The 56,936-nt window shown below is 71.9% G+C and carries 49 protein-coding genes (2 of these 49 only partly in view); 25 read left to right on the forward strand and 24 right to left on the reverse strand.

Annotated elements, in window-relative coordinates:
* Positions 1-320: the 3' portion of an adenosyl-hopene transferase HpnH gene (hpnH, locus tag VIS07_22915; GenBank protein ID HEY8518374.1), read on the forward strand. Its footprint begins 679 nt before the window's first position; the window shows 320 of its 999 coding nt (coding positions 680-999); the start codon falls outside the window, past its left edge; its stop codon occupies positions 318-320.
* Positions 321-441: 121 nt separating this feature from the next.
* Positions 442-2,010 (forward strand): adenosine deaminase, encoded by a 1,569-nt coding sequence (locus VIS07_22920; protein HEY8518375.1) that lies wholly within the window; start codon positions 442-444, stop codon positions 2,008-2,010.
* A gap of 63 nt (positions 2,011-2,073) precedes the next feature.
* On the opposite strand, the gene VIS07_22925 is transcribed toward VIS07_22920, so the two are convergent.
* On the reverse strand, positions 2,074-2,856 hold the full coding sequence (locus VIS07_22925; GenBank protein ID HEY8518376.1) for a glutathione S-transferase family protein: 783 nt from the start codon (positions 2,854-2,856) through the stop codon (positions 2,074-2,076).
* A gap of 142 nt (positions 2,857-2,998) precedes the next feature.
* Between VIS07_22925 and VIS07_22930 the strand changes: the two genes are divergently transcribed.
* Positions 2,999-4,066, forward strand: coding sequence for an SGNH/GDSL hydrolase family protein (locus tag VIS07_22930; GenBank protein HEY8518377.1), 1,068 nt, complete (start codon positions 2,999-3,001; stop codon positions 4,064-4,066).
* Positions 4,067-4,099: 33 nt separating this feature from the next.
* Here the strand turns inward: VIS07_22930 and VIS07_22935 are convergent, their stop codons facing one another.
* From VIS07_22935 to VIS07_22950, 4 genes are read right to left on the reverse strand one after another with little or no spacing between them, the layout of a single operon-like run.
* Positions 4,100-4,408 (reverse strand): hypothetical protein, encoded by a 309-nt coding sequence (locus VIS07_22935; protein HEY8518378.1) that lies wholly within the window; start codon positions 4,406-4,408, stop codon positions 4,100-4,102.
* Between the two features lie 50 nt (positions 4,409-4,458).
* The gene (locus VIS07_22940; GenBank protein HEY8518379.1) at positions 4,459-6,285 is read right to left on the reverse strand and encodes an NAD(P)/FAD-dependent oxidoreductase; all 1,827 of its coding nucleotides are present in this window, start codon (positions 6,283-6,285) and stop codon (positions 4,459-4,461) included.
* 50 nt (positions 6,286-6,335) lie between these two features.
* Positions 6,336-7,544, reverse strand: coding sequence for a hypothetical protein (locus VIS07_22945; protein HEY8518380.1), 1,209 nt, complete (start codon positions 7,542-7,544; stop codon positions 6,336-6,338).
* The gene (locus VIS07_22950) at positions 7,541-8,926 is read right to left on the reverse strand and encodes a hypothetical protein (GenBank protein HEY8518381.1); all 1,386 of its coding nucleotides are present in this window, start codon (positions 8,924-8,926) and stop codon (positions 7,541-7,543) included. Before VIS07_22950 ends, VIS07_22945 begins: the two co-directional genes overlap by 4 nt.
* A gap of 95 nt (positions 8,927-9,021) precedes the next feature.
* Here VIS07_22950 and VIS07_22955 point away from each other — a divergent pair, with 95 nt between their 5' ends.
* Together VIS07_22955 and VIS07_22960 are read left to right on the forward strand one after the other, a co-directional pair.
* Positions 9,022-10,242, forward strand: a complete 1,221-nt coding sequence (locus tag VIS07_22955; protein HEY8518382.1) for an FAD-dependent oxidoreductase — start codon at positions 9,022-9,024, stop codon at positions 10,240-10,242.
* 73 nt (positions 10,243-10,315) lie between these two features.
* Positions 10,316-12,424, forward strand: a complete 2,109-nt coding sequence (locus VIS07_22960) for a CSLREA domain-containing protein (GenBank protein ID HEY8518383.1) — start codon at positions 10,316-10,318, stop codon at positions 12,422-12,424.
* A gap of 9 nt (positions 12,425-12,433) precedes the next feature.
* Here the strand turns inward: VIS07_22960 and VIS07_22965 are convergent, their stop codons facing one another.
* From VIS07_22965 to VIS07_22990, 6 genes are all read right to left on the reverse strand, one after another.
* Entirely contained in the window at positions 12,434-13,003 is a 570-nt protein-coding gene (locus VIS07_22965) for a hypothetical protein (protein HEY8518384.1), read from the reverse strand.
* A gap of 342 nt (positions 13,004-13,345) precedes the next feature.
* A complete protein-coding gene (locus VIS07_22970) occupies positions 13,346-14,839 on the reverse strand; it encodes an ATP-binding protein (protein ID HEY8518385.1) in 1,494 nt (497 codons plus the stop codon).
* Between the two features lie 105 nt (positions 14,840-14,944).
* Positions 14,945-15,325 carry a hypothetical protein gene (locus VIS07_22975; protein HEY8518386.1) on the reverse strand — a complete coding sequence of 127 codons (381 nt, stop codon included), beginning with the start codon at positions 15,323-15,325 and terminating at the stop codon, positions 14,945-14,947.
* A 196-nt stretch (positions 15,326-15,521) separates the two neighbouring features.
* A complete protein-coding gene (locus VIS07_22980; GenBank protein HEY8518387.1) occupies positions 15,522-15,908 on the reverse strand; it encodes a hypothetical protein in 387 nt (128 codons plus the stop codon).
* A 264-nt stretch (positions 15,909-16,172) separates the two neighbouring features.
* Entirely contained in the window at positions 16,173-16,298 is a 126-nt protein-coding gene (locus VIS07_22985) for a hypothetical protein (protein HEY8518388.1), read from the reverse strand.
* 182 nt (positions 16,299-16,480) lie between these two features.
* Complete coding sequence (locus tag VIS07_22990; GenBank protein HEY8518389.1) at positions 16,481-16,633, reverse strand: hypothetical protein; 153 nt, start codon at positions 16,631-16,633, stop codon at positions 16,481-16,483.
* A gap of 36 nt (positions 16,634-16,669) precedes the next feature.
* On the opposite strand from VIS07_22990, the gene VIS07_22995 reads away from it, so the two are divergent.
* On the forward strand, positions 16,670-17,734 hold the full coding sequence (locus VIS07_22995; GenBank protein HEY8518390.1) for a 1,4-beta-xylanase: 1,065 nt from the start codon (positions 16,670-16,672) through the stop codon (positions 17,732-17,734).
* Positions 17,735-17,801: 67 nt separating this feature from the next.
* On the opposite strand, the gene VIS07_23000 is transcribed toward VIS07_22995, so the two are convergent.
* Entirely contained in the window at positions 17,802-18,578 is a 777-nt protein-coding gene (locus tag VIS07_23000) for a methyltransferase domain-containing protein (protein ID HEY8518391.1), read from the reverse strand.
* Positions 18,579-18,701: 123 nt separating this feature from the next.
* Here VIS07_23000 and VIS07_23005 point away from each other — a divergent pair, with 123 nt between their 5' ends.
* The 5 genes from VIS07_23005 to VIS07_23025 all read left to right on the forward strand — a co-directional run bounded on the left by VIS07_23005 (position 18,702) and on the right by VIS07_23025 (position 27,127).
* The gene (locus tag VIS07_23005) at positions 18,702-20,459 is read left to right on the forward strand and encodes a DUF5060 domain-containing protein (GenBank protein HEY8518392.1); all 1,758 of its coding nucleotides are present in this window, start codon (positions 18,702-18,704) and stop codon (positions 20,457-20,459) included.
* Positions 20,460-20,546: 87 nt separating this feature from the next.
* Complete coding sequence (locus tag VIS07_23010) at positions 20,547-22,448, forward strand: sodium:proton antiporter (protein ID HEY8518393.1); 1,902 nt, start codon at positions 20,547-20,549, stop codon at positions 22,446-22,448.
* A gap of 18 nt (positions 22,449-22,466) precedes the next feature.
* Positions 22,467-23,261: an enoyl-CoA hydratase-related protein gene (locus VIS07_23015; protein HEY8518394.1), complete on the forward strand. Its 795-nt coding sequence runs from the start codon at positions 22,467-22,469 to the stop codon at positions 23,259-23,261.
* 249 nt (positions 23,262-23,510) lie between these two features.
* Positions 23,511-25,034, forward strand: a complete 1,524-nt coding sequence (locus VIS07_23020) for a hypothetical protein (GenBank protein HEY8518395.1) — start codon at positions 23,511-23,513, stop codon at positions 25,032-25,034.
* 158 nt (positions 25,035-25,192) lie between these two features.
* Positions 25,193-27,127, forward strand: coding sequence for an AAA family ATPase (locus VIS07_23025; GenBank protein ID HEY8518396.1), 1,935 nt, complete (start codon positions 25,193-25,195; stop codon positions 27,125-27,127).
* 27 nt (positions 27,128-27,154) lie between these two features.
* On the opposite strand, the gene VIS07_23030 is transcribed toward VIS07_23025, so the two are convergent.
* The gene (locus VIS07_23030) at positions 27,155-27,394 is read right to left on the reverse strand and encodes a hypothetical protein (GenBank protein HEY8518397.1); all 240 of its coding nucleotides are present in this window, start codon (positions 27,392-27,394) and stop codon (positions 27,155-27,157) included.
* A 141-nt stretch (positions 27,395-27,535) separates the two neighbouring features.
* Here VIS07_23030 and VIS07_23035 point away from each other — a divergent pair, with 141 nt between their 5' ends.
* Positions 27,536-28,504 (forward strand): hypothetical protein, encoded by a 969-nt coding sequence (locus tag VIS07_23035; GenBank protein ID HEY8518398.1) that lies wholly within the window; start codon positions 27,536-27,538, stop codon positions 28,502-28,504.
* 45 nt (positions 28,505-28,549) lie between these two features.
* Here VIS07_23035 and VIS07_23040 read toward each other — a convergent pair whose 3' ends face one another.
* Positions 28,550-29,716: an ABC transporter permease gene (locus VIS07_23040; GenBank protein HEY8518399.1), complete on the reverse strand. Its 1,167-nt coding sequence runs from the start codon at positions 29,714-29,716 to the stop codon at positions 28,550-28,552.
* Positions 29,716-30,696 carry an ABC transporter ATP-binding protein gene (locus VIS07_23045; GenBank protein ID HEY8518400.1) on the reverse strand — a complete coding sequence of 327 codons (981 nt, stop codon included), beginning with the start codon at positions 30,694-30,696 and terminating at the stop codon, positions 29,716-29,718. Before VIS07_23045 ends, VIS07_23040 begins: the two co-directional genes overlap by 1 nt.
* A 208-nt stretch (positions 30,697-30,904) precedes the next feature.
* Between VIS07_23045 and VIS07_23050 the strand changes: the two genes are divergently transcribed.
* Entirely contained in the window at positions 30,905-34,006 is a 3,102-nt protein-coding gene (locus VIS07_23050; protein ID HEY8518401.1) for an AAA family ATPase, read from the forward strand.
* A gap of 7 nt (positions 34,007-34,013) precedes the next feature.
* Here VIS07_23050 and VIS07_23055 read toward each other — a convergent pair whose 3' ends face one another.
* The 3 genes from VIS07_23055 to VIS07_23065 form a co-directional block, all read right to left on the reverse strand.
* Positions 34,014-34,421 (reverse strand): hypothetical protein, encoded by a 408-nt coding sequence (locus VIS07_23055; GenBank protein ID HEY8518402.1) that lies wholly within the window; start codon positions 34,419-34,421, stop codon positions 34,014-34,016.
* A 121-nt stretch (positions 34,422-34,542) separates the two neighbouring features.
* Positions 34,543-35,772, reverse strand: coding sequence for an MFS transporter (locus VIS07_23060; protein ID HEY8518403.1), 1,230 nt, complete (start codon positions 35,770-35,772; stop codon positions 34,543-34,545).
* An 81-nt stretch (positions 35,773-35,853) separates the two neighbouring features.
* Positions 35,854-36,570 (reverse strand): TetR/AcrR family transcriptional regulator, encoded by a 717-nt coding sequence (locus tag VIS07_23065; protein ID HEY8518404.1) that lies wholly within the window; start codon positions 36,568-36,570, stop codon positions 35,854-35,856.
* A gap of 108 nt (positions 36,571-36,678) precedes the next feature.
* Here VIS07_23065 and VIS07_23070 point away from each other — a divergent pair, with 108 nt between their 5' ends.
* Complete coding sequence (locus VIS07_23070) at positions 36,679-38,223, forward strand: NAD(P)/FAD-dependent oxidoreductase (protein HEY8518405.1); 1,545 nt, start codon at positions 36,679-36,681, stop codon at positions 38,221-38,223.
* Positions 38,224-38,262: 39 nt separating this feature from the next.
* Here VIS07_23070 and VIS07_23075 read toward each other — a convergent pair whose 3' ends face one another.
* Both VIS07_23075 and VIS07_23080 read right to left on the reverse strand, forming a co-directional pair.
* Entirely contained in the window at positions 38,263-39,279 is a 1,017-nt protein-coding gene (locus tag VIS07_23075) for an endonuclease/exonuclease/phosphatase family protein (GenBank protein HEY8518406.1), read from the reverse strand.
* A 5-nt stretch (positions 39,280-39,284) separates the two neighbouring features.
* Positions 39,285-40,715 carry an HAD-IB family hydrolase gene (locus VIS07_23080; protein HEY8518407.1) on the reverse strand — a complete coding sequence of 477 codons (1,431 nt, stop codon included), beginning with the start codon at positions 40,713-40,715 and terminating at the stop codon, positions 39,285-39,287.
* A gap of 158 nt (positions 40,716-40,873) precedes the next feature.
* Between VIS07_23080 and VIS07_23085 the strand changes: the two genes are divergently transcribed.
* From VIS07_23085 to VIS07_23095, 3 genes are read left to right on the forward strand one after another with little or no spacing between them, the layout of a single operon-like run.
* Positions 40,874-43,288 (forward strand): glycerol-3-phosphate 1-O-acyltransferase, encoded by a 2,415-nt coding sequence (locus VIS07_23085; GenBank protein ID HEY8518408.1) that lies wholly within the window; start codon positions 40,874-40,876, stop codon positions 43,286-43,288.
* Positions 43,289-43,326: 38 nt separating this feature from the next.
* Positions 43,327-44,892 carry a long-chain-fatty-acid--CoA ligase gene (locus VIS07_23090; protein HEY8518409.1) on the forward strand — a complete coding sequence of 522 codons (1,566 nt, stop codon included), beginning with the start codon at positions 43,327-43,329 and terminating at the stop codon, positions 44,890-44,892.
* Complete coding sequence (locus VIS07_23095; GenBank protein HEY8518410.1) at positions 44,889-45,854, forward strand: D-2-hydroxyacid dehydrogenase; 966 nt, start codon at positions 44,889-44,891, stop codon at positions 45,852-45,854. Before VIS07_23090 ends, VIS07_23095 begins: the two co-directional genes overlap by 4 nt.
* Before the next feature lie 5 nt (positions 45,855-45,859).
* Here the strand turns inward: VIS07_23095 and VIS07_23100 are convergent, their stop codons facing one another.
* Positions 45,860-46,669, reverse strand: coding sequence for a hypothetical protein (locus tag VIS07_23100; GenBank protein ID HEY8518411.1), 810 nt, complete (start codon positions 46,667-46,669; stop codon positions 45,860-45,862).
* Between the two features lie 84 nt (positions 46,670-46,753).
* The gene (locus VIS07_23105) at positions 46,754-47,374 is read right to left on the reverse strand and encodes a DsbA family protein (GenBank protein HEY8518412.1); all 621 of its coding nucleotides are present in this window, start codon (positions 47,372-47,374) and stop codon (positions 46,754-46,756) included.
* A gap of 98 nt (positions 47,375-47,472) precedes the next feature.
* Between VIS07_23105 and VIS07_23110 the strand changes: the two genes are divergently transcribed.
* Both VIS07_23110 and VIS07_23115 read left to right on the forward strand, forming a co-directional pair.
* On the forward strand, positions 47,473-48,786 hold the full coding sequence (locus VIS07_23110; GenBank protein ID HEY8518413.1) for an MFS transporter: 1,314 nt from the start codon (positions 47,473-47,475) through the stop codon (positions 48,784-48,786).
* 21 nt (positions 48,787-48,807) lie between these two features.
* On the forward strand, positions 48,808-50,523 hold the full coding sequence (locus tag VIS07_23115) for a solute carrier family 23 protein (GenBank protein HEY8518414.1): 1,716 nt from the start codon (positions 48,808-48,810) through the stop codon (positions 50,521-50,523).
* A gap of 51 nt (positions 50,524-50,574) precedes the next feature.
* Here VIS07_23115 and VIS07_23120 read toward each other — a convergent pair whose 3' ends face one another.
* Positions 50,575-50,967 (reverse strand): hypothetical protein, encoded by a 393-nt coding sequence (locus tag VIS07_23120; GenBank protein HEY8518415.1) that lies wholly within the window; start codon positions 50,965-50,967, stop codon positions 50,575-50,577.
* 183 nt (positions 50,968-51,150) lie between these two features.
* Here VIS07_23120 and VIS07_23125 point away from each other — a divergent pair, with 183 nt between their 5' ends.
* Positions 51,151-51,828, forward strand: coding sequence for a hypothetical protein (locus VIS07_23125; protein HEY8518416.1), 678 nt, complete (start codon positions 51,151-51,153; stop codon positions 51,826-51,828).
* An 89-nt stretch (positions 51,829-51,917) separates the two neighbouring features.
* Here the strand turns inward: VIS07_23125 and VIS07_23130 are convergent, their stop codons facing one another.
* Positions 51,918-54,560, reverse strand: a complete 2,643-nt coding sequence (locus tag VIS07_23130) for a cytochrome P450 (GenBank protein HEY8518417.1) — start codon at positions 54,558-54,560, stop codon at positions 51,918-51,920.
* 146 nt (positions 54,561-54,706) lie between these two features.
* On the opposite strand from VIS07_23130, the gene VIS07_23135 reads away from it, so the two are divergent.
* From VIS07_23135 to VIS07_23155, 5 genes are all read left to right on the forward strand, one after another.
* Positions 54,707-55,264: a sigma-70 family RNA polymerase sigma factor gene (locus VIS07_23135; protein HEY8518418.1), complete on the forward strand. Its 558-nt coding sequence runs from the start codon at positions 54,707-54,709 to the stop codon at positions 55,262-55,264.
* A gap of 1 nt (position 55,265) precedes the next feature.
* Complete coding sequence (locus VIS07_23140) at positions 55,266-55,484, forward strand: hypothetical protein (GenBank protein ID HEY8518419.1); 219 nt, start codon at positions 55,266-55,268, stop codon at positions 55,482-55,484.
* A 3-nt stretch (positions 55,485-55,487) separates the two neighbouring features.
* Complete coding sequence (locus VIS07_23145; protein HEY8518420.1) at positions 55,488-55,868, forward strand: hypothetical protein; 381 nt, start codon at positions 55,488-55,490, stop codon at positions 55,866-55,868.
* A gap of 82 nt (positions 55,869-55,950) precedes the next feature.
* The gene (locus VIS07_23150) at positions 55,951-56,385 is read left to right on the forward strand and encodes a hypothetical protein (GenBank protein HEY8518421.1); all 435 of its coding nucleotides are present in this window, start codon (positions 55,951-55,953) and stop codon (positions 56,383-56,385) included.
* A 56-nt stretch (positions 56,386-56,441) separates the two neighbouring features.
* Positions 56,442-56,936, forward strand: partial view of a hypothetical protein gene (locus VIS07_23155; protein HEY8518422.1) — the 5' portion only. It continues 201 nt past the right edge of the window; the window shows 495 of its 696 coding nt (coding positions 1-495); the start codon lies at positions 56,442-56,444; the stop codon falls past the right edge of the window.

Raw genomic sequence — 56,936 nt, forward strand, 5'->3', positions numbered from 1 at the left:
CGAAGAAGTACAAGATCAACTCGACGCCGCTCTTCCTCGAGTTCGCGGCTGGACGCCGCGACTACCCGTGCACGCCGTGGGGCACGCCGAACTACACGCCGCGCGGCTGGAAGGGTCCCTGCTACGTCATCGAGGAGAAGTACCACTCCTCCTTCGAAGACTTCATGAAGAACAACGACTGGGACTACTGGGAGTCGCGCAAGGATCCGCGCTGCCGCGACTGCGCGATGCACTCGGGCTTCGAGCCGTCGGTGGTACGCACGCTCGGCGACAACATCCGCGACGTGTGGACCATGATGCGCTGGCAGTTCGCCGCCTGACGCGCCGAGGCGACGGCTGCGGGCCGTCGCCGCACCTTTCCTGCTCGTGCGACGCCGCTTGACTGCACGGGCGGCGTCGTGCACGCGCTCGGTCGTGCGCTGGCGTCGATCGAGCACGGTGGTGTGGCGGTTGCTCCTGCTGGTCGTGCTCGCCGCGTGCGGCGATGCGACCACGCCCGAGCAGCGCATGGCGGAGCGGGTCGAGCGGCTGCGCGGCGATCCCGCGGCGCTCGCGGCGCTGCTGCGCCGCATGCCGAAGGGCGCCGACCTGCACAGCCATCTCACCGGTGCGGCGCGCACCGAGAGCCTGATCGACTGGGGCATCGAGGCCGACCTCTGCGTCGACGAGGCGAGCCTCACGTCGAGCAACCCGCCCTGCGGACCCGGCCAGGTGCCGATGCGCGACGCCGCCGTCGACCCCGACCTCTACATGCGGATCCTCGCCGCCTGGTCGATGGAGGGCTTCATGGGCTCGCTGCTCGAGAGCCACGCGCACTTCTTCGCGACCTTCGGCAAGTTCGGCGCCGCGGCCGGCGGACGCACCGCCGACATCCTCGCCGAGCTCAAGCGCGAGGCCGCGAGCCAGCGCATCCACTACCTCGAGATCATGTCGTCGTTCGGCTCGTCGGCGGTGGGCGCGATCGGCACCGATCTGCTGCCGAGCGGCGACCCGTGGTCGGCGCCGTACCTGATCGACAAGCGCGCGCAGGTGCTCGCCGATCCGCGCTTCGCCGACGCGCTCGCGAGCGGCGCGGCGTTCCTCGCGATGACGTTCGATGCGGTCGACGCGCTGCTCGGCTGCGGCACCGCCGCAGCCGAGCCGGCGTGCGAGGTCGAGCTGCGGGTCCAGTGCAACGGCACGCGCACGCTGCCGCGCGCCGCGGTGTTCGCGCAGTTCCTGTTCTGCTTCGAGCTCGCGCAGCGCGACGAGCGCGTGGTGGGCGTCAACCTGGTCGCGCCCGAGGAGGATCCGACCTCGCTCGCCGCGTACGACGACGACATGCTCGCCATCGGCACGCTGCGCGACTTCTACGCGACGAGCCCCGGGCTGCGGCCCGTGCCGGTCGCGCTGCACGCCGGCGAGCTCGTGCCCGAGATCCTGCCCGACACGCCGGACGGGCAAGCCCAGCTGACGTTCCACATCTGGCGCGCCGTCGAGGTCGGGCGCGCCGCGCGCATCGGACACGGCTCCGACGTGATGTACGAGAACCTCGGCCCCGGTCGCACGCCCGAGGACCTGCTCGCGACCATGCGCGAGCGCGACGTGCTGGTCGAGATTTGCTTGACGAGCAGCCGGTACGTCCTCGGGCTCGTCGGCGCGCAGCATCCGCTCGCGCTCTACCTCGCGCACGACGTGCCGGTCGCGCTCGCGACCGACGACGAGGGCATCCTGCGCACCGATCTCACCGGCGAGTACGTGCGCGCGGTGCTCGAGCAGGGCCTCGACTATCCGACGCTGAAGCGGCTCACGCGCAACTCGCTCGAGTACTCGTTCTTGCCCGGCGAGAGCCTGTGGGCCGAGCGCGGCCGCTACCGGACGTTCGTGCGCGCGTGCGCGGGCGAGCGTCCGGGGACGGGCGAGCCGTCCGCGTCGTGCGCGCGCTTCCTCGCCGACAACGCGCGCGCCGCGGTGCAGTGGAGGCTCGAGGCGGCGCTCGCCGAGTTCGAGGAGTCGCCGCCGGCGGCGTGAGTCGTGCCGACGGCGGGTCTCGTCGCCACGTCGCGTCGCTCGGCCGCCGCTCCGGCCCGCGCGCTACTCGAGCTCGTACGAGAAGCGAATGTTGTTCTTGGCGATGCCGTCGAGCACGATCTGCGCGCCGCCGCTGCGCATCATCCACTCGAGGCGGTGGTCGCGGTACTCGCGGCGAAACGCGCCCGACTCGACCACCGGACCCAGGCTCTGGAAGCCGGCGAGCGCCTCGGTCGCCTGCGCGGCGACCTTCTGCACGCTCGGCCGCTGCTGGACGCGCTCGAACCACGCGGCGAGACGCGAGCCCGCGGGCGGCGGCGCGCCGGCGAGGCCCGCCGAGCCCGCGACGTGCGGGTAGACCGACAGGTCGCCCCAGCCGAACCGGCTGCCGTCGAAGTACTCTCGCTCGCCGAGCTGGCGCTCGAGCCACGCGTGCACGCCGCTGATCTGCTCGCGCGCGCGCCCGAGCAGCGTGTCGGCGAGCTCCCCCTTCGCGCGCCCGAAGACCAGGATCTCGGCCACCGCCCAGTTGATCGCCTCGTAGTAGGTGTCGCAGAGCTCCTCGATCATGCGCGCGCGGGCGCGCTCCGCAGGGCTCGCGGGCAGCATGGGCGGCACCGGCCAGCGGTCCTCGAGGTACTCGAGGATGATCGTCGAGTCGAAGACCGTGCAGTCGTCGGCGATCAGGCTCGGCACCTCCCAGCGCGGGCTCGAGCGGGTGAAGCGCTCGTCCGAGCCGCCGAAGATGTCCGGCGTCGAGACCGTGAAGTCGAGGCCCTTCTCGTACAGCGCCAGCTTGACCTTCTGCGCGTACGGCGACAGCGGGTGCTCGTAGAGGTGCAGCATGCCCGCCCATAGCAGGGCGTCTCGCGGCGGGACAGCGAAATTCGCGACGGAAGGATCGCGTCTTTCCTGACGCTCGAGGTCGTGTCACGGTGCCGCCGTCGCCGCCCGGGCGTTTCCGCCTGCGGCGCGTGGCTGCGAAAGGATGACGCGGGAAGACCTCGTCCTCGTCGCCATGGTGGGCGTGCTCGTCGCGAGCGGCGTGCTCGCCGTGTGGTGGACGTCGCGCTTGCGCGTGCGTGCGAACGAGATTCGCTGGCCTGCGAAGCTCGGGCTCTCCGCGCTGACGACGCTGCTCTGCGTCGCGACGGCACTCCTCGGCCTCGAGCTGTTCTATCGCTTCGTCTACGATGCGACCGACTCCTTCGCGCTCACCAAGACGTCGCTGCGCTGGTTCGAGCGACACTACCGCTACAACTCGTGGAACGTGCGGGACGACGTCGAGTACGCCGTCGCGAAGACCCCGGGGCGCCGGCGCATCGCGTTCCTCGGCGACTCGTTCACCGTCGGACACGGCGTGCCGGACGTCGGCGAGCGCTTCGCCAACCGGATTCGCACCGCACACCCCGAGTGGGAGGTGCACGTGCTCGCGCGCAACGGCCTCGACACAGGCGCCCAGCTCGCGCTCATGGAGGCGACGTTCGCGCGCGGCTACGAGACGGACGACCTGGTTCTCGTCTACTGCCTGAACGACATCGGCGATCTGCTCCCCGACTGGCGCGCGGTGATCGACGGGCTCTACGAGGAGGTGAGCGCGGCGGGCTTCCTCGTCCACCACAGCTACGCCGTGAACCAGCTCTACTTCCGTCTGCTCCGCGTCACGACGCCGCAGCTCGACGGCTACTTTCCGCGCTTGCGCGCGGCGTACGAGGGCGAGGTCTGGCATCGTCAAGCACAACGCCTCGCGGCCCTCGCCGAGCTCGCAAAGCAGCACGACGCGCGCTTCGCGGTCGCGACCTTTCCGTTCGTGCACGCGCTCGGCCCGGACTATCCGTTCGAGGAAGCGCACCGCCGGCTCGCGGCGCTGTGGCAGTCGCTCGGCGTCCCGCACCTCGACCTGCGGGACGCCTTCGCGGACGTCCCGCCCGCGTCGCTGGTGGTGAACGCCGACGACGCGCACCCGAACGAGACCGCGCACGCGCTCGCCGCGGAGGCGCTCGCCGCGTTCCTGCGCGACGACGCCGACGGCACGGAGCCGGCCGCGCTGCAGTGAGCGTCGTGACCGTCGCGGCGTCGTCCGCGCGGGTCAGCTCGACGGCTGCGTGCCGAGCAGCGCGTCGACCGCGTTCGCCTCGACGATCGGCTCGAGGCGCCGGCGCGCGACGAGGCCGCTCGCGACCGCGAGCGTGAAGGAGGTGAAGGTGGTCGCGTGGTCCGCGATGTCGAGGACCAGGATCACCTTCGGCTCCTCGTTCGAGAACCACGGCCCCGCGCGCAGCGTGACGCCGGGTGGAAAGCCGCCGCCGCTCGCGACGGCGCGAAACGCGGCGTAGGCCTGCAGCGTCGATTCGCGCGACGTCGCGTTGAGCCAGATCTCGTCGAGGTAGAGCGCCATGGCCCGTTGTCGCGAGAGCGCGACGCGGGGTCAAGCGAAAAGCGCGGCTGCTACGCGAGCTCCATCCCGGGCAGGTCGCCGCGCTCGCGCCACTCCTTCAGCAGGCGGAAGTACTCGACCGAGCCGCCGCCGTAGAAGCCGTCCTGGCCGTTGCGCTCCCCGGGCTTGCCCTCGTTGTTGTAGTAGCCCGGCGTGCACTCCTCGAGGAACTGACGTCCGATGCCCGAGAGCCGGATGATGGTGTCGACCCACTCCTGCTCGGCGGCCTCCGACACCTCGACCGTGCGCAGGCCGCGCTCCATGGCGTACTTGACGATCCACGCGATGTGACGGCTCTGCTCGTCGAGCAGGTGCGGGAAGTTCACGGTGAAGCCGGCCTGCTGCGGTCCGAGCACGTAGAGATTCGGGAAGCCGCGGCTGTGCATGCCGTGCAGCGTGCGGATGCCGCCCGACCACTTCTCGCGCAGGCTCGTGCCGCCGCGTCCGACGACGTCGTAGCCGGCGCGGCGCGTGTAGTCGGTGCCGACCTCGAAGCCGGTCGCGTAGATCAGGCAGTCGAGCGGGTACTCGACGCCGTTCGCGACCACGCCGCGCTCGGTGATGCGCTCGACGCCCTTGCCCTGCGTGTCGACCAGCGTGACGTTGTCGCGGTTGAAGGTCTGCAGGTACTCGTCGTGGAAGCACGGGCGCTTGCAGAACTGCCGGTAGTACGGCTTCAGCGCCTCGGCGGTCGCGCGGTCGCGCACGATGGAGTCCACGCGCGCGCGGATCTGCTCCATCTTCTCGAAGTCCGCGAGCTCGAGCGTGCGCATCGGGTCGATCGAGCCGCCGTCCGCGCCGTCGTTGCTGCGCACCATGACGAGCAGCTTGCGGATGATGTCGGTCCAGCCGTCGGCGACGAGGTCCTCTTCCTGGAAGCCGCCGGTGACCAGGATGTTGAAGTTCTCCATCCGCCGACGCTGCCAGCCGGGCTCGAGCGAGCGCGCCCACTCGGGATCGGTCGGGCGGTTGTTGCGCACGTCGATCGATGACGGCGTGCGCTGGAAGACGTAGAGGTGCTCCGCCCAGCGCGCGAGGTGCGGCACGCACTGCACCGCGGTCGCGCCTGTGCCGATGATGCCGACCCGCTTGCCGACGAGCCCCGTGAGCCCGCCGTTCGAGTCGCCGCCGGTGTACGCGTAGTCCCAGCGGCTCGTGTGGAAGGAGTGGCCGCGGAAGGTCTCGATGCCCGGGATGCCCGGCAGCTTCGGCCGGTTCAGCGGCCCGTTCGCCATGCACACGAAGCGCGCGCGGATCGCGTCGCCGTGGTTCGTGCGGATGATCCAGCGCGCCGCGTCCTCGTCCCAGGTGATCGACGTGACCTCGGTCTGGAAGCAGGCGTCGCGGTAGAGGTCGTACTTGCGGCCGATCGCGCGCGCGTGCTCGAGGATCTCCGGCGCGTACGAGTACTTCTCCTTCGGGATGTAGCCGACCTCCTCGAGCAGCGGCAGGTAGATGTACGACTCGACGTCGCACTGTGCGCCCGGGTAGCGGTTCCAGTACCAGGTGCCGCCGAAGTCGCCCGCCTTCTCGATGATGCGGATGCTCTCGACGCCGACCTCGCGCAGACGCGCGCCGGCGAGCAGCCCGCCGAAGCCGCCGCCGATCACCGCGACGTCGACCGCGTCGGTGAGCGGCTCGCGCGTGAAGCCGGGCTCGACGTAGGGATCCTCGACGAAGCGCGCGAACGCTCCGGTGACCTCGATGTACTGTGCGTTGCCGTCCGGGCGCAGACGCTTGTCGCGCTCCTCGCGGTACTTGGCGCGCAGCGCGTCGGGATCGAACGGCAACGGGCGGCTCGGCGACGCCGAGGGTGGTGCGGATGCTTCGGTCGACATGGCGGCCGATCGTCCGTGCCGCGGCGCCGACAGTCAAGCGGACGGGCGCGTCAGCGCGCGAGGAGCTCGCGCTCGACGGCCGCGAGCAGCTCGCTCGGCGTCGCGGCCGCGAGCACGCGGGCTCCCGAGAAGCGGTGAAACCAGCGCTCGTACGCGCCGCACGCGACCTCCCAGCCGCGCCGCGCGTAGACCACGTTGGTGCCGCCGAAGTAGCTCGCGAGGTACGAACCGCCGCCCAGCACCGAGACGAAGCGCCGACAGCCGGCGAACAGCCGCAGCTGCAGCTCGTTGAAGCCCAGCTCCGGATGTCGCGCCTGCAGCTCCTGGATCGTCACGACGTCCGGGTATGTATGCTTGATGGTCTCGATGTCGCCCATCTCGCGCACCCGCTGGTGGTCGTTGACGATGTCCGCGGCGCGCGGCCGGACGTAGATCACCTGGAAGCGCCGTCGCAGCCGTCCGATCAGCTCGAGGAGCAGCTCGACGTCGAGGTAATTGACGGCGAAGCCGCGCCGCAGGTAGCGCTCGTCGCTCGCCTTGTTGCCGACGACGCAGATCTCGCGCTCCCAGCGAAAGCGGTCGTCGCGGTAGACCTCGGCGTAGGGCGGCGGCCGCCAGCGGCTCTCGTCGAGCGTCCGCGGGAAGGCCTTGAGGTCGTAGCGCAGGCGATGGCCGCGCTCGCCGATCGGGTACTCCGTGATCGGCACGTAGCGTCGCCGCGTCGGACGCTCCTCGTGGTGCGGCGAGAAGTAGTAGAGGCAGCGCGTGTCGGGCGTCGACGCCGTGCGCTCGAGCCGGCCCTGCGAGTGCAGCCAGTAGGCGTAGGGGATCACCGCGAGCAGCTCGAAGGCGAACTCGCCGAAGTACTGCGTGCCGCTCGCGAGCGTCTCCTCGCACGGCAGCTCGAAGCGCTCGGCGAGGAAGTGGGCGAGCGCGAAGTGCTTCTTCGAGAAGCAGGCGATGCGCTCGACCTCGCCCGCGCGCGCGGCGGCCCACAGCTCCGGGGCGCGCGCGAGCGCGCCGAGACGCGCGCCGCCCGTCTGGCAGCACGCGCGCAGCAGCGCGCGACGCTCGGCGCGCGGCACCGTGCCGTCGAGCCAGCGCAGCGCCGCGCGCGGCAGGTGGCGCACGAGCGAGAGCGGCTCGTGGAAGGGTCCGGGCAGGTTCCACGTCGTCGCCGCGTCGCCGTCGCCGCCGATCAGCGCCGGATCGCAGCGCCGCGACGGATCGGCGAAGCGCTCGAGGACCGCGACCTTCATCCGCCCTCGACCCACGGCTTCAGCGCGCGCGCCAGGCGCCGCGCGCGCCACGGCCGCAGCGCCGCGCGCCCGTACTCCGCGACGCCGCGCAGCACCGAGCCGACGCGCTTCCCGAGCGGCTCCTCGTACGGCGTGAGCCGGCGCACCAGGCTCGCGACCATCGTCTTCGGGTCCGGGCTGGTCGCGAAGTGGATCAGGCGGCGCGCGGCGGGCGGCGCAAAGCGCGTCCGCTCGACGTGCGGACGCGCGTAGTACGCCGCCCGCGCGCGCTCGAAGACGGCGAGCAGCGGCTCGATCGAGGCGTCGAACGAGTACGCGGCGCGGGCGGCGCGCGCCGCGTCGCGCTTGGCGCGCGTGCGCACCTCCTGCTCGAGGCTCGCGCGCAGCGCGTCGTAGTCGCCGTCAAGCAACGGAATCTCGATACCGAGGCGGCGCAGCTCCTCCCAGCGGTACGACCCGGGCCGCGGGTCGGCGATCACCGGCAGACCCGCGAGGACGTAGGTCGAGAGGCGGTTCGGGATCGCGCCGCGGTCGTCGAGCCCGGGCCACGGAAGCGGGCTTCCGACGTACGACCACCCGGCGTCGTAGCGCGAGAACTCCTCGACCCAGCGCGACTTGACGGCGCGCAGCTCGTCCCACGACGCCCCGCGCGTCTGCAACGACGGGTGCACGTGCAGGAAGCGGGCGAGCAGCTTCGCGTGGCGGCGCGCGTCGCGCGGCGCCAGGTCGTCGCAGATCGAGCGGTAGACCTCGTCGAAGCCGTTGCCGTAGACGTGCACGTGGATCCCGCGCCGCGCGGCGGCAAGCACGTCGACGCCGAACGGCCGCCCGATGCACACCGTGTGGATCTCGCCGTCGCCGGTGCGCTCGGAGATCGGCTCGGCGAAGCGGTCGTTCATGAACTCGAGCTTCGGGCGGTCGCCGTCGAGAAAGTCGATCACCTCGCAGCCGTCGAAGACGTCGAGGCCGCAGCCGCCGCGGCCGCGCGCCGTCTGCCAGTACACGAGCTTCTCGCGGTTGCAGAACACGTGACCGTCGAGCGCGCGCGCCACGTCCGGATCGAGGTTCTGCACGTCGAAGCCCCAGTGGCGGACGATCGGCACGTCGAACGCGCCGCGCGCTCGCTCGGCGAGCAGCGTGCGCAGCACGGTCCACACGTCGTGCTCGACGCCGGCCGCGGGCGGCGCCCACAGGCGCGCGTCGTAGACCTGGAACAGGCTGTAGACGCAGTCGATGCGCTCTTCACGAATCGTGCGCGCGGCGTCGTCGAGCGAGATCGTGCGCACGACGTCGGCGAGCGCCGGATACGGACCCTGGTCCCAGCCCATGCTGCGCGTCCACAGCCCCCAGAGCTCGTGGCCGCGCTCGGCGAGGCTTCGCACCCGCTCGGGGTTCCAAGACAGGGCTCCGACGAGTAGAAGTCTCATCCCGACGTCACGGCGCGCAGAAAGGGCGCTTCAGAATTTTAGGCGAAAGCGTGAAAGCCATCGTCATCGGAGCGGGGTTTGCGGGGGCGTGCACGGCGTGGCTGCTGCGCGAGCGCGTGGGGGCCGAGATCACGATCGTCGAGCAGGATCAGGTCCCCGGCGGGATGCTGCGGACGTCGTACACCCGCGAAGGTCTGCCGTACGAGTACGGACCGCGCGTCGTGAGCGTGTTCCGAGGCACGGCGCGCATCCTTCCCTTCCTCCGGCAGTTTCTCAAGCTCGAGGAGCGTCGCATCTACCAGGGCACGCGGCTGCGTCCGGGCTGGCCGGTGATTCCGTTTCCGGTCGATCGCGCGAGCGTCGGCAAGCTGTCGTGCGGCGAGCAGGTCGCGCGCGAGCTCGCCGAGATCGCCGCAGCCGGCGAGCCGCCGTCCGAGGAGAACCTCGAAGCGTACCTGCGCACGTCGGTCGGGCCGACGCTCACCGAGCTCGCCTTCGAGGGTTTCAATCGAAAGTTCTGGGGGCGTCGGCTGTGCGACATGCCGGCCGAGTGGGGCAAGCTCCGCCGCCTCGAGCGCATCGCCGAGACCGGCGACTTCCGCCTGCCGAGCGAGGCGCCGCACTACTACCCGACCGGCGGCTTCAACCCGCTCTTCGACCAGCTCCTCGAGCGCTTCGACGTGCGCTACGACTGCCGCGTGACGAGCGTCGTGGGCGACGGCCGCGACGTGGTCGTGACGTGCGACGACGGCGAGCTGCGCGCGGACCTGGTGGTCGCGACGGCGCCGATCGACGCGCTGCTCGGCTACCGCTTCGGGCCGCTCGAGTGGCGCGGCTACCGCGTCGAGACCGAGATCGCGCCCGACCCGGAGCGCGCCGAGCTCGGCCGCGCGCCCGACGGCGTCCAGTTCGCCTGGCTCTACACCCCGTGGGCCGAGACGCCGGTGTGCCGCACGACCGACTTCGGCGTGATCCACCAGGGCGAGAAGCGCTCCGGGCCGTCGGTCGTCCTGCGCGAGATCGTCGACGACGGCGTGCGCATGTACCCGGTGTGGTGGGAGGACGAGAAGTTCTACCGCTACCTCGCCGAGGCGACGCGGATCTCGGGGCTCGTGCCGCTCGGCCGGCTCGGGCTCTACAAGTACGTGACGATGGACAGCACGCTCGCGATGGCGGAGCGGCTGCTCGACCAGCTCGAGCGCTTCCTCGCCGCGTCGGCCGACGAGCGCTTCGAGCTCGCGCGCCACGTGCGCGGCGACTGGAGCAACTGAGCCCGTCGCGCAATCGACGCGGAGCTTCGTTTCGTCATCTCGCCGAAACCGGCGGTTCCGGCGAGGAGACGGCATGCAAGCTCGAAAAGCGGTTCTGTGCGCGGCCCTCGTGGCCGCTTCGTCGTGGTTCGTGGCGTTCCCCGCGAGCGCTGCGACCATCGTGGTCACCGAGCGGGCGGACGTCGTCGCCGACGACGGGCGCTGCTCGCTCCGCGAGGCGGTCCGGGCGGCGAACGCCAACGCGCCGTCGGGCGCCAAGCCGGGCGAGTGCGTCGCCGGCGACCCGCTGCCGACCGTCGACGTGATCCAGCTCCGTCGCGGCAAGTACCTCCTCTCCCGCGGCGCGGGCGGTGACGACGCGAACGAGGAGGGCGACCTCGACGTCACGCAGTCGGTGGCGATCGTGGGCAAGGGGCCTGGCAAGACGAAAATCGCGTCCGGCTACGGCCAGCCCATCTTCGTGGGCGACGGCGACCGCGTGCTGCACGTCGATCCCGCGGGTCTGGGCGGAGTTGCCGTCACGCTCCGCAAGCTGTCGATCGTCCGCGGTGACGTCGGCTGCGACGGCGCAGGCTGCACCACCGGCGCGAGCGCGATCGAGGTGGGCGGCGACGGTCCGCTGGTGCTCGACGCCGTCCACGTCAAGAACAACACCGCGTACTGCAGCGGCGACGGGTGCGGCGACGCCCGCCACGGCGCCGCGATCCGCTCGACCGCCGGCGGCTCGGTCACGCTCGTCCGCTCTCGCGTCCGTGGCAACCGCTCGCAGTGCCTCGACCCACGGTGCACCGCGGGCGCCGCGGCCATCGTGGTTCACGATGAACGAGAGACGCCGGGCGCGAGGCTCGTGCTCGATCGCAGCGTGGTCGCGAGCAACAGGTCGTACTGCTTCGCGGACGGCTGCACGAGCGGTGGCATCGTCGTCGCGCGAGCCGGCGAGGTGCAGCTCGATCGGACGCGCTTGAACCGAAACACCGTGCAGTGCGACGGCGCGTCGTGCAGCGCGAGCTCGCTCTACGACGCCGAGGCGACGAGAGTCTTCTTCACGATCGCCTCGTTCGCCGACTCGTTCCTCCTCTGCGAGGGCGACGGGTGCGAGACGCGCAACGCCGTTCAGGCGCGCGCCCCCGCGATCGTTTCGGCAGTGGACCTCGACGTCGTCGGCACGAACGCGACGTGCGCCGGCACCGACTGCAACGTCGGGGACGTCGTCGACGTGCTGGCGGATGAGGTCTTTCTCGACGGCCTCGAGATCGAAGCGAGCGCGCTCGACTGCACCGGTCCGGGCTGCAGTGTCGGCAAGATCGCCGACGCCGAGGCCGTCGTCGGTTGCTACCTCCGGTTCGCCGAGATCGTCGGCAACCAGACGTCCTGCCACGGCGCGGACTGCCGGGTGCGCAACGTGGTCGAGCTGGCGTCGCAGACCTTCTTCGCGATCGTGCACAGCAGCACCATCGACGCCAACGACGCGCGCTGTCTCGGCGAGCGCTGCTCGGTGCAGCACCTCGTCGACCTGCAGGCGCCAACGGGCGTCGAGATCGACGTGGCGAGCGTGAGAGAGAACGTGCTGCGTTGCGAAGGCGGCGGCTGCAGCCTCGAGCCGCTGCTCGAGATCGACGGCGGCAAGCGGCTGACGAGCGAGGACGCGGAAATCGTCGCCAACGCGACCACGTGCGCCGGCGCGCAGTGTCGCAGCAAGCCGATCCTCGTCGTGCGCGGCGAGAACGCCCAGATGACGCGTGGCCGGCTCGCGAACAACCGCTCGCAGTGCGACGGCGCGAGCTGCGACGTCGGCTTCGGCGGCGCGCTGCACAACGCCGCAGACGCGCTCGCCCTGCACAGCGTCGTGATCCAGGGCAACCGCACCGACGGCGTCGGCGCGGCGATCTACAACGCACCGCGGAGCGCGCTCACGCTGAAGGGCGTCGCCCTGCGTCTCAACGAGGCCGGGCTGCGCGGGACGATCCCGTTCGGCGGCGTCGGCGGCGCGATCCTCAACGCCGCGGCGAACGGCGACGCGGGCTTCGTGCGCATCCGCAACAGCCTGATCCGCAAGAACCGCGCGGCGCTCGCCGGCGGCGGCATCGCCAACCAGGGCAAGCTCGAGCTGTTCGGCGGTCAGCTCGACGGCAACACGCCCGACGACTGCTTGAACGTCGGCGCCGGCAGCGGCTGTCCGTGACGGCGAGCCTCAGTCCGCGCCCAGCGGCGCGGACGCGGGCGCGCTCGGCGTCGCAAGCGTCGCGGAGCTGCTCTGGGCGGACGTGCTCCGGGTCGCGGGCGCGCGCTGGTTGTCGACCGGCGGCACACGCCCGGTGACGAGCGACCAGGCGACGAGCGGCACCTCGATCAGCACGACCAGCAGCACGTTCGCGACCACGACGCCGCGCGCGACGCGCGACGCGAAGAGGTCGGAGGGCAGCTGCGCGTAGACGAACCACAGCGCGAGCGCCGTCGCGACCCAGCCGCCGAGCGACAGCGCGAGGAACTGACGGCGCGTGCTCGCGCGCGAGTCGAAGCTGAACAGGAAGCCCGACGCGAGCGAGCGCGCCGGGTGGACGGTGCTGCCTGCGGCGAGCGCGCCGAGCAGGTGGCCCCACTCGTGCAGCAGGTAGCCGCACACGCCGATCGTGAGGCCGGCGACGACGCCCGCGAAGTCGCCGCGCAGCCCCGGCACCGCCGACGCGTCCGCCGCGAGGTGCCAGACCAGCGCCGTGAGCGCGACGATCGCGAGGTCACGCGCGAGCAGCTTTGCGAGCATGGCGGCAGCCCTCCTGCGCCGCCGTCGACCGGCGGACGCCCGAGCCTAGCACGACGCGGCGGGACCGAGTCGAGCACGTCGCGCGCGCGCTCACTCGCGAGCGTGCACGCTCGCGTCCGGCACGGCCGCCGACGACGAGCCGCAGCCGACGCTCGCCGTGCCCACCGGCCGACGCGCGGCGCGCGGAGAACGCGCGCGCCGCGCTCTCGACCTCGCGCAGGAGCACCAGCTCCCGCGCGAGATCGAGCGCGACCGACGGAGTCCAGGGAGATGCTCGCTCCGTCCTCATGGCGCTCGGCTCAGGGCAGCGCGCGACCGAAGCTGGCGTGCATGGCCTTCTCCTCACTTCCAGAGCGGCACGAACTCGTAGCAGAAGTGCCTGGACGTGATGGTGCCTTCGGGATCGAAGGTCGGGATCTCGCAGGCGAGCCTGATCCTCGGCACGACGCCCTCGGCCTGTCGCATCTGGACGAGCCGTCCCACGAGGCCGATCGGCTCGATCGCGCAGGTGCAGAGGGTCTTCGTGATCCGAATCGTCGGATAGCGTGGCGCGATCTTCCCGACCCGGCGTGCGAAATCGCGCGGCCGCTCGACCACGTCGCGCGCACGGTGCCGCCGACGCTCGGCGAGCTCATCGAGCAGCAGGTGCAGCGGCTCGACGCGCAGGGCCAGCGCGTACTCGAGACCGCGAGCCTCGTCGGGCGCGAGTTCGCGGCGGCGATGGTCGCCGATGCGCTCGAGCTGCCGGTCACCGCAGTCGAGGAGCTGTGCGACCAGCTCGCGCGGCAGGGCTCGATGCTCGCGTCGGCGCCGGTCGCGACGCTGCCCGACGGCACGCCGCTGCCGCGCTATCGCTTCACGCACGCGCTCTATCCCGAGGTGCTCGCGCGGCGTGTGCCGGACGCGCGCCGGCTGCGGACGCACGCGCGCCTCGCGGCCTGGCTCGAGCGCGCGCACGCCGCGGATCCCGACGCCGTCGCCGCCGCGTGCGCGCACCACCACGAGCACGCGCACGAGTGGCCGGAAGCGATCGCGAGCCTGCGCCGCGCGGCGGCCGAGGAGGTGCGGCGCTGTGCGAGCCAGGAGGCGATCGCGCGCCTGCGTCACGCGTGCGAGCTCGCGCGCCGTCTCGTGCGCGCGCAGGCGGACCGGGTCTGGCCGGAGCTGCTGCTCGACCTCGGGCTCGCGTACCGCTCGGCCGGCGATCGCGTCGCCGCGGCGGACACCTTCCGTCGGCTCGCGACGTGGGGCGTCGAGCACGGCGACGCCGCGTGGCAGGCCCTTGCGCTGCTGCGGCTCGCGAGCGTGCTGTCGTGGGACGATCCCGGCGCGAGCCGGACCGCGAGCCGCGCGTGCGTCGCGCTCGTGCCGCACGTCGAGGACCAGGAGCTGCGGCTTCATCTCGCGGTGGACGCTGCGTTCTGGCGGCTGCAGGGTCGAGGATGGAACGCCGAGGACGCCGAGCTCGTCCTCGAGGTCGTCGGCGTCGTGGGCGAGCGCGTAGCCGCGCAGCGCGTGCGTCCACGGCCAGAAGGGCGGCGCTCCCTCGCCCTCGACGCAGCGGCCCCAGAGGACGACCGGCTCGTCGGCGTCGCGTCCGAGATCGCTTCCCGGTCGCGGCGCGAGACGCTCCGCCTCGACGCGTCGCAGCGCCTCGCGCACGAGCGTCGTCTTGCCGATGCCGGGCTCGCCGGCGATCAGCACGAGCCGACCGGCGCCGGCGCACGCGGCGTGCACGGCGTCGGCGAGCACGCGGCACTCGGCGTCGCGTCCGACGAACGGCGTCGGCGTCTGGCCGATTGGGATGGCTGTGCGGCCCGCGAGCTCCACCCGCACGAATTGGCGGCAGGTCGGGACGCAAACGAAAGCCCGGAGGGCGCGTGCGCCCTCCGGGCTCGAGGACTTCGTTCGATGCGGCGCGTCCGAAGCTCGTCGCCGAGCCTACTGGACTCGGTCGACGAAGGCCGGACGCGTCAGGGTGAACGCGACCAGGCAGCGCGTGTTGCCGCTGCCGATCTTGTAGCGCGGGACGATGCTCATCCGGTGCGAGATGGCGGTGGCGAGGAGCTGCCGCTCGTCGACGTCGAACTGGTGGCTACCGCACAGGCTCCCGCCCCAGGCGTAGACTCTCGTGGAGCCTTGCTCGTCGACGTAGATCTTGCCCGCCACCATACCGGCGTCGTCGGAGGTTGTGCCGAAGTGCTGGAAGCCAATGATCTTGCCCGCAATTCCGGTGCTGTCGGCCGACGCCGCTGCCGGCAGGGCGAGCACCAGCGCGGCGACGATCGCCGCGATCGCCTTCGAGAAGCTGCTCGTCTCCATCGTTTCCTCCTTGGCCTTCGCTGCCTCTATGCCCGCCCTCTCTTCGCAGGTGCGGGGCTGACCTTGGGAAGCGCGTCGGTGTCCGCTCCCCCCCGGAGGAACTAGCGGCCGATCGCTGCACGAACGAAAGCCCGGAGGGCGGTTGCGCCCTCCGGGCTTCGCGCGGCTGCTGCCTACCAGAGTCTGTTCGGCGAGCTCACTGGATCTTCGCGGCCTGGGCCGGACGGGTCAGGGTGAAGGCGACGAGGCAGCGCGTGTTGCCGCCACCGATCCGGTAGCGCGGGATGATGCTCATCCGCTGCGAGATGGCGACGACGAGAAGCTGCTCCTCCTCGATGGTGAGGTCGCGCGAGTTGCACAGGCTGCCGCCGAAGCCGTACTCGCGGACGACGCCATTGCCCTCGTCGACGAAGATCGAGCCGCGCAGCATCGCGGCGTACAGCGAGTTGGGGGTGCCGTGCTCGACGCCGATGAGCTTGCCGTGGTTCCCGGTGCTGTCGGCGAGCGCCGCCGCCGGCAGCGCGAGCACCAGCGCGACGACGGCCGCCGCGATCGTCTTCAGGGTGTCGTGCTTCTTGTTCATGGTCTTCTCCATGGTCTTTGCGTCCTCTGCTGCCCCGCGCCCTTCGGGGGCGCGGGCTTTCCGGCCTCGATGGCGGGACATCTCGTGTCCCGCGGGGGACATGCGGCGTGAGCGCGTTTGCGAGCGCTCGGGCGTCGCGCATGCGGGGTGCTGGGCCGTGGCTGACGAGCGGTCTCGTCGGCTGCGTACGGAACGAAGAAAGCCCGGAAGGCGTTGGCGCCCCCGGGCTTTCGCGTGATGAATTGGTGCTTGACGCCTACGGCCTCACAGCACCTCCTCGAGGAAGGAGTCGCGCGTCAGCGTGAACCCGACCAGGCAGCGCATGTTGCCGTTGCCGATCTTGTAGTACGGGACGATCGTCATCCGGCTCGCGACGGCGTCGGCGAGCATCTCCTGCTGGCGGATGGCGAGATCGCGCTTCGGGCAGATGCTGCGACCGAACTAGGATCGCCGCGTGACGCCGTTGCCTACGTCGACCCTCACGACGCCGTTCGTCCACCCGACGTAGTCGGATGCTTCGCCGTTCTGGCGGAAGCCGATGATCATGCCGGGGATTCCCTCGCTGTCGGCCGCTACCGCCGCCGCCGGAGCGCGAGCACCAGCGCGGTCACGGTCGCTGCGATCTTCTCGAGGATCTTGCTCTTCGTCTTCATGGTCTTCTCCGTGGTCTTTGCTACCTCTGTCGCCCGCCGTCGCTTCGGACGAGCGGGCTCGTTGGTGGTCATGAAGGGACATCCGGCGTTCCGTGAGGGACACGGCGCGTGAGGGCGGCGCACGAGCGCTGGAGCGTCGAGCGCGTCTCCGAGTGGTACGCGCGCGAGCCCTGGATGGTGGGCTTCAACTACCTGCCGCGCACCGCGGTGAACTGGACGGAGCTCTGGCAGGCCGACACCTTCGACCTTCCGACCATCGAGCAGGAGCTCGGCTGGGCGCAGGACGTCGGCTTCAACGCGCTGCGCACGAACCTGCAGTTCCTCGTCTGGGAGGACGACGCGACGGGGCTGCGCGACCGCATCGATCGCTTCCTCGGCGTCGCGTCACGCCACGGCATCCGCGTGATGCTGTGTCTGTTCGACGACTGCGGCTTCTCGGGGCGCGAGCCACACCTCGGTCCGCAGCCGGAGCCGCTGCCCGGCGTGCACAACTCGCGCGCGGTCGCGAGCCCGGGCCGCGCGGTGGTGCGCGACCGCGCCCGCTGGCCGGATCTCGAGCGCTACGTGCTCGACGTCGTCGGGCACTTCCGCGCCGACCGACGCATCGTCGCCTGGGACCTCTACAACGAGCCGGGCAACGACATGACGCTCGTGCCGGAGCCCGAGCGCGACCCCGCGGTCGCGAGCGATCCGCTCTGGCCGCACAGCATGGAGCTCGCGCGCAGCTGCTTCGCGTGGGCGCGCGCGGCGGCGCCCGAGCAGCCGCTCACGAGCGGCGTGTGGAGCCTCGTCTGGCAGGAGCGCGAGACGGAGCTCGTCGCGCTCTCGGACTTCGTGAGCTTCCACAGCTACCTGCCGCTCGAGCACGTCGAGCAGATGGTCGAGGTGCTGCGCCGCGAGGGCCGGCCGATCGTCTGCACCGAGTGGCTCGCGCGCGGGCTCGGCTCGCGCGTCGCGACGCACCTGCCGTGGTTCGCCGAGCGGCGCATCGGCTGCTTCCACTGGGGGCTGGTCAATGGCCGCACGCAGACGCACCGGCCGTGGCCGGGCTTCGAGCCGTTCTACGCCGACGGCGCGTGGCACCACGACGTGCTGCGTCCGGACGGCTCGCCGTACGACGCGGAGGAGATCGCGCTCTTCCGCCGCTGGTGCGCGACGGCGCGCGCGGGCTGAGCGCCGCGCGTCACGCGCTGCGCAGCGGCGAAGCAGGGCTGATGCTTGACGCGCGCCGCGCGCGGCGTCAGGGACGCCGCAGCACGACCTCCATCTGGTAGAACAGGAACGCGTTCGCGTCCTCGGGACGCTCGGCGAGCGTCGCGTAGCGGTCGAGCACGTCGTGGATGAACGCGTCGCGGTGCTCGGCGGGCAGCATGCAGGTCCACTCGACGAAGGTCGCATCGGCGAAGCGCACGAAGGCATCGCGGGTCTCGAAGTCCCAGCGGCGCGCCTGCACGTCGATGCGCTCGACCGTGAGCCCGGCCGCGGTGGCGACCTGGGCGTACTCGTCCGGCGTCAAGTGGAGAAACGGCTTGCGGAAGTCCGTGAACCACCGCGACCAGCGCGGCGACGAGCGCGTGTCCTCGATCACCGCCTCGAGCGCACGACGCTCGCCGCGCGGCACCATCTGCAGGAAGGTCCGGCCGCCGGGCGCGAGCGCCTCGCGCACGCTCTCGAGCGCGCGCTGCTGCTCCGGCACCCAGTGCAGCGCGTTGAACGACACGACGAGGTCGAACGCGCCGCGGCAGGGCAGGGCGCGGACGTCCGCGACCGCGAAGGCGAGGTTCGGCGCCGACAGATGCCGGTGCGCGTAATCGATCATGTGGTGCGAGGGGTCGATGCCGAGGAGCCGACCGCGCGGCAGGCGGCGGGCGATCTGGACCGTCACCTTGCCGTCGCCGCAGCCGACGTCGAGCACGCGATCGTCGCCCGCGAGCGTGAGCGCTGCGAGGCTCTGTGCGGCGAGCCAGCTCTGCAGCGTCGACTCGCGATGATAGGCGCCGGCATCCCACTCGGTCATGAGCGCGCTCATAGCCGAAATTCGTCCGCGCGTTGAGCGCGCGGCGCGGCGTGCGCGCTCGTCACGGTCCGCCGCCGCAGAACGTGCTTGCCGGCTCCGCGTCCGGCGTGTCAGGAGGGGCACGTGCTTGCCGTGTCGTTTCTCCGCCACGTGCGCCTCGCCACGCTCGCTCTCGGCGCGCTCGTCCTCGCCGTCGTCTGCGGCGCTCCGGCGTCGGACGCCGCACCGCCGACCGTACAGCGCTGGGCGCGCTTCGAGGCGTCCTGGGTGCCGCCCGTCCCGCCGACCAACCCGTTCGATCCCGACGAGATCGACGTGCGCGCCGAATTCGTGTCGCCGGGCGGCAAGCTCTTCGAGGTCCTCGGCTTCTGGTACCAGGACTACGAGCGCGAGCTGCGGCCGAACGGCAACGAGCGCTTGACGCCGGTCGGCGAGCCGCACTTCCGCGTGCGCTTCACGCCGACCCGCCCGGGCCGCTGGCGCTGGCGCTGGGTCGTGCGTCAGGGCGGCGCGACCACGACGACGCCGTTCGAGATCCTGCAGGTGAAGCCGGCGAAGGGCCGCGGTTTTCTGCGCATCAGCCGACGCGACCGACGCCACCTCGCGTTCGACGACCGCTCGCCGTACTTCGCGGTCGGCGAGAACACCGGCTGGTACGACTCCCGTGGCACCTTCGCCTACGACGACTGGTTCGCGCGCCTTGCGGAGCAGGGCGCGAACTTCGCGCGCATCTGGATGGCGCCGTGGTCCTTCGGGCTCGAGTGGAACGACACGCCGCTCGGCGACTACACGAACCGCCTCGGCCGCGCGTGGCAGCTCGACCACGTGCTCGAGGAGGCCGAGCGCCGCGGCATCTACGTCATGGTGTCGCTGATCAACCACGGCGCGTTCGCGACGCTGTTCAACGGCAACTGGGCGAGCAACCCGTACAACGCCGCGAACGGCGGACCGCTCGCGACGGCGGACGAGTTCTTCACCGACCCGACGGCGCGGAAGCTGTTCGAGCGCCGCCTGCGCTACGTCGTCGCGCGCTGGGGCTGGTCGACGCACGTCCACTCGTGGGAGCTGTGGAACGAGGTCGACCTCACCGACGGCTACCGCTCGCCCGCGATCACGCAGTGGCACGCCGACATGGCCGCGCTGCTGCGCGCGCTCGATCCGTACGATCACCTCGTGACCTCGAGCCACGCCCTCTACTGGAACGACCGCAACGTTTGGCTCGACGGCGGCCTCGACTTCACGCAGATCCACTTCTACGCCGACCAGTTCCCGCCGTTCGCCAACATCGGTCAGACCGTGACCACGTGGACGCGCGAGCGGATGGGCGTGACCGGCAAGCCGGTCCTGTTCGCCGAGATCGGCGTCGACGCGCGCGGCGCGCCGCAGACGCGCGAGGCCGATCCTGAGGGGATCGGCATTCACGACGCGCTCTGGGCGGGCGTCGTCTCCGGCGGCATCGGCACCGGCATGACCTGGTGGTGGGACAACCTGATCGCCCAGGAGCCCGATCGCTACTACCCGATGTTCGGCGCGGTCGCGCGCTTCGTCGAAGGGCTGCGCTGGGACCGCGAGCGCTTCGCTCCCGCGACGGCGACGGTGCAGTCGCAGAGTCGCCCGGTCGTAGCGTACGGCCTGCGCGGACGCACGCGGCTCCTGCTCTGGATCAAGGACGACGCGTTCCAGTGGAACGCGCCGCAGGCGGTCGAGATCGGCGACGCGACCCTGCAGGTCGAGGGGCGCTGGTGCGGGCAGTGGTACGACACCTGGACCGGCGCCTGGCTCGACACCGTCAAGCTGAACGGGACCGTTCCGGTGCCGCCGTTCTCGCGCGACATCGCGCTGCTCGCGGGACGCTGTCCGGCGAAGAACCTGCACCGCTAGCGTCGCGTCCCGCGCGCGGCGCGCCTCTTTGCAGCGCCGCCGCAGCATGTAGGATCGAGAGTCGGCGCTGCGCGCCGGGGGACGACGTTGTCGCACCACACCTTGATCTCGCTCGCCGCGATCCTCGTCCTGGGGATCACCGCGCAGTGGATCGCGTGGCGTCTCAGGATGCCGTCGATCCTGCTGCTGCTCGCGAGCGGCCTCGTCGCGGGCCCCGTGCTCGGCTGGCTCGACCCCGACGAGCTGTTCGGTGAGCTGCTGCTGCCGCTGGTCTCGCTGTCGGTCGCGGTGATCCTCTACGAGGGCGGCCTCAACCTGAAGCTGCGCGAGCTGCGCGACGTCGGGCGCGCGTTCTTCCTGCTGGTGACGGTCGGCGTCGCGGTGTCGTGGGTCACGGGCGCGCTCGCGGCGCGCTGGCTGCTCGGGCTCGAGTGGGCGGTCGCGTCGCTGCTCGGCGCGATCCTCGTCGTGACCGGTCCGACCGTGATCGGTCCGATGCTGCGCCACCTGCGGCTGCGCGGCAAGGTCGGCGCGCTGCTCAAGTGGGAAGGCATCATCATCGATCCGATCGGCGCGACGCTCGCGGTGCTCGCCTTCACCGTCGTGCAGGCGGACGTCGGCGAGGGCTTCGGTCGCGCAACCATCGAGCTCGCCTCGACGCTCGTGATCGGCGTCGCGATCGGCGGGGTCGCGGCGGCGATCCTGATCGTCGTGCTGTCGCGCTACTGGGTGCCGGACACGCTGCACAACCCGGTGTCGCTGATGCTCATGATCGCCGCCTTCACGACGGCGAACGTCCTGCAGGAGGAGTCCGGGCTGCTCGCGGTGACGGTGATGGGCATCGTGCTCGCGAACCAGACGCGGGTCTCGATCCGGCACGTCGTCGAGTTCAAGGAGAGCTTGACGGTGCTGCTCGTCTCCGGGCTGTTCGTGGTGCTCGGCGCGCGGCTTCGTCCGGAAGCGCTCGCCGAGCTCGGCTGGGCGAGCTTCGCGTTCGTCGCGGTGCTGATCCTGATCGCGCGTCCGGCGGGCGTGCTGCTCTCGACCTGGCGCTCGACGCTCACCTGGCAGGAGCGCGCGTTTCTCTGCTGCATGGCGCCGCGCGGCATCGTCGCCGCCGCGATCTCGTCGGTGTTCGCGCTGAGCCTGGTCTCGCTCGGCTACGCCGGCGCGCTCGCGATCGTGCCGGTCACCTTCCTCGTCGTCTTCGTCACCGTGCTGCTCTACGGCTCGCTCGCCGGCGTGCTCGCGCGCCGGCTCGGGCTCGCGCAGGCGAACCCGCAGGGTGTCCTGTTCGTCGGCGCCGATCCGTGGGTGCGCGCGGTGGCGAGCGCGCTGCACGACGAGCAGATCCCGGTGTTCCTCGTCGACACGCACTTCGAGAACATCCGCGACTGCCGCATGTCCGGTCTGCCGTGCCTCTACGGCAGCGCGCTCGCCGAGGAGACGCGCGAGGCGATCGACTACAGCGGGCTCGGCCGCATGCTCGCCGTCACCTCGAACGACGAGGTCAACTCGCTCGCCTGCATGCGCTACGCCGAGGACTTCGGTCGCCAGGAGATCTACCAGCTTCCCTTCGCGCCGCGGAAGGAAGGTCGGCACGAGGCGGTGCCGGCCGAGCACCGCGGCCGCTTCCTGTTCGGCCAGGAGCACACGCACCGCGCGCTCAGCGCGCTCGCGGGTCCGCAGCCCACCGTCAAGAAGACGCCGCTCACCGCCGAGTTCGACTTCGCCGCCTTCCAGGCGCGAAACGCCGGCACGCTGCTGCCGCTGTTCGTGCTCAAGCCCGACGGCAAGCTGCAGGTCGCCACGGTCGAGGGCCTCGCCGAGCCGCAGCCGGGCGACGTGGTGGTGAGCCTGGTGCTCGCCGCGGTCGCCTCGCCGCGCGACGAAGCGCAGGAGCGCGGCGAGACGTCGGCGGCATCGCAGGGACGTGCGAGCGCCGCCGACGAGGCCGAGGCGGAGCCGAGCCTGGCGCGCGGCGCCTGACTCGCGTAGGGGGATCGCATGCCCGACCTGCTGTACGAGAAGACCGGCCACATCGCGCGCATCACGCTGAACCGCCCCGACCGCCTGAACGCGATCAGCGTCGAGATGCTCGAGGCGCTCAGCAATGCGCTCGAGGACGCCGACCGCGACCGCGAGATCCGCGTCATCATCCTGACCGGCGCGGGGCGCGGCTTCTGCAGCGGCCTCGATCTCAAGGACACCGCCGAGGGCAAGGGCATCGCGGGCGCGCTCGGCGGCGGTGGCGGCGTGTCGCACATGAGCACGCGTCACCTGCCGACGACGGTGCTGCACGAGATCGACACCCCGGTCCTGTGCGCGATCAACGGCGCCGCCGCGGGCTACGGCTTCGACCTCGCGCTGGGCTGCGACATGCGGCTGATGAGCGACACGGCGAAGCTCGTCCCGGGCTTCGCGAAGCGCGGCATCGTCCCGGAGAGCGGCGGCACGTGGTACCTGCCGCGGCTCGTCGGCTGGGCGCGCGCCTGCGAGATCGCGTTCCTCGCCGACGATCTGCCCGCCGAGCGCGCGCTCGCGATGGGCGTGGTCAACGCGGTGGTGCCGGCGGCGGAGCTCGAGGCCGAGACGACCCGCTGGGCGGAGAAGATCGCCGCCAACGCGCCGCTCGCGATCGCGGCGATGAAGCGGCTCTTCCGTCATGGCTTGACGCAGGACTTCGAGTCGCACTCGCACCACGTCCTGATGCAGCTCTTGACGCTGTTCCGCTCGCAGGACTTCGGCGAGGCGATGAAGGCGTACTTCGAGCGCCGGCCGCCGAGCTTCAAGGGACGCTGAGCGCGGCGGGTGGTCGCGTCGGCGAGCGTCCGCTCCACGACCGTCCGCGCCGGCGACGGCCCGCTCCGCGACCGTCCATGCGGGGATCGCCCGTCACGACGCGCCGTTCGCGACCATCGCGACCGCCACGGCGCGCGCGAAAATTTGCTCTACCGCAGGCCGCGTGCGAGACGCTATGCTCGCCGACGGTCCCACGTCCCCCCGCCCCTCGACCCACCCGCTCCGGAATCCAACGAAGGAGAGCTCTTCGTGCACGACTCGCGATCGCTTCGCTTCGTCTTGGAGCGCCCGCTGCGCGTGGCGCTGGGCGCGCTGCTGCTGCTCGCCGCCTGCGGTGGCGGCGGGGGCGGCAACGGCGGTGGGGGTGGCGGTGGTCCGACGCCGCCGCCGGGCACGAGCCCGACGCCGCGTCCGAGCCTCGCGCCCACGCCGGTCCCGACGCCGAACCCCGAGCGCGTGAAGCTGCTGCTCGCCGAGGGCGAGACCGTCGCCGGGCTCACGGTGTCCGACATCGAGGACGCGGGCTTCAACAACTCCGGCGCGATCGGCGCGATCGTCACGGTGCGCAACGCGAACGGCGGGCGCGCGGTGCTGCTCGGCGGCGCGGACGGCGACTTCACGCCGGTCGTGACGCCGGACTCGCCGCCCGAGGGCGCCGACATGCGGACGCTGTCGCGCGTGCGCCTGCTCGAGGACGGCACGTCGATCTTCGAGTCCGGTGACGGCCTCGACACCGACCGGCTGTACTTCGTGAAGGACGGCGCCGTGCAGGGTCTCGCCGGCGCACCGCCGGGGCCGGTCTTCCCGACCTTCCGCATCCTCGGCGACCTCGCCTTCGGGCTCACCGGCACGATCGGCTTCATCGGCGGCGGCGACGAGTGCGAGACCGACACCTCGGGCGCGAACCCGCGCACGCTGTGCGACATCAAGCTGTTCGTCGCGCAAGACGGCGTCGTCACCGAGGTACGCGACGACGCCATCACGCTCGAGGGGATCAGCCCGACGCAGCCGCAGGTCGCGGTGACCGACATCGGCGTCACCTTCTTCTCGATCCCCGGCTCCGGTCAGGCGCCGACGCTCGTGCGCTACGCCGCGGGCGAGCTCGACACGGTGCTGACCGCGAACGAGTCGCTCGGCGACATCGGGCGACTGATCCGCCCGCAGGTCGCGGCCGCGACCTCGGACGAGGATCTGCTCTTGACGACGACGCTCGCGAGCGACCCGGGTCCGAGCCGTCCGACGGTGATCGGCATCCTGTCGGGCAACGACTTCCGGGTGCTCGACCGCGAGCGCACCGCGGCGCCGGGCGGCGAGATCGTCGACCTGCGCGCCGTCGGCATGGACGAGCAGGGGCGCGCGCTCTACATCGCACGCATCGGCGAGTCGGGCGACAACGACGCGCCGAAGACGCTGCGGCTCAACGACGGCTTCACGTCGATCGACGTCGCGACCGAGCACGCGCCGCTGCCCGGCACCGACAAGACGCTGGTCCGCTTCGAGGCGCAGCGCATCAACCGTCGCGGCGACGTCGCGTTCGTCGCCGAGCTCGGCCGCATCGACGGCCTGACCACGATCATCGAGGAGGTGCGGGTCGTCGTCCGGCTCTCCGACGGCACCTACCTGGCGCCCGTGTCGAGCGCGCGCCCGGGCGACATCGGGACGCTGTCGGACTTCGAGATCGCGGGCTTCGACGACCAGGCGAACCTGCTGATCATCGCGACCCGCGATCCGAGCCAGACGGTGCTCCTGCTGGCGCCGCCGTTCGAGCCTTGAAAGGCGCTCGCGTCCGAACCTGAGGCGCGCTGCCTCCGATAACGCGCGTTGCGCGGCCGCGACCGGCCGTTGTCGGTGGCGGCCGCGAAGCGCGTCGATTGCCGCGGATTGTGCGAGGCGCGCTCCGTGGCCGCCGCCTTGCGACCCGCGCTGCCGGCATGGGGAAGTCGGTCGCGTCCACGGGGCGTCGCGGCGAGCCGCGCACGGCGGCGGTGCGGGGCAGGGCGGTCGCCCCTGCCGCGGCGCGCGGCAAGGGAAGCGAGCCGGCACCGGCGCTCGCGGAGCGCGAGGAGACCGTGCCCGCGGCGGCGACGTCGGCGCCCGCCGACGATCTCCGCCTCGACCCGGCCAACGCCTGCGTCTTCCGCGGCACGCAGGCGCTCGCGCTGACGCCGAAGGCGTTCTCGGTGCTGCGCCACCTGGTCGAGAACGCCGGCCGCCTGATCACCAAGGACGAGCTGCTCGAGACGCTGTGGGCCGACACCTACGTCGGCGACGCGGCGCTCAAGGTGACGATCCTCGAGATCCGCAAGGCGCTCGGCGACGACCACCGCGCGCCGCGCTTCATCGCGACCGTGCACCGGCGCGGCTACCGCTTCCTCGGCGGCATCACGCTGGTGCCGCCGACGCCGCGCACGTCGGTGTCGGTCGCGCCGCGCCCGACGCCGGCCGCGGACGAGGCGCGCAGCGTGCTTGCGTCGCAGTCGCTCGTGACGCCGCACGAGCCGCCGCCGCCGCGGTCGTCGCCCGCGGCGCAGCACCGCGCGGCGCCGGTCGGTCGCCCCGAGGTGGGCGAGCGTCTCGCCGCGCTGCTCGCCGACGCACGCGCGGGCGAGCGCCGCGTCGCGTTTCTCACCGGCGAGGCGGGCAGCGGCAAGAGTGCCGTGCTCGACGCGTTTCTCGCGTCGTTTGCCAGCGACGATGCGACGCTGATCGCGCGCGCCCAGTGTCGCGAGAGCTTCGGCAGCACGGAAGCGCACGCGCCGCTGCTCGAGGCGCTCGCCGCGCTGTGCCGCGGCGCTGCGGGCACGCGCGTCGTCGAGCTGCTGCGCCATCGCGCGCCGACGTGGCTCGCGCAGATGCCGTGGCTCGTCGAGCGCGCCGAGCGCGAGGCGCTGCAGCGCGAGACCGCGGGCGCGGGCGCCGGACGCATGCAGCGCGAGCTCGTCGAGGCGCTCGAAGCGCTGTCCGCGGCGGCGACCGTCGTGCTCGCGCTCGACGACCTGCAGTCGAGCGACCCGGCGACGCTCGACGTCCTGGCGGCGCTCGGGATTCGAAAGTCACCGGCGCGGCTGCTGATCGTCGGCGCGTGCCGGCCGTGCAATGTCGCGCTCGGCGAGAGCGCTGCCTGTGCGCTGTCGTCCGCGCTCGCGCTGCGCCGCGCGGGCGAGGAGATCGCGCTGCGCGCGCTCTCCGAGGACGAGGTCGCGGAGCTGGTCGCGCGCCGCCTCGCTCCGGCGACGCCGCCCGCGCGGCTCGTGACGCTCGTGCACCGGCGCAGCGCCGGTAACCCGTCGTTCGCGATCGAGCTGCTCGACGACATGCTGCGCGGCGGGCTCCTCGTGCGCGACGGCGACGCTCTCGTGCTGCGGGCGAGCGAGAGCACGCTTTCGCGGCGCGTGCCCGAGACGCTGCGCGCGGCGATCGAGCGGCGCTGCGAGCGGCTGCCCTTCGAGGATCAGCGCCTGCTCGCGGCGGCGAGCGTCGCGGGGGACGAGTTCGGCGCAGCCGAGCTCGCCGCCGCGCTCGGCGCGGATGCGGCGGCGCTCGAGGAGCGCTGCGCGCGGCTCGCGGGTCGCGACGGGCTGCTCGCGGCGTCCGGTGGTGCGACGGCTGCGGACGGGGTCGCGGCGCGCTGGCGCTTTCGCCACGAGCTCGTGCGCGACGTGCTGCGCGAGCGGGTGACGCCGCTGCGCCGCGCCGACCTCGAGCGTCGCCTCGCCGCGGCGCGCGAGTGGCACGAGGCGGGCGGGCCCGAGGTCCGCGTGCAGCGCGCGCGCTGTACGGGGCGTCTGCACCTCGTGCGGGCGCCCGGTGCGACCGACGTGCCGCGGCGGCTCGACGTCTGGTCGGGACGCCGCGCCGCGCGCTGAAGGGCTAGCCGCCCGGGCGGCCGCGCCTCAGCCCGGCATCGGGCCGCTGCGCCCACCGCTCCTCACGGCCCGCTCTGCGCGGGCCGGCTTCCCCGTCGCCGGCGCATGTCCGCCCAGCAGCCGCGACAGGAAGTCGATCAGCTCGAGCGGCGAGCGGAAGTCCGCCGCCTCGCCGCTGCCGACGTGCTCGATGCGCCCCTCGAAGCGCTCGGGCGCGGCCGCGGTGCGCGGCAGGAACTGGATGACGAAGGCGCGCTGCGTCGACATGCCGGTGGTCCTCCTCGCTTGCGCTCTCGGCACGCAAAACGGGATAGCCGGCAGCGGCGCCGCGAGTCATAACGGAACGGTAATGTTGCGGTAAGATCCGCGCGCCCGGAGAAGCCCCTGAGCGAAGCCCTGGAGGAAGCGATGACGCGCATGCCCCGCCGGCCGGTGTTCATCCCGTGCGTGCTCGACGACCCGAGCACGATCGACGCGCTGATCGACCGTCATGCGCCCTACTGGCCCGTGCAGCGCTACTTCGCGAACGACGCCGAGTACGCGGCGCTGTCGGGCAACGAGCGCGGCGCGATGCCGGTCGGGCCGGTGTTCCGCGGCAACTGGGCGACCGAGGGCAAGCCGGAGGAGGGCGTCGCGGAGCTGCTCCACCTGCCGCGTTTCATCGACGCCGCGCGCGAGCTGTTCGACGCCGAGATCGTGCGGCCGCACAACGTCTACGTGAACCTGACCTGGCAGCTGCCGTTCCCGCAGGGGCGCGGTCACACCGACGTGCCGGCGTTCCGCGGCTTCGACCGCACGCAGCACCCGATCACGCTGCTGACCATCATGGGCATGTCCGGCCTCTTCGAGGACGTGCGCACGCGCATCGCGACCGCGGTCGCGTGGTTCTACGAGGGCTCGGACGGCGGCTTCGAGTACTGGCCCAACGGTCCGGACGCGCCGTCGGTCGTGCACGAAGGAGCGATCACCAACACCGCGATCGTCGGCGACAACGACTTCATGTGGCACCGCGTGCGTCCGGTCGGACGCATCGAGGACGGCATGCCGTCGCTGACGTTCGACAGCGAGCTCGTGCGGCTCGACGCCGACACCTGGGCGATCCGCGACGGCGAGCGCGAGATCGCGCGCTTCCCGCGCCGACAGATCCGCGTCAGCGTGTCGTGGAAGGCGGTGGTGTTCGCGTCGGAGGAGGAGCGCCGCCTGCACGACGAGCACGTCGACGACTTGACGCTCGACGAGGTGCTGCGTCGCTTCAGCGAGGACCTGCGGCGGCGCGGCACGCGCCTCGAGATCCCGTCCGACCCGGAGCGCGATCCGGGCTTCATCGCGACGCTGCACGACGCGTACATCCGCTATCCGGCGGCCTACGCGGCCTGAGCCGCCGCGCGCCCGAGGCGAGCCGCGCCTCGCGCGTGCAGCTGCTCAGCGCACGTCGGGCCGGATGCGCAGCAGCAGCACCGACGTGCCGAACGTCAGCACGACGAAGACGCCCATCGCGAAGAGATCCCAGCGCACGTCGAGCAACGTTGCTTGACGCAGCAGCGCCGCGCGGAAGCCGTGGCAGAAGTACGTGAGCGGGAAGAGGTAGGCGACCGGACGCACCGCCTCGGGCTGCGTCTCGATCGGCGTGAAGGCGCCCGACAGCACGAACGCCGGCAGGATGTAGAACACCGCGAGCTGCACCGCCTGGCTCTGGTTGCGCGACACGACCGAGATCAGCTGTCCGATGCCGAGCGAGCCCAGGATGAACACCACGACGAGCGCCGTCACGGCCAGCACGTGTCCGCCGAGCGCGACGCCGAACAGCAGCCAGGCGAGCAGCATCACGTTCACCGTGTCGAGCAGCGCGAGCACGAAGTAGGGCAGCAGCTTGCCGATGAAGATCTGCGCCGGCGTGAGCGGCGTCACGGCGAGCTGCTCCATCGTGCCGCGCTCGCGCTCGCGCGCGATCGACGTCGCCATGACGATTACGGTGAGGAGCTGCAGGATCAGCCCGATCACGCCCGGCATGACGAAGTTCTGGCTCTTGAGCTCCGGATTGAAGCGCATCTCGGCGTCGAGCGTGATCGGCGCGACGCGCTCGAGACCTTCCTCGATGCCGGCGACGTCGCCCTCGCGGCGCAGGCGCTCGGCGGCGAGCAGCGTGTTCTGCTGCACGGTCGTGCTGCCGAGCTCGCGCAGCACCGACGGCGCGGTGAAGGTGTCGGACGCGTCGACCACCGCGCGCACGCGTCCCGTGCCGCCGCTCTCGACCGCCTCGCTGATGCCGCGCGGGATGACGACGAAGGCGCTCACGTCGTCGCGCCGCAGGGCCTCCTCGGCGCGCGCGACGTCCTCGTCGGTCGCGTTCTCGATCACCTCGGTCTTGAAGGTGATCGAGGCGTCCATCGCCTCGAGGTACTCCTCGGCGACGCGGCCGCCGTCCTGGTCGACGACCAGCGTGCGGATCGCGGTGACGCGCGGGCTGCCGATCGCGTAGCCGAAGATCACCGTCAGCACCGACGGCATGAGCAGCAGGAAGGCGAGCGTGCGGCGGTCGCGTACGAGGTGGAGGAACTCCTTGAGCGCGAGGTGGTAGACGTTGCGCATCACTCGACGGGGGCGCCGGCCGCGCCCTCGCGCGCGGCATCCTCGGACGCCGTCGGGCTCACCTCGCCGCGCGCGTAGCCGATGAAGAGGTCCTCGAGCGTCGGCTCGAGCGCGTAGACCCGCGTCACCTTCGCGCCCGCCGCCGCCGCCGCGCGCTCGATGCGCGAGGCCTCGTCACGGCACTCGACCGGCTCCGCGTAGAGCACGCGCAGCTCGTAGCCGTGGATCGTCACGTCGACGACGCCGGGCAGCGCGCGCAGCGCACGCATCGCCTCGACCGCGCGCTGCACCTCGACGCCGAGCAGCCGACAGCGGAGCTGCTCGCGCAGCGTGCGCGGCGAGCCCTGCGCGATCAGCTTGCCGCCCAGCATGAAGCCGACCTCGTGGCAGCGCTCGGCCTCGTCGAGGTAGTGCGTCGTGACGAACAGCGACGTGCCGCGCTCGCACAGGTCGTAGAGGAAGTCCCACAGGCGCTGGCGCTGGCTCGGGTCGACGCCGGCGGTCGGCTCGTCGAGGAAGACGAGCTCGGGGTCGTGCACCAGCGCGCAGGCGAGCGCGAGGCGCTGCTTCATGCCGCCCGAGAGACGTCCGGCCTGCACGTCCTTCAGCTCGAGCAGCTCGACGTCGGCGAACAGGCGCTCCATGCGCTGCGTCGCGGCGCGCCCGAAGATGCCGTAGACGCCCGCGAAGAAGCGGAAGTTCTCCTCCACCGTGAGGTCCGGGTAGAGCGAGAAGGTCTGCGCCATGTAGCCGGTCGTGCGCTTGATGCGCTCGCGCTGGCGGCGGATGTCGCAGCCCGCGACGCGCGCCTCGCCCGAGGTCGGCTGCAGGAGGCCGCACAGCATCTTGATGGTCGTCGTCTTGCCGGCGCCGTTCGGGCCGAGGAAGCCGAAGATCTCGCCGCGCGTGACGCTCAGGTGCAGCCGGTCGACGGCGCGCACCTGCGCGAAGGTGCGCGTCAGCGCCGTGGTCTCGATCACCGGCTCCGCGTCCGACGCTCGCCGCGCCGCCGTGGCCGGCGGTTTCGCCTCTCCTCCCAGCGCGTCGATCCTTTCCGCCCGTTCCCCGCGACGCGCGCCACCCTGGGCGCGGCAGCCGCCCCGCTCGTCTTACGCGAGGTCGATCGAGGGTTCCAGCCCCTTTCCTTCGGACGGATTCTGCCGCATGGATGGGCATCGATCGTCCGCGGTGAGCCAAGCGACGCAGTATCTCTTCGGAGATTTCATCCTTGACGTCGGCGAGCAGCGTCTGCTGCGCGGCACGACGCCGCTGCGCCTGACGCAGAAGTCGCTCGCCGTCCTGCAGTGCCTCGTCGAGCGCGCCGGCACGCTGGTCACCAAGGACCAGCTGCTCGACACCGTGTGGCACGGGATCGCGGTCGGCGACGCGGTGCTGAAGGTCCACGTCGGCGAGATCCGCAAGGCGCTCGGCGACGACGCGCGCGCGCCGCGCTACGTCGAGACGTTGCACCGCCGCGGCTACCGCTTCCTCGTGCCGGTCGAGGTCGTCGCGGCGGGCGACGGCCATCTGCGCCGGCGCGACGACGGCGCGCCGACGTCGCCGCTACCGCGTGTCGCGCGAGTGAGGACGGAGGAAGAGGTCGCGCCCGTCGGCCGCGAGGCGGTGCTCGAACAGATCGTGCAGGCCTGGCTGCGCGCCTCGGCCGGCGCGCGTCAGGTCGTGTTCCTCACCGGCGAGCCCGGCATCGGCAAGACCACCGTGGTCGACGCCTTCGTCGCGCGGGTCGCGGCGACCGCCACCGTGCGGGTCGTGCGCGGCCAGTGCCTCGAGCGCTACGGCGCGAGCGAGGCCTACCTGCCGGTGCTCGAAGCGCTCGAGCGTCTGTGCCGCGAGGCTGGACGTCCGCGCATCGCGGAGCTCCTCGCGCGCTGGGCGCCGACCTGGCTCGTGCAGATGCCGTCGCTGCTCGACGCCGACGAGGCGGCCCGTCTGCGTCAGGAGACGCTCGGCGCGACCCCGGAGCGCATGCTGCGCGAGATGACCGAGGCGCTCGACCTCATCACCCGCGAGACGACGCTCGTGCTCGTGCTCGAGGACCTGCACTGGAGCGACCCGTCGACGATCGACCTGATCGTCGCGCTCGCGACCCGGCGCGAGCCGGCGCGTCTGCTCGTGCTCGGCACCTTCCGGCCCGCAGAGCTGCGCGCGCGCGAGCATCCGCTCGACCAGGCGCGCCACCACCTCGCGCTGCGCCGCCAGTGCACCGAGATCGCGCTCGAGCTGCTCGGCGAGAGCGAGGTCGCCGAGATCGTCGCGCGACGCTTCCCGGGGCTCGAGCGCACGGATCTCGCCCGCGCGCTGCACCGGCGCACCGACGGCAACCCGCTGTTCGTGGTCAACGTGCTCGACTTCCTCGCCGCGAGCGGACGCGTCGTCGAGCGCGACGGCGCGCACGAGCTCGAGATGCCGGCGGACGAGGCCGTGCGCGACGTGCCCGAGACGCTGCGCCAGCTCGTCGAGAGCCAGGTCGCGCGCTTGCCGCAGGATCGTCAGCGGCTGCTCGAAGCGGCGAGCGTGGTCGGCGTGGAAGCGCTCGCGAGCGTGATCGCGGCGGCGCTCGACGCCGACGTGCTCGACGTCGAGGAGGCGTGCGAGGAGCTGAGCCGCGAGGGACACCTGCTCGCGCGCGGCGCGCCGCGCGAGCTGCCCGATGGCTCGCTGTCGTCGGTCTACCGCTTCCAGCACGCGCTCTATCAGCAGGTGCTGTACGAGCGCCTCGCGCCCGCGCGGCGGGTCGCGCTGCACGGCCGCGTCGCGCGCTGCGAGGAGGCGCTGCACGGCGCGCGCGCCGACGAGATCGCGGCGCAGCTCGCGCTGCACTACGAGCTCGCGCGCGAGCCCGAGCGCGCGATCCACCATCTCTGCGCCGCGTCCGACAACGCGACGCGACGCTTCGCGCTGCGCGAGTCGGCGGAGCTGCTCGAGCGCGCGTTCGAGCTGCTGCCGCTCCTGCCGGCGGACGTCGCGCCGGAGCGGCGGCTCGCGCTGCTCGAACGCCGCGGCGCGCAGCGGCGCGCGGCGGGCCAGAGCGTCGCCGCGGCGGACGACTTCGCGGCGATGGCGGCGCTCGCGCGCGAGCGCGGGCTTCCCGACCTCGAGCTGCACGGTCTCCTGCTCGAGAGCAGCGCGCTCGGGCTCGTCGATCGACGGCGCTGCCTCGCGGTCGCAGAGAAGGCGGTCGGGATCGAGGGCGCGAGCGACGTCATGCGCACCGTCGCGCGCGGCTACCTCGCCTACTGGAACCACCGTCTCGCGGGCTACGACGAGCGCGACGCGCGCGCGTGCGCCGACGCGCTCGCGGTCGTGCGCGGGTTCGGTCTCCCCGGTCCGCTCGCGCTCTTCCTGCACATGAACGGCTGCTTCCAGTCGCTGCGCTCGGAGTACCGCGCGGCGTGCGACGCCGCGGCGGAAGGGCAGCGGCTCGCGCGCGAGGTCGGCGACGCGTTCGCCTACCAGATCTGCGGCCAGCTCCGTGCGACGGTGCTGCTGCACCTCGGCGAGCTCGGCGAGACGCTGCGCGTGCTGCACGACCTGCTCGCGCTCGCCGAGCGCAACGGCCACGCGCCGGGCGCGCTCGCCGCGCGCGTGATCCTCGCCTGGCTGCTCGCCGAGGTCGGCGACTTCGCGCGCGCGCGACGCACGAGCGAGGAGGCGCTCGACGAGGCGCAGCGGCTCACGCACCCGTACGGGCTCGTGCTCGCGCAGCTCGTCCTCGCGATGGCGGACCACGGGCAGGGGAGGGCCGCCGCCGCTGCGCGACGGCTCGACGAGCTGCTGCGGCGCTTCGAGCGCGAGCCCGAGTTGCGCGAGTGGGCGTTCCTCTTGCCGCTCCACGCGCAGGCGGGCGAGGCGAAGCTCGCGCTCGGCGACCGCGACGGCGCGATTGCTGCCGCACGCACGCTCTGCGAGCTCGCCGGACGCTCGGGCGAGCGCACCTACCTGATGCGCGCGCGGCGCGTAGTCGCGGAGGCGGCGCTCGCGGCGGGCGAGCTCGGAGCCGCGGCGGCGGAGGTGGAAGCTGCGCTCGCGCTCGGCGACGCGGGCGACGTGCCGCTCGGCGAGTGGCGGGTGCTGGCGACGGCGGCGCGGGTCGCGGCGCGGCGCGGTCGGCGCAGCGACGCCCGCCGTTGCGGCGAGGCGAGCGCCGCGCTGCTGCGTCGTCTCGCCGCGTCGCTGCGCGACGAGCCGGCGCTGCAGCGCGCGCTCCTGCGCCGGCCGGAAGCGCGCGAGGTGCTCGCGCCGACGCAGAGACGCGCGGCGCGTGCTTGACGCGCGGCTACTCGAGCAGCGTCCGCCGGAACTTCTGGTCGGCCGCGCGCGCCCACGACGGCACCGGGTGGAAGCGCGACTCGAAGCGGCGCATGAGCTCGCTCTCCTCCGCGATGAGCTTTGCGCGCCGCTCCTGCGCCGCGCGCGCCACCGAGCACGCCCGCTCGGACTCCTGGCTGCCGAGCCGCGGGTCCTTGCAGCGGCGGGCGAACGTCGTCGCGAGGTTCTGCGCCACGTACGCGGCGTCCTGCAGCGCCTCGAAGCGGCCGCGCGCGTAGGTGAGGAACTGGTCGTTGCTCATCGTCTCGAGCGTGGCCGCGGAGGTGTCGAGGGCGCGCGCCTCGGGCGGCACGAGCCCGAAGGCGAGGGCGGAAGCGAGGACGAGGCCGAGGACGGCCGGCATTGTGCGCTGCATGAGGTTCATCTTCCTACGAGCATCGCGCGGACGAAAAGGGCTCTCGCCAGATTGCACGGTCTGCACGTTCGATCGACGCGCGCGGCAGGTGACCGATTCACCGACGGCATCGACGATGCGCTCAGACCCGGACCTGCCGTACGCGACGGCTGGTTAGCACGAGCAGCAGGGTCCCGCCGAGCATCGCGACGTTGAGCAGGTAGGGCGCGTCGTTCGATACCTCGTAGAGCGCGGTGCCGAGCATCGGGCCGATGACGTTGCCCGCCACCGCGACGCCGTTGAGGATGCCCGCCGCCGAGCCTTGCTCGTGCGCCTCGACGGCGAGCGACGCCGCCGCAGCGGCGCCGGGCCGCACGAGCCCGAGCCCCGTGCCGAGCAGCGTGAGCGCGAACAGGAACACCGGCAGCGCCTTGCCGAACACGAGCAGCAGGAAGGCGGCGAGCATCAGCGCGACGCCGACCCGCATCATCGCGCGCGCCGAGGGTCGGAAGCGCTGCACGATGACGAGCTGCGCGACGAGCCCCGCGAGCGCGAGCACGACGAAGCCCATGCCGGCGGCCTGCACCGTCTGCGCGGCCGAGAGCCGCAGCTCGTCCTGGAAGTAGAAGGCGAGCGTGACCACGGTCGTGCCGCGCGCCGACTGCAGCGCCGTGCTGACGATCAGGAACGGCAGGATGCGGCGGTCGAAGACGCGCATGCGCTTGCCGCGCTCGCGGCGCTTGGTCGCGTGCGTCGCGTCCTCGGGCAGCGCGAACCAGATCACCGCCGCGCTCGCGACCGCGAGCGCCGACGAGAGGTAGAGCGGTGCGAGCAGCCCGATCGTCGCGAGCGCCGCGCCGACGCCCGGACCGATCGTCTCGCCGAGCCCCATCGCCGCGCTGACCAGCGCCACACCGGCGGTGCGGTCGGCGCGCGACGTGCGGTCGGCGATGTACGCCTGCGACGCGGGTCCGGTGCCCGAGCCGAGCAGCGCGAAGATGCAGCGCGCCGCGACCATCATCGGAAAGACCACCATCGCGGGCAGCAGGCCGCGCCGCGCGACGTCGATCACCAGCGCGAGCAGCGCCATCGACAGCGCGTAGCCGAGCAGCCCGATGACGATCACCGGGCGTCGTCCGGCGACGTCGCTGCGCCTTCCCCACGCTGGGCTGACGAACACCCACAGCGACGCCGAGGTGGCGAAGATCAGCGACACCTGGAACGGCGAGATGCCGATCTCGCGCGCGGCCGGCGGCAGGATCGAGAACAGCATCGACTGCCCCATGCCGATCGAGATCAGGCAGGCGAAGAGCAGCGCGAGCTCGCGCTTGAACACGCTCGACGCGCGCGTCTCCTTCGCCTGCTGGAGCATCCGCGCGATCTTAGCGGACGGCTGCGCCCGACGGGGGGACGAGCGGCACGATTCCTCGCCCGTCGACGCGACGACGCCGCGTCAGCTCGGCGTGCTGCTGGTCGTGCTGCTCGGCGTGTTGCCCGACGCGCTGCTCGGTGCGCTGCTCGTCGTGCTGGACGGGGAGCCGCTCGGCGCGCTGCGCGCGATCGTCGGCGGCGCGACGGCGTAGGCGTACTGCACGAGCAGGTCGACGATCTTCTCGAGGTCGCGGTAGCGGCCGTCGATGTACGCCATGCCGAAGTTCTGCGTCAGCACGATCAGGCTGTCGGCGACCATCTCGACGCGCTCGCGCTCCTCCGCCGTCGCGGCGGGCGCGCCCATCGCGATCAGGTCCTCGACGAGATCGCGGTGCATCTCGGACTGGATCTCGCGCGCCACCCGGCCGAGCGGCGACTGCGGCCGGTTCTGCTCCTGGTAGAAGAGGCGCCAGAGGTCGGGCTGCTCGATGAAGGCGCGCAGCGGCAGACGGAAGGTCTCGCGCAGCGCGCCCTCGCCCTCGGCTTCGGCGAGCCGCCGGCGCGCCGCGCGCAGCGCGACTCGGACCTCGGCCATCTTCTCGTCGGCGAGCGCCTCGAGCAGCGCGTCCATGTCCTTGAAGTGGACGTAGAAGGTCGGCTGGGCGACGCCGGCGTCGCGCGCCACGCGCCCGGTGGTGAGCGCCGCGAGGCCCTCCTCGCGCAGGATCCGCGCCGCCGCCTCGAGCAGGCGGCGCCGGGTGATGAGCTTCGCCTCTTCGCGCGTGAGGGTCCGGTTCACCTGATACCTATACCATTATCGCCCGGCGGTCGCCTGTGCTCGCCTCTTGACGTGGCAGATCGAATAGCCGATAAGGCTATCAGTGACCACTGGACCAAGGAGCCTTCCATGCAGGTAGCGAGCGCCGACGCGGTGCGCAACCCAGGCCGTCCCGAGCGATTCGAGGTGGTGATCGTCGGCAGTGGCTTCTCGGGGATCGCGATGGGGATCCTGCTCGAGAAGGCCGGCATCGACGCCTACGTCATCCTCGAGAAGGCGTCGGACGTCGGCGGCACCTGGCGCGACAACACCTACCCGGGCGCGGCGTGCGACATCCCGTCGCACCTCTACTCGTTCTCCTTCGAGCCCAAGCCCGATTGGTCGCGCGCGTTCCCGCCGCAGCAGGAGATCCACGACTACCTGCGCGCCTGCGTCGACAAGCACGGGCTGCGCTCCCACATCCGCTTCCGCAGCGAGGTGAAGGGCGCGACCTTCGACGAGCGCGAGGGCACCTGGACGGTGCGCGTCGCGGACGGCTCGACGGTGGTCGGACGCGCGCTCGTGCTCGGCAACGGTGCGCTCCACATCCCGGCCTATCCCGAGATCGAGGGGCTCGAGAGCTTCGAGGGCACGACCTTCCACTCGGCGCGCTGGAACCACGACTACGACCTGCGCGGGAAGCGCGTCGCGGTGATCGGCACCGGCGCGAGCGCGATCCAGTTCGTGCCCGAGATCGCGCCGCTGGTCGGCTCGATGAAGGTCTTCCAGCGCACGCCGCCGTGGATCCTGCCGAAGCCGGATCGTCCGATGACCGAGCGCGAGAAGTGGATCTTCCGCTACGTGCCGGGCGCGCGCTGGCTCTACCGCGCGTACACGTACTGGATGCACGAGCTGCGCGCGATCGGCTTCGTGATCGATCCGCGGCTCATGAAGCAGGCCGAGAAGCTCGCCAAGCGCTACCTCGCGAAGACGGTGCGCGATCCCGAGCTGCGCGCCAAGCTGACGCCGAACTACACGATGGGCTGCAAGCGCATCCTGATGTCGAACGACTACTACCAGACGCTGCAGCGCGACAACGTGAAGCTCGTCACCGACGCGATCCGTCGCGTCACGCCGAAGGGCATCGAGACCGCGGACGGCGTGATGCACGAGGTCGACGCGATCATCTTCGGCACCGGCTTCACGGCGACCGACTACCTCGCCCCGCTCGACATCCAGGGGCTCGACGGCAAGCTGCTCAACGACGTCATCCGCGAGCGTCCCGAGACCTACCTCGGCATCACCATCCACGGCTTCCCGAATTTGTACTTGATGATGGGTCCGAACACGGGCCTCGGGCACAACTCGATGGTGTTCATGATCGAGGCGCAGGCGCGCTGGGCGCTGCAGGCGATCCAGAAGCTGCGTCGCGACGACCTCGCCTACATGGACGTCGACCCGAAGGTGCAGCGCGCGTTCAACGAGCGCATCCAGGCGAAGCTCGCGCACTCGGTTTGGAACTCGGGCTGCCAGAGCTGGTACCTGAAGGACGGCTACAACGCGACGATCTGGCCGGGCTTCACCTGGCAGTACTGGCTCGAGACGCGCTGGCTGCGCCCGGCGGAGTTCCGCTGCGTCAAGCGCGAGGACGCGTCGGCCATGGGCGCGGGCGCGCTGGTCGGGGCTGCGGCGTAGAAGGCGTGCCTGGCACGGCGCTCGCGTAGGCGCCGCCGCTCACCCGCACGCGAGCGCGAGCTGCACGCCGACGTGGTCCGAGGGCCAGCAGATCTGTGCCGGCAGCGGACCGCAGGTGCTCGCGAACGGATTGGGCACGTCGGCGAAGAGCCGCGTGCCGCTGCCGTCGTCGGCGGGCGGCAGGATCTCGGCCGCGCACGTCGCGCGCTCCGCGGGACGGATCAGGAAGACGAAGTCGATGCGCGAGGTCACGCCGAGCTCGGGTGACTCGAGGCCCGCGAGGCCTTCGTCGGCGCGACCGGAGGTGCAGCCGACGCCGGTTGCGGGATCGCACTCGGGGTTGCCGGCCGCGAGGTAGACGTCGCTCCAGCCGCGGCCGACGAACTGCTCGTAGACGAAGCTGCCGGGGCGCTCGTTGAAGTCGCCGGCGACGAGGCCGAGCAGCGCGGCGTCGTGCGTGCGCTCGATGAACTGCGCCATCTGCACGGCCTGGCAGTCGCGGACGTTCGTCGCGCCCGCGGCGACGCACTCGGGTGGGCAGTCGTCGGCGCAGGGCTCGCGCGCGCCGTCGGCGCTCGACGCGAGGTGCGTCGAGTAGAGGTCGAGCGTGCCCGCGGGGTGCGCGATGCGCGTCCAGAGCACGCGGCGGAACTGGCGGTAGAGCGTGAGCTGCTCGACGAGCAGGACCGGGTAGCGCGTGAGCACGGTCTCGTCGTCGACGCCCGTCAAGCGCGCTCCCTGCACGAGCTCGTAGGGAAACGGGCAGGTGGTCGCGAGGTAGGGTTCCATCTGCTCGACCGACGGCGGCCAGATCTCCTGCAGCGTGACCAGATCCGGGCAGCCGCGCGCGGCGATGAAGTCGAACAGCAGCTTCGTGCGGTCGGGCAGGCGGCAGCGGTCGGTGTCGGGCGGGCAGAAGATGCCGTGCAGGAAGTTCAGGCTGACGAGCGTGACGTCGGGCGCTGCGCTGCGCGGCGCGTCGCTACAGGCGACGAGCGCGAGCGCGAACAGGAACGACGTCGCTCCGCGCCCGGTCCGCAAGCTCCGCAGCAGCATGACCTTCAATCCGTCGGCAGCTCGAGCGTGCGCGTGTACATCGCGTGGATCTCCTCGATGCGCGCGTCGAGCTCCTCGCGCTTCCAGTCGCTGGTGTCGATCGGCGGCAGGACGACGACGTCGATCATCGTCGGACGCACGACGAGCCAGCTCTTCGGCAGCGCGTCGAGCGTGTTGCGCAGCACGATCGGAACGATCGGGACGCCGGCCTCCATCGCCATGAAGAACGCGCCCTTCTTGAAGCGTCCGGGATGCGGCGTCGTGCTGCGCGTGCCCTCGGGCGCGATCGCGAGCGAGATCCCGTGACGGAGTGCGTCGATCGCGGGACGCAGCGCCTGGATCGCCTTCTCGTGGTGAAAGCGGTCGATGAACACCGTGCCCGCCGCCGCCATGAACGGGCCGAAGATCGGATTGCGCCGCAGCTCCTGCTTGCCGATGCCGACGAAGTCGCGCCGCAGGAGCTTGCAGATCACGAGCATGTCGACCGCGCTCTGATGGTTGAAGATGAACACCGCGGGACGTCGCGCCCACAGGTTCTCCTCGCCGCGCACGCGCACCTGCAGGCCGGCGAGCACGGTGCCGAGCTCGCCCCAGGTCGAGGCCGCGATGTTGATCGCGTCCTGCCAGTGGCCGGACGCCAGCGCCGCCGGCAGTCCGACGAGCAGCGACGGCACGAGCGCGCCGATGGCGGACGCCGTGCGCACGACCTCCTCGAGCGTCGGCAGCCCGCGGCTCGTGAAGCGCTGCGTCGGCCAGCCGCGGCGCGTCGCGATCGCCGTCAGCGCCTTGCTCGGATTGGTCGGACGCGGGTGGCCGACCAGCTCGAGCAGCGGCAGGTCCTCCTCGCTGTCGGTGTAGAAGAAGCTCTGCGCGAGATCGATGCCGTGCTCCTCGGCGAAGCGCCGCGCGAAGTACGCCTTGCCCTCGCCGTAGCAGGGCGGGTCGACGATCTCGCCGGTCAGCTTGCCGTCGACCACCTCGAGCTGCGAGGCGAGGATGTGCTCGATGCCGAGGTCGCGCGCGATCGGACCGATCTGGTAGCGCGTCGCCGACGACACGATCGCGAGCGTGTGCCCGCGCCGGCGGTGGGCGGCGACGATCGCACGCGCCTCGGGGTAGACCTCGGAGGCGAGCTCCTCGTTGAAGATGCGCTCGCCGATGCGCACGAACTCCTCCTCGGGGTAGCCGCGCAGCGTGCGCGCCGTGCCGGTGAGGAAGCCCGAGAAGCCGATCGTCTGGAGCTCGAAGCTGATCGCCGCGAACAGCAGCTCGACGACGTCGCTCGCGCCGAGGCGGCCGCTGCGCAGCCCGTCGCGCACGAAGGTCAGCGCGGAGAAGCCGGCAATCAGCGTGCGATCGAGGTCGAAGAAGGCGGCGACGTGTGGGCCGGCCGGACTCTCGTCGATCTCGCTCGTGAGGTCGCTGTAGGCCCGCATGGCTCGTCTTTCGTCGCCGCGACGTCCGGACCTTAGCGCCGCTGCGGGGGCCAGGTAAAGAATCGGCCTCGATCGTCCGAGGTGACCGACGCCGGGCGTCGAACCGCCCGTCGTCGACGCTTTACACGCACGGCGCCTTGCGGGAAGAGGAAGACGCGATGGCGGAGAGCAGCGCGGCAACGGCGGCGCCGACGACGCCGACGCACGACGCGAGGCAGCGGCTTCCGAACGAGCCCTCGTGGCCGGCGTCGAACGGGCACCGCGTGGTCTTTCTTCTTGATGCGTCGAGCAGGCTCGAGCGGCGCCTGCTCGAGGACTGGATCGAGCGGCACCGCCCCGCCGGGGCGACCTACGAGGTGGTCGACATCCCGCCCTCGCGGCGCCGGCGCAGGCGCATCGACGGCCGCCTCGAGTCGTGCGTCGCCTCCGAGGGCGATCCGCTGATGGCGCCGCTGCGCGTCGCGTGGGAGCGGAAGAAGGTCGACGGCGTGCGCGAGAACCCGCTGCGCGAGCTGCTCACCGTCGGCGACCCGCGCGACCCGGGGCCGCTGCGCCAGCACGTCATCCTGCGTCGCCATCCCGAGCGCTGCATGATCGTCGCCGCCGAGCCCGCACCACTTTCGGCGCTGCGCGAGCGCTGGCGGCAGGCGGGCGGCTTCGACCCGACGCACACCACGGGGCTCGCGGACTTCGTCTGGCGCCAGGCGACGCTCGCGCTCGAGCGCGCGGAGCGGCGGCTGCGCGGCGCGCGCTACAAGGTGCCGAAGCTCGTCCACGAGGACATTCTCGCGCGGCCGGCGTTCCGCGCCGGCGTCGCCCGGCTCGCGCGCGAGACCGGCAAGAGCGAGGCGACCGTCGAGCGCGAGGCGCGCCGCTACCTGCGCGAGATCGCGGCGACCCACAGCCCGCACGTCATCGACCTCACCGCGCATCTCATCCACCTGCTCTACACGCAGGCCTATGGCGAGGCGCTGCACTACGACCGCGAGCGGCTGCGCGAGCTCTACGGGCTGACGCAGCGCTACCCGGTGGTCTTCCTGCCGTCGCACAAGTCGAACCTCGACCACCTGGTCCTGCAGTACGCGCTGCACGAGAACGGCCACCCGCCGAACCACACCGCGGGCGGCATCAACATGAACTTCTTCCCGGTGGGGCCGCTCGTGCGACGCAGCGGCGTGTTCTTCATCCGCCGGACGTTCAAGGACAACCCGGTCTACAAGTTCGTCCTGCGCCAGTACATCGACTACCTGATCGAGAAGCGCTTCTCGCTCGAGTGGTACATCGAGGGCGGACGCTCGCGCTCGGGCAAGATGCTGCCGCCGCGGCTCGGCCTCCTCGCCTACGTGGTCGACGCCTACCGGCGCGGCAAGGCGGAGGACGTCTTCCTGATCCCGGTGTCGATCGCCTACGACCAGATCCAGGACGTCGGCGACTACGTCGCGGAGCAGCGCGGCGCCGCCAAGCAAAAAGAAAGCTTCGGCTGGTTCCTGAAGATCCTGCGCTCGCTGCGCCGGCGCTTCGGCGACATCCACATCAACTTCGGCGAGCCGCTGTCGCTGCGCGCGGCGCTCGGGCTCCCCGAGCCCGGCACGGAGCCCAACCCCGACGAGCAGAGCCTCGCGCTGCAGAAGCTCGCCTTCGAGGTCGCGGTGCGCATCAACCGCGTGACGCCGATCACGCCGACCTCGCTGGTGACGCTCGCGCTGCTCGGCGTCGGCGACCGCGCGCTGACCCTCGCCGAGGTCTGCGACGTGCTGCGCGACCTGCTGGTCTACGTCTGCAAGCGTCGCTTGCCGATGACCGAAGAGCACGCGCTCGATACGCCGGAGGACGTGCGGCGCGCGCTCGGCGCGCTGGTCGAGAGCGGCGTCGTCGCCTGCTTCGACGAGGGACCCGAGGCGGTCTACGTCATCGGTCCCGACCAGCACCTGACCGCGGCGTACTACCGCAACACGATCATCCACTTCTTCGTCAACGCGGCGATCGTCGAGCTCTCGCTGCTGCACGCGGCGGAGCGCGACGTCGAGGACGCGTGCGCGGAGTTCTACGAGGAGGCGCTGCGGCTGCGCGACCTTCTGAAGTTCGAGTTCTTCTTCTCCGAGAAGGACGCGTTCCGCGCCGAGCTCGCGCAGGAGCTCGCGCTGCACGACCCGGCCTGGGAGCAGGAGCTCGCGATCGGCGGCGCCGAGGTGAGGGGGCTCCTGCGCAAGATCCAGCCGCTGGTCGCGCACCGCGTGCTGCGGCCCTTCCTCGAGGCCTACCAGGTGGTCGGCGACGCGCTGACGCGGCTCGCGCCCGACGCGCCGTTCGACGAGGACGAGTTCCTCAAGGACTGCCTCGCGCTCGGCAAGCAGTACCAGCTGCAGCGCCGCATCCGCAGCGCCGAGTCGGTGTCGCGGGTGCTCTTCCAGACCGCGCTCAGCCTTGCGCGCAACCGCGACCTGGTCGATTCTAGCGGCCCCGATCTGGCTGGTCGCCGCGCGGTGTTTGCCGAGGAGATTCGCGGAGCGATCCGGCGCGTCGACGCGATCGACGCGATGGACGCGGCGCGCCGCGCGGGCTTCGCGGACTAGAAGAGCATCGGTCTGTACCTTCGGCTCGAGGAGCTTCCATGCTGCGATTGCACGATCCTTTCGACTTCCGGGTGCGCGAGACGCCCGATGCGGAGTTCGCCGTCCACGGCGCGCGCCGCATCACGTACGGCGAGGCCGCCGAGCGCGTGAACCGTCTCGCCAACGCGCTGCTCGCCTCCGGGCTGCGTCGCGGCGACCGCGTCGCGTACCTCGCGAAGAACGGCATCGAGTACGCGATCATGTACTACGGCGCGTCGAAGGCGGGCGTCGTGCCGGTGCCGCTCAACTACCGCCTCGCACCGCCCGAGTGGAGCTACATCGTCAACGACGCGCAGGCGAAGCTGCTGGTCGCGCGCGGCGAGTACGTCGCGGCGATCGACTCCGTGCGCGGCGAGCTCAAGACGGTCGAGCGCTGCATCGCGCAGGAGGCGCCCGCGGTGCCGAGCGGCTGGGACGACTACGAGAAGTTCCTGGGAAGCGCGCCCGCGACGCCGCCCGACGTGTACGTCGAGGCGAGCGACGACGTCTACCAGATGTACACCAGCGGCACGACGGGCCGTCCGAAGGGCGCGGTGCTGACGCACGGCGCGGTGTCGGCGCAGCTCACGCAGGCGTCGTTCGCGCTCGACAGCGCGCCGGGCGAGCGCTCGCTGATCGTCGCGCCGATGTACCACGCGGCCGCCGCGCTGATGACGTTCAGCAGCATCTGGCACGGCGGCTCGCTCTTCATCCAGGAGGACTTCGACCCGAAGGCCGTCGTGCAGGCGATGAGCGAGGAGAAGATCGGGCGCGCGCTGCTCGTCCCGGCGATGATCCAGGCCTGCCTGGTGATGGTGCCGGACGTCGCCGATCGTCAGTATGCGGATCTGCGCTACATCGCGTACGGCGCGTCGCCGATCTCGGAGGCGACGCTGCGGCGCGCGATCGAGGTCTTCAAGTGCGACTTCCTGCAGGGCTACGGCATGACCGAGACCACCGCGGCGGTGACCTACCTGCTGCCGTCCGACCATCGCCGCGCGCTCGCCGGTGAGCCCGAGCTGCTGCTGTCGGCCGGTCGCGCGATGGTCGGCACCGAGGTGCGCGTCGTCGACGCGGAGGATCGCCCGGTGCCGCCGGGCACCGTCGGCGAGGTGGTCGCGCGCGGACCGCAGCTCATGCGCGGCTACTGGAACCTGCCGGAGGCGTCGAAGGAGGCGCTGCGCGGCGGCTGGATGCACACCGGCGACGCCGGTCGCATGGACGAGCGCGGCTACCTCTACATCTCCGACCGCGTCAAGGACATGATCGTCTCGGGCGGCGAGAACGTCTACCCGCGCGAGGTCGAGGAGGTCCTCTACCAGCACCCGGCGGTCGCCGACGTCGCGGTGATCGGCGTGCCCGACGAGAAGTGGGGCGAGGCCGTGAAGGCGATCGTCGTCCTGCGCGAGGGCGCGAAGCCCGACGCCGCGGACATCATCGAGTTCTGCCGCGGCAAGCTCGCCGGCTACAAGCGTCCGCAGTCGGTCGACTTCGTCGACGTGCTGCCGCGCAACCCGAGCGGCAAGGTGCTCAAACGCGAGCTGCGCGAGCCCTACTGGAAGGGCCATACGCGGCGCGTGTCGTGAGAATCGTCGTCCTCGACGGCTACACGCTCAACCCCGGCGACAACCCCTGGGACGAGCTCGCGGCGCTCGGCGACCTCCAGGTCCACGACCGCAGCGCGCGCGACGAGGTCGTGCCGCGGGCGCGCGGGGCGGAGATCGTGCTGACCAACAAGACGGTGCTCGACCGCGCGGTGCTCGAGCAGCTTCCCGAGCTGCGCTTCATCGCCGTGCTCGCGACCGGCTACAACGTGGTCGACGTCGCGGCGGCGCGCGAGCGCGGCGTGCTGGTCTCGAACGTGCCCGAGTACGGCACCGACTCGGTCGCGCAGCACACGCTGGCGCTGCTGCTCGAGCTCGCGCAACGGGTCGGCGAGCACGACGCCGCGGTGCACGCCGGCGAGTGGCAGCGCTGTCCGGACTTCTCCTTCTGGCACCAGCCGCCGCTCGAGCTCGCCGGGCTCACCTGCGGGATCGTCGGCTTCGGACGCATCGGACGGCGCGTCGGCGAGCTCGTGCACGCGCTCGGCATGCGCGTCGTCGCGAGCGCGCGTCCGGGCGGGGCGGCGCGGGAGGCGCCGGCGTGGCCGGACTTCGCCTGGCTGCCGGTCGAGGAGCTCTTCGCGCAGGCGGACGTCGTGACGCTGCACTGTCCGCTCACCGCCGACAACGCGCGCTTCGTCGACGACGCGCTGCTCGGCCGCATGAAGCGCACGGCGCTGCTCATCAACACGGCGCGCGGCGCTCTCGTCGACGAGCACGCGCTCGCGCGCGCGCTGCGCGAGGGAACGATCGCCGGCGCGGCGCTCGACGTCGTCTCGGAGGAGCCGATCCGCGCCGACAATCCGCTGCTCGACGCTCCGAATCTGATCTTGACGCCGCACATGGCGTGGGCGAGCCTCGCGGCGCGCCGGCGGCTCATGGCGACGACGGTCGCGAACGTGCGCGCGTTCCTCGCCGGCTCGCCGATCAACCTGGTCGGCTGACCGGGTCAGTACTCGTCGTTCGCCTCGTCGTGCGCGGGATCGATCATGTCGCCGGCGACGTGATCCTCGCCCGAATCGCCCTCGATCGGCGGTGGCGTGAAGTCCTCGGGCGCCTCGACGACGTGCGCGGTGTCGGGCGGAGCCGGAGCGGGACCCGGGGGCGCGGGCGGCATCGCCCCGCCGGCTCCGGTCGCGGCTTGGCGCGCTTCCGCGCGCTCGCGCGCACGCTGCGCGCGCGCCGCGAGGTCGGACAGGAGGTCGCCGCCTTCACCCGGCGCCTGCTCGCCCTGCGCGGCCGGCTGGGCTTTCGTGCCCGGCACCGCGCGGCGCGCGGGCTGCGCGCCGGGTCCGGCGAGCGGTGAGGCGCCGGTCGCCGCCGCCGCGCGCGGCATCGGTCCGCTCGAGGCCTGCGACAGAAGGAAGATCTTGTCGATGCCCTCGCCGGTGATCGCGGTCTTCTGCACGCCGCCGCGGTAGACGATGATGTAGTTCTCGTTGCGCAGCACGCGCTGCAGGAGCTGGTCGAGCGGCAGGTTCTCCGCCGACAGCGTGAGCGGCGAGTTGAAGTTGTCCGGCGCCTCCACGGTGAAGCCGGCGAGGCTGCCGATCTCGGTGAGCACCTGGACGAGGTTCGTCTCGTAGGCGTCGATCGTGTAGCCGCTCTCGGTGCGGCTGACGAGCCGACCGTTCTCCGACCCGGGCGGCGCCATCTCCTGCGCCGCGACCGGCTCGACGAGCGCGAGCGGCAGGCCGACGATCGCCGCCCGCAGGCAGCGCCGCAGGCGACGTGCCACGATCCCGCTGTACGGTCGCATGTCGTGCTCCCCGTCCGCTGAGACGGGGAATCCTAGCAGGCGCGCCACGTGCCGCGAAAGCACGTTGGGGCTCTGCGTGGCGAATCAGCCGGCCAGTCCGGCGCGCGCCCGCTCGATCCAGCGCCGGTACATCTCGATCGGATAGGCGCCGGTGACGAACGCGTCGCTGCCCTCGATGCGCGCCGCGGGCACGCCGTTCACGCCGAGGCGGACCGCCTCGTCGTGCTCGGCGAGCGTCTGCTCGAGGAAGCGCGGCTCGTCGACGCGCGCGAACTCCTCGTCCGGCAGGCCTTGCTCGTTCCAGATCGCGCGCAGCGTCGCGCGGTCGGTGATGTCGCGGCTGTGCGCGAAGTACGCCTCGAGCAGCGCGAGGTGCATGCGCTCGAACTGCTGCGCGCCGAGCGAGGCGGCGGCCTTCGCTGCGAGGTGCGGCGGCACGCTGTGCGACGGCGGTCCGGCGTCGCCCTCCCAGACGCGGAAGGTCGCGGCGTCGGGCTCGGACGCGGGACGCAGCCACGAGCGCGTGTAGGCGCGGAAGCTCTCGAGCGTCCGCTTGGGGTCGGGCACGGGGCGGAGCAGGTAGCTGCGCCACACGATCTGCACGTCGCCGCCGCTCTCGCGCTCGAGCCGGTGCAGCCGGACCGCCGCGTTGTAGCACCACGGGCAGAGGTAGTCGGAGTGCACGATCAGCCGCACGAGCTGCACGCGGGCACGCTAGCAGGTCGGCGTTCGCTGCGGGAGCGGCTCGCCTAAAGACGCGCTGGGATTGTGCCGCGGCCTCCGATCCGCTGAAGTGTGCGGCCATGGGCAGCTCCCCCGAAGTGATGCCCCCGCGCGCGACCGCGAACGCCAGCGTCGAAGCCGGCGAGATGACGCCCTACCTGTGGGCTCTGCTCGCGATGCTCGCCTCGGCGACGTTCTTCGACGGCTTCGACGCCGCGATCCTCGCCACCGTCGCGCCCTTCGTGAAGGACCAGTACGGGCTCGACGACGGCGCCTGGGGGCTCGTCGTCAGCATCGCGCGCATCGGCGCGGTGATCTCGTTCTTCGTGCTGGTGTTCGCCGACCGCTACGGGCGTCGTCTGCTGATCACGCTGACGATCCTCGGCTACGCGCTGTTCACCGGCCTCACCGCGATGTCGAGCACGATCGCGGAGTTCACCTTCTACCAGCTCTGCGCGCGCATCTTCCTCGCCGCCGAGTTCGCGCTGTCGCTGATCATCATCGGCGAGGAGTACCCGACGCGCTGGCGCGGCTTCGGCATCGCGCTGCTCTCGGGCGTGGCGGCGGTCGGGACGATCGTCGCGTTCCTCGCCGCCGGCTGGGTGCTCGCGCACTACGACTGGCGCGCGATGTACCTGATCGGGCTCGTCCCGCTCGGCCTCATCTTCTTCTTCCGGCTCGGCATGAAGGAGACGCGGCGCTTCGAGGAGGTGGCGCGCGAGCGCGGCACGCAGACGTGGCGTCAGATGTGGGACCACCTCAAGGTGCCGTTCGAGCCGCAGTACCGCGCGTGCACGCTGCTCGTCACGCTGATCTGGAACTGCAACCACCTGGTGACGTCGCCCGCGACGACGTTCTGGACGATCCACGCCGCGCGCAACCTGGGCTACAGCGCGGCGCAGTACGGCGCGGTGGTGGCGGTCGGCTACCTCGCGGGCTTCGCGCTCGGCTCGCCGCTCGCGGGCTACCTGATGAACCGCCTCGGGCGGCGCATCACGTGCGCCGGCTTCTACATGACGGCGGCGGTCGCGATCTTCGCGCTGTTCTGGATCGAGAGCCCGGACATGCTGCTGCAGATGACGCTCATGTCGGTGACGGTCGTGAGCTTTCTCGGCGCCAACGCCGCGACCAACACGTACGCGACCGAGCTCTTCCCGACCGCGATCCGCGCGACCGGGTACAGCTGGACGACCAACCTGTTCGGCCGCGTGATGGAGTTCGCGACCCCGGCGCTGATCGGCGCGCTGGCGGTCGAGATCGGCATTCCGGGCGCGGTCGGCCTGATGGCGATCGGGCCGATCTGCGGCGCGCTCTACGTGCTCTGGCGGGCGCCCGAGACGCGCGGCATGACCCTCGAGGAGATCGAAGCTGGACTCGGCGTCGCTCGTCATTAGACAGCGACGCGCGGACCATCGATGCCCGGCCCGATTCGTCCCAAGGATCTGATCTACGCGCTCGACGAGCGCCCGCCGCTGCCGCAGCTCGTGCTGCTCGGCTTCCAGCACGTCGCGTACATCATCCCCTACCTGGTCATCATCGCGCTGATCGTGCGGGCGTCTGGCGAGTCGCTCGACGTCGCGCACAACGCGCTGAGCCTCGGCATGATCGCGCTCGGCGCGATGACCGTCCTGCAGAGCCTCGATCTCAAGATCGTCGGCTCGGGCTTCCTCGCCCCGCCGGTGGTGTCGGCGATCTATCTGCCGCCGTGTCTCACCGCGGCGCACGCCGGCGGGCTCTCGCTCGTGTGCGGGATGATCGTCGTCGCGGGGCTCGTCGAGGCGGCGTTCGCGTGGGTGATCCTCAACCTGCGTCAGGTGTTCCCGCCGGTGATCTCGGGCTTCATCGTGCTCGCGGTCGGGCACGAGCTCGGCTTCATCGGCGTCAAGAGCTTCCTCGACGTCGCCGCCGCGGACCAGGCGCCATTCGGCGCGCACATCGCGGTCGCGCTGCTGACGCTCGCCTTCATGGTCGGCTTCAGCGTGTGGGGACGTGGCCTCGTGCGCCTGTTCTGCACGCTGAACGGCCTGATCCTCGGCTGGATCGCGGCGCTCCTCCTCGGCGCCGTGCCCGAGCGTGAGATGGCGCACGTCGCGAAGGTTCCCTGGCTCGCGCTGCCCGATCCGAGCTTCCTCTCCTACTCGGTCGACCTCGACCTGCTGCCGCCGTTCGTGATCGCCTGCATCGCCGCGGCGCTGCGCGTGACCGGCGTGATCACGACCTGCGAGAAGATCAACGACGCCGGCTGGACGCGTCCCGACTACCGACGCATCCGCGGCGGCATCGTCGCCGACGGGCTCGGCTGCGCGCTCGGCGGCGCGCTCGGCGCGCCTGGCCTGAGCGCCGGGCCGTCGCTGGTCGGCGTCGAGAAGACGACCGGCGCGACGAGCCGCGTGATCGCCTGGGCGATCGCCGGGTGGTTCGTGGTGCTGTCGTTCTTCCCGAAGGTGTCGGCTTCGCTGCTCGCGATGCCGATGTCGGTGATCGGCGCGGCGCTCGTCTTCAGCGCGAGCTTCATGGTCGTCGCGGGGATCCAGATCATCACGTCGCGGCCGGTGACGCTGCGCACGACGTTCATCGTCGGGCTGTCGCTGCTGTTCTCCGTCAGCCGCTCGCTCTTCCCCGCGTTCTTCGACGATCTGCCGGAGGCGCTGCACGCGCTGACGGGCTCGATCGTCTCGCTCGCCGTGCTGCTCTCGGTGGGCCTCAACCTGATCTTCATGCCGGGCAGGCGGCGGACGCTGGTCGCAACCGTCGGCGGCGAGGGCCTTCCGGCGCGGGACATCGAGCACGTCCTGCGCGAGGAGGCCGAGCAGCTCGAGGTGCCGGCGGCGGCGCTCGAGCGCGCGGCGGCGACGGTCCGCGAGCTCAGCGAGATCCTCACGGCCGGGCAGCACGCGCAGGGACCGATCACGGCGAAGGTGTCCTACGACGACCTCGATCTGGTCGTCGAGCTCGAGTACGAGGGCACGCTGCCCTACATCGCGTCCGAGCAGGACCCGGGACGCGAGATGATCGAGGAGCAGAGCTTCGCGCTCGGCCTGTCGGGCTTCCTGAGCGGCGTGTTCCCCGACCGCATGCAGCGCTCGTCGGACGGCCGGCGCTGCCGGATCCGGCTCACCTTCTATGCTTGACGTGGCGCGGCGTTCGCTGCCGCGCCACCGTCGTTCAGGAGCTGCTGCGGATCAGTACCAGCCCCAGGGACCCCACATGTCCCAGTCCATGGCGGCGTCTTCCGCGGCCTCGGCCGCCGCCATGTTCTCCTCCGCGATCTGCTGCTTCAGCGCGAGACGCTGGTACTCGGCGTACTCCGACGGGCCGCCGACGTAGAGGCAGTTGCAGTTGTAGGGGTCGGCGTAGGTGTAGACCGTCTTGCCGTCCTTCACGCGCATCTGCATCTTCAGCGCCGGCAAGCTCTTGAGCTGCGCGACCTTCTCCGGGGTGTCCGCCGGGCGCGCCTTGAAGCCGGCCGCGGCGAGCAGGCTCTCCGTGCTCTGCGCCTCGTCGCGCCGGATCGCGGCGCAGCTCGCGAGCAGCAGCGCGCCGATCACGGCGAGCGTCACCGCGTAGCGCGTCACGGAACCGCTTGCCCGGTCGTTCGTCCGTCGCATCCCCTTCGTCGTCTCCATACTTCCCGCTCCTCCTGCAGACCGTTAACGGCAGGTAGCACAGACAGCTCGAGGGTCCCTACGCCAAAGCCGAAAAATTTCTCGTCCGCCATGCTCGACGGGCCGCGCCGCCGTCTGGCATCCAAACTGCCCATGCTCGGTCGCCGCCCGCTGCTGCTGGCCTTGCTCGCGCTCGTGTCGGCGTGCTCGTCCGCGCGTGGGCTCGACCGTGGTGCGCTCGCCGCGGCGGTCGCGCCGCCCGTCGAGGTGGCGGGTCTCGCCGGGCTCGAGCGACCGTTCAAGCTCGCGATCGTCCTGCAGCCGCCGGTCGCGCCGCCGGGCGTACCGGCGGACCAGCGGCCGCCGTGGGAGTGGGGGACGAGCGACGAGGACAAGCTCACCCGCGTCGGCGAAGCGCTCGAGCGCGACCGCATCGTGTCCGACGTCGTCTTTCTCCACCCCGCCGGGACGCGCAACCCGACGGAGATCCGTCGCCTCGCGGCGGCCGAGGGCGCCGACGCCGTGCTGGTCGTGAGCGGTGTCGCCGACGTCGACCGCTACAACAACGTGCTCGGACCGTCGTACGTGCTCCTCTTCACCCCGCTCCTGGTCCCGGGCACGGTGGTCGACGCGCTGTTCGTCGCGCGTGGTGATCTGTGGGACACGCGCGACGCGCTGCTCTACGCCTCGCTCGAGGCGGACGGCATGGCGATGCAGACCCGCCCGGCGTGGATGATCAGCGAGGAGCGCGTCGTCGCGCTCGCGCGCGAGCGCGCGCTGAGCGACCTCGCGGAGCTCGTGCGCGAGACGCTCGAGCGGCTGCGCGACTGAGGGCGTCGCGTCACCAGGGCGTCACGTCAGGTCGTGCGGCCCTCGTGACGACGTGCGTGCGTGAGGAGCGGACGCGCGCCGCGCACGCGTCACGCCGCGCGACGCTCGACCACCACCGGCATGCCCTCGGACGGCGCCAGCGTCACCGAGCGTCGCACGACCCGCACCTGGTAGCCCGGCGCCGCACGCAGCACGACGCGCGTCAGCACCTCGGCGAGCACGATCCTCATCTCGTAGAGCGCGAACGCCGCGCCGAGGCAGCGGCGCACGCCGCCGCCGAACGGCAGGAACTCGTACGGCGTCGGCTTGCTCTCGAGGAAGCGCTCGGGGCGGAACGCGAGCGGCTCGGGCCAGCGCTCGGGCCGGCGGTGCGCGAGCACGATGCAGGGCGCCGCGACGACGCCCGCGGGCAGCCTCATGCCGCCGATCTCGAGATCGCGCGTCAGCCGGCGGCCGACCATCGGCACGATCGGCGTCAAGCGCAAGGTCTCCTTGGCGACGGCGTCGAGGTAGTCGAGGCGCATGATCGCCTCGGGCGTGGCGTTCTCACCGAGGCGCGCGAGCTCGGACTCGAGGCGCTCGCGCACCTCGTCGTGCTCGAGCACGTGGTGCACTGCCCACGCGAGCGCGGTCGCGGTGGTCTCGTGGCCCGCGACGAGCAGCGTGATCAGCTCGTCGCGCAGCGCCTGATCGGAGAGCGGCGCTCCGCTCTCGTCGCGCGCCGAGAGCAGCAGCGACAGCACGTCGCTGCGCTGCGCGCCGTTCGCGCCGTTGCTCGACGCCTGCTCGTGCGCGGCGCGGCGGCGCGCGATCTCCGCGAACAGCAGCGCGTCGACGCGTGCGCGCACCTCCAGCGGACGCGCGGCCGCGCGGTGCGTCGCGGCGCCGCCGTTGCCGGCGGCGCGCGCCTGCGCCGCCGCGAGCAGCAGCTGCGGGTTCGCCGACACCGCGAGCAGCTCGACCAGCTCGCGCCGCAGCGCCTCCATCTTCGGCCCCTCGTCGAGGCCGAACACCGTGCGCAGGATCACGTCGAGCGTGATCGCCTGCATCTCCGGGTGGATCGCGAACGCACGGCCGACGGGCCATGCGTCGACCGCGCGCCGCGCGATCTCCTGCATGGTCTCGCCGTAGGCCTGCATCCGCTCGCCGTGGAACGGCGGCAGCAGCAGGCGACGCTCGCGCAGGTGCTCGCTGCCGTCGAGCAGCAGCAGCGAGTGCCGTCCGAGCAGCGGCTCGAGCACGTAGTTCGCCTCGCCGGCGCGCAGGTCCTCCTCGCTGCCGGTGAAGAGATCCTTGATCGCGTCGGGGTGGCTCACCATGACGATCGGTGGCCGGCCCGGCAGGCGGACGGTGAAGGCGTCGCCGAAGCGACGAGCGCACTCCTCGAGGAACGGGATCGGCCACTGCACCCAGCGCAGACCCTGCAGCAGCGGCGGCGCGTCCGGTCCCGGCGGCAGGCCGTCGGGCAGCGGCTCCTGCTCGGCGTCGGCGTGGCGCGAGAGCTGCTCGATCAGCGCGCGCTGCACCAGCAGCTGCCCCGGCGCGAGGCGGTGCGAGAGGCCGTTCAGGAGGATCATCACGCGCCCGATCAGCGTGAAGTCCGACGGCACGCGCGCGATCGGCGCCTGGGCGATCAGCGACGCGAAGTCGGTCTCGCCGTCGCGGTCGCCGAACAGCGACAGCACGAGCGCCGGCAGCGCGCTCGCCTGCCCGTCGCGCAGCTCGAAGCCGATCGTGCGCGCGGCGGCGAGCGCGCCCTGCGCGTCGCCCGCGAGCGCGCGCACGAGCATGGTCGCGACCGCGCGTCCGAAGCCCTCCGGCAGCTCCTTCGCGAGCCCGAAGTCGAGAAGGCCGATCTTTCCGTCGTCGAGCACCAGCAGGTTGCCCGGGTGCGGATCGCCCTGGAAGAAGCCGTGCTCGAAGATCATCCGTGCGTAGATGCGGCCGACGCGCTCGGCGACGCGCGCGAGGTCGTGGCCGCGCGCGCGCAGGGCATCGAGATCGGCGATCCGCGTGCCCTCGATGAACTCGAGGACGAGCAGCTTGTCGGTCGAGAGCTCGTGGTGGACGCGCGGCAGGCGCACGGTGTCGTCGTCCGCGAGCAGCGTGCGCAGCCGCTCGGTCGAGCGCGCCTCGCGCGCGAAGTCGAGCTCGAGGGCGACCATCTCGGCGAGCTCGTCGACCAGCGGCACCGGGTCGAAGCCGCGCACGAGCTTTGCCGCGAGGCGCGCGAACAGCCGCAGGCAGGCGAGGTCGATGCGCGCGAGCTGCTCGATCTCGGCGTACTGCACCTTGACCGCGACCGGCTCGCCGTCGCGCAGCACCGCGCGGTGCACCTGCGCGAGCGACGCCGCGGCGAGCGCGCGCTCGTCGAAGCCCGCAAACACGTCCGCGAGCGGGCGTCCGAGCTCGTGCTCGACCTGCGCGCGGATCTCGGCGAACGGACGCGGCGGCACGGCGTCGTGGAAGCGCGACAGGTGGCGGATGAAGGGCTCGGGGAAGACGTCGGCGCGCGCGCCGACCACCTGGCAGAGCTTGACGAAGAAGCCCTTGAGCTCGATGCCGAGGTCGTGCAGGGCGCGCGCCGTGCGCTCGTGCGCCGCGTCCCACTCGGCCTGCGTCGCGCGCTCGCCGCGGCGGTCGAGGGCGCGATAGCGCAGGATCGTCGGCAGCGCGACCGACGCGATGCGGGCGACGCGGGCGGGGGCTTCGGTGAGCATCCTCAAGCGCATGGCGGTCCTTTCCTTTCGCTCGTGTCTGCCGTACCCGCGAGGACGGAAGAAGGTTCATCGCCAGCCGGTAGAACCTTTTCGCCTCCTCCGGGGTACCCCGGATGCCGTGTCGGGGATACGGGGTCAGGAGCCGACGAGCAGCGCGCATGCAGGAGACGCCGGACGCCAGCGACGAAACCCTGCTCGCCCAGTGGCTCGCCGGCGACGAGGAGGCGTTCGAGCGGCTGTTCCGCCGTCTGCACCCGCCGCTCGTGCGGCATCTCGCGCGCATGCTCGACGACGCTGCCGGGGCGGAAGACGTCGTGCTCGAGACCTTCGTGCGGCTGCACGAGCACCGCGACCGCGTGCGTCCGGGCGAGCCGCTGCGGCCGTTCGTCTGGACGATCGCGCGCAACCTCGCCCGCAACCGGATCCGGGCGCAGCGGCTGTGGGGCTGGCTGCCGCTCGCGTCGCTCGACGCCGAGCCGCCCACGACGTCGCGGACGGGCGTCGACCCCGGCCTCGAGCGCCGCGTGCGGGCGGCGTTCGCGAGCCTGCCGACGGCGCAGCGCGAGGTCTGCTCGCTGCGCCTGCTCGGCGAGCTGCCGCTCGAGGAGATCGCGCAGGTGACGGGCGTCTCGCTCGGCACCGTCAAGTCGAGACTGCACCACGGGCTGCGTCGCTTGCGCGAGGCGCTGCGCGACCTGGAGCCTGGAAAGGAGTGACATGCGAACGCTCGGAATGATCCGCGCGGCGACGCCGCCGCCACCCGACCTGACGCCACGCCTGCGCGCGCGGCTGCGCGAGCTGAAGGCGAACGAGCGCGTGACGCTCGAGCTGCCGGAGTTCGGCTGGGGCTGGCGCCTCGCCGCGCTGGTCGCGGTCGCGACACCGCTGCTCGTGCCCGAGCCGCTGCGCTTCCTCGCCGCGTCGGGGTTGCTCTAGAGCATGCGTCGGCGCGATCTCCAGGCCTACGTGATCGGCGCCGCGATCGCCGGCACGGCGCTCGTCCTGCCGTACGCGGGACGCGCGCTGCTCCGGGCGATGTTCGGCGACGTCGTCGCGGTGAGCGTCCCATTTTTCTTGCTGCCGATCGCGTGGGGCTTCTGGAACGTGCTCTGGGTGCGGCTGCGGCCGCGCGTCGCGCCGGCCGCATGGGGCGCGCTGCTCGGCGTCGGCGCGGCGCTCGCCGCCAACGGCTGGCTCGCGCTGCGCGGCGAGTGGTTTCCGGCGGTCGCGCTGCTCGTCCTCTGGACGCCGACGATCTACGCCTTCGCCTGGGCGTTCGTCGTCGTGCCGCTCAACCGGGCGCTCGGCGCCGAGCCGTAGCGTTTGACCTTACTCTTTCGCGTGCCCACCGTGATAAGGAGCAGGGAACGGCAACCGGTCGTGCCGCCGGAGGGAGGACGCGATGGCAACCAGAACGGTCAAGAAAAAGTCTCGCAAGACGACCGCCGCGCGCCGCGGCACGAGCCGCCCGCAGGCGGCGCGTCGCGTGCAGACCACGGTGCCGCGCGAGGCGCGCGCCGCGTACTTGGAGCTGCAGCGAGGCGTCAAGCGCCTGGAGAAGACCATCGGCGACATCCGCAAGTCGCTGCGCCAGGCGGAGAAGAAGATCCAGGCCGACGCGCGCCGTCGCGTGCGCGACCTGCGCCGGGACGCGCAGACGCAGCTCAAGCGGCTCGAGACGCGGCGCAAGGAGGCGATGCGGACGGTGCAGAAGCTCTCCGCCGCCGCGGGCGAATCCTGGAAGGACGTTCGTCGTACCGCCGACTCGATCCTCGCCGACGCACGTGAGACCGCGACCACGATCGCGGAGCGCTTCCGCGCCGTTCTCGCTGGCTAGGATCTCTTTCCTTTAGTTGCGCTCCCACGCGCCTCGTGTGCGCGTGCGCGTCGCTCGTGCTGCTCGCCTTGGTCCGCGAGTCGGCGGCGGCAGGCTGCCCGCGCAAGCCGGCGCGGCTCGCTGTCGCCGACTTCGCGCTCGGCAGCGAGACCGAGCCTCCGTCCGAAGACGCGCCGACGACGTCGCTGACGCTGCCCGACGCCTGGCGTGCGCGACGTCCGGGCGTCGGGGGATTCGGCCGCTATCGTCTCGCGCTGCCGCCCGCCGAGGACGGCGCGCGGCGCTGCGCGGTCTACCTGCCCGACGTCAACATGAACGCCGCCGTGTTCGTCAACGGGCACTGGATCGGCGACGGCGGCTCGCTCGAGGAGCCGGTCGCGCACAACTTCAGCCGTCCGCTGTACTTCACCTTTCCGAGCGCGCTGCTGAACGGCCGCGACGACCACGTCGACGTCCTGCTGTACGCGTACCCGCACCACTTCGGGCGCCTCGGACGGATCTGGGTCGGCGGGCGCGACGCGCTCGTCGGGCGCCACGACTGGACGTACTTC

It is taken from the genome of Candidatus Binatia bacterium, assembly GCA_036563615.1.
Lineage (GTDB): Bacteria > Desulfobacterota > Binatia > UBA12015 > UBA12015 > DATCMB01.

Excerpts from the sequence above, each read along its gene's own strand:
- VIS07_22975 (HEY8518386.1), bottom strand. The coding sequence starts at position 15,325 with ATGGAGACGAGCAGCTTCTCGAAGGCGATCGCGGCGATCGTCGCCGCG.
- VIS07_23075 (HEY8518406.1), bottom strand. The coding sequence starts at position 39,279 with ATGCTGCTGCGGAGCTTGCGGACCGGGCGCGGAGCGACGTCGTTCCTG.
- VIS07_23115 (HEY8518414.1), top strand. The coding sequence starts at position 48,808 with ATGCCCGGCCCGATTCGTCCCAAGGATCTGATCTACGCGCTCGACGAG.
- VIS07_23080 (HEY8518407.1), bottom strand. The coding sequence starts at position 40,715 with ATGCGGGCCTACAGCGACCTCACGAGCGAGATCGACGAGAGTCCGGCC.
- VIS07_23135 (HEY8518418.1), top strand. The coding sequence starts at position 54,707 with ATGCAGGAGACGCCGGACGCCAGCGACGAAACCCTGCTCGCCCAGTGG.
- VIS07_22990 (HEY8518389.1), bottom strand. The coding sequence starts at position 16,633 with ATGACCACCAACGAGCCCGCTCGTCCGAAGCGACGGCGGGCGACAGAG.
- VIS07_23070 (HEY8518405.1), top strand. The coding sequence starts at position 36,679 with ATGCAGGTAGCGAGCGCCGACGCGGTGCGCAACCCAGGCCGTCCCGAG.
- VIS07_23000 (HEY8518391.1), bottom strand. The coding sequence starts at position 18,578 with ATGACCGAGTGGGATGCCGGCGCCTATCATCGCGAGTCGACGCTGCAG.
- VIS07_23145 (HEY8518420.1), top strand. The coding sequence starts at position 55,488 with ATGCGTCGGCGCGATCTCCAGGCCTACGTGATCGGCGCCGCGATCGCC.
- VIS07_23060 (HEY8518403.1), bottom strand. The coding sequence starts at position 35,772 with ATGCTCCAGCAGGCGAAGGAGACGCGCGCGTCGAGCGTGTTCAAGCGC.
- VIS07_23085 (HEY8518408.1), top strand. The coding sequence starts at position 40,874 with ATGGCGGAGAGCAGCGCGGCAACGGCGGCGCCGACGACGCCGACGCAC.
- VIS07_22965 (HEY8518384.1), bottom strand. The coding sequence starts at position 13,003 with ATGCTCGCAAAGCTGCTCGCGCGTGACCTCGCGATCGTCGCGCTCACG.
- VIS07_23015 (HEY8518394.1), top strand. The coding sequence starts at position 22,467 with ATGCCCGACCTGCTGTACGAGAAGACCGGCCACATCGCGCGCATCACG.
- VIS07_23130 (HEY8518417.1), bottom strand. The coding sequence starts at position 54,560 with ATGCGCTTGAGGATGCTCACCGAAGCCCCCGCCCGCGTCGCCCGCATC.
- VIS07_23150 (HEY8518421.1), top strand. The coding sequence starts at position 55,951 with ATGGCAACCAGAACGGTCAAGAAAAAGTCTCGCAAGACGACCGCCGCG.
- VIS07_22940 (HEY8518379.1), bottom strand. The coding sequence starts at position 6,285 with ATGTCGACCGAAGCATCCGCACCACCCTCGGCGTCGCCGAGCCGCCCG.
- VIS07_22960 (HEY8518383.1), top strand. The coding sequence starts at position 10,316 with ATGCAAGCTCGAAAAGCGGTTCTGTGCGCGGCCCTCGTGGCCGCTTCG.
- VIS07_23030 (HEY8518397.1), bottom strand. The coding sequence starts at position 27,394 with ATGTCGACGCAGCGCGCCTTCGTCATCCAGTTCCTGCCGCGCACCGCG.
- VIS07_22930 (HEY8518377.1), top strand. The coding sequence starts at position 2,999 with ATGACGCGGGAAGACCTCGTCCTCGTCGCCATGGTGGGCGTGCTCGTC.
- VIS07_23035 (HEY8518398.1), top strand. The coding sequence starts at position 27,536 with ATGACGCGCATGCCCCGCCGGCCGGTGTTCATCCCGTGCGTGCTCGAC.
- VIS07_23140 (HEY8518419.1), top strand. The coding sequence starts at position 55,266 with ATGCGAACGCTCGGAATGATCCGCGCGGCGACGCCGCCGCCACCCGAC.
- VIS07_22935 (HEY8518378.1), bottom strand. The coding sequence starts at position 4,408 with ATGGCGCTCTACCTCGACGAGATCTGGCTCAACGCGACGTCGCGCGAA.
- VIS07_23090 (HEY8518409.1), top strand. The coding sequence starts at position 43,327 with ATGCTGCGATTGCACGATCCTTTCGACTTCCGGGTGCGCGAGACGCCC.
- VIS07_23025 (HEY8518396.1), top strand. The coding sequence starts at position 25,193 with ATGGGGAAGTCGGTCGCGTCCACGGGGCGTCGCGGCGAGCCGCGCACG.
- VIS07_22945 (HEY8518380.1), bottom strand. The coding sequence starts at position 7,544 with ATGAAGGTCGCGGTCCTCGAGCGCTTCGCCGATCCGTCGCGGCGCTGC.
- VIS07_22985 (HEY8518388.1), bottom strand. The coding sequence starts at position 16,298 with ATGCTCGCCGACGCCGTCGCGAGCCGGATGACGATCGTCCCGTACTAC.
- VIS07_23100 (HEY8518411.1), bottom strand. The coding sequence starts at position 46,669 with ATGCGACCGTACAGCGGGATCGTGGCACGTCGCCTGCGGCGCTGCCTG.
- VIS07_22925 (HEY8518376.1), bottom strand. The coding sequence starts at position 2,856 with ATGCTGCACCTCTACGAGCACCCGCTGTCGCCGTACGCGCAGAAGGTC.
- VIS07_23040 (HEY8518399.1), bottom strand. The coding sequence starts at position 29,716 with ATGCGCAACGTCTACCACCTCGCGCTCAAGGAGTTCCTCCACCTCGTA.
- VIS07_23125 (HEY8518416.1), top strand. The coding sequence starts at position 51,151 with ATGCTCGGTCGCCGCCCGCTGCTGCTGGCCTTGCTCGCGCTCGTGTCG.
- VIS07_23055 (HEY8518402.1), bottom strand. The coding sequence starts at position 34,421 with ATGCAGCGCACAATGCCGGCCGTCCTCGGCCTCGTCCTCGCTTCCGCC.
- VIS07_22980 (HEY8518387.1), bottom strand. The coding sequence starts at position 15,908 with ATGAACAAGAAGCACGACACCCTGAAGACGATCGCGGCGGCCGTCGTC.
- VIS07_23110 (HEY8518413.1), top strand. The coding sequence starts at position 47,473 with ATGGGCAGCTCCCCCGAAGTGATGCCCCCGCGCGCGACCGCGAACGCC.